This is a genomic window from Streptoalloteichus tenebrarius (assembly GCF_024171885.1).
In the GTDB taxonomy this organism is placed as follows: domain Bacteria; phylum Actinomycetota; class Actinomycetes; order Mycobacteriales; family Pseudonocardiaceae; genus Streptoalloteichus; species Streptoalloteichus tenebrarius.
The window spans coordinates 1,261-55,014 of sequence record NZ_JAMTCP010000046.1 but is presented as its reverse complement, the minus strand read 5'-3'; the positions used below and the strand labels follow the sequence as shown (position 1 = coordinate 55,014).

Below are 53,754 nucleotides of genomic sequence, written 5' to 3'. Positions count from 1 at the left end.
CGCCTCTCACGGTGCGGGCCAGGCCGCCCGCGGACCCGGCCCGCGCTGGTCGTTGCGGACAAGGGCTACTCGTCCACGAAGATCCGCTCCTCCCTGCGCAGGCGAGGCATCACAGCGGCCATCCCGGAGCGGATCGACCAGATCAACGGCCGTCCGCGCAGGGGTGAGAGCAGATGCCGGCTCGACCGCGTGGCCTACCGGCGTCGCAACGTCGTCGAGCGCTGCTTCAACCGGCTCAAGCACAACAAGGCCCTGGCCACTGGCTATGACAAACGAGCCCGGCATTATCAGGCCATGGTCACTCTCGCCTGCCTACGACTCTGGCTGCCCTGACTTTGCGGACACCCCCTAGCACAGTGGTCGCAGGAGGGAGGCGCGTCGCCTTAGGAAAGATCAGGCAGGAGAGGAGAAGGGGGCGCCTAACCCCTCGTTCCCTGACACACATCCTCATTGTCTGATGTGGACGGTCGCCGGCTGCTCTCCAACAGCTCCTCACCCAACGGCGAGAGGGTGTGCCGGACCGAGGCGCCGACCCGCGTGGTGGTGACCAGGCCCGCGCCCCGCAGCACGGCGACGTGTTGGCTGGCCGACGCCAAAGACATGCCGATCCGGCCGGCCAACACCGTCGTGGAGCACCCGGAGCCGATCGACTCCAACACCGTCGCCCTGGTCCGCCCGAGCAGCCTGGCCAGCGCCGACGCCCCGTCCCCCTGGTTGCCGTGGGGGCGCTCGGCCGCGAGGTCCACCGGGTAGATCAGGACCGGCACGCCGCCCCGCGCGCCGGTCAGGATGACCTCCCCGACCGGCGCGGCCGTCGGCATCAGCAGCATTCCCCGCCCGCGCAGCCGCCACTCGGTCTCGCGCGGGCTCTCGATCTCCAGCACGGGGAAGGACCACCGCGCGGACCGGTGCGTCCGCCCCAGCACGCTCGTCGCGCCGGCCGTGGCCGACAGCGCGGCCTGCGCGGCCAGTTCGCCCGCCACCGCCGTCGTGATCCCGGCCCAGTCGGGCGAGACGACCGTGTGCCACCAGTGGACGATGGCCGAGGCGAGCAGCGGCGAGTGGTCGGCGACGCCGCGCAGCCTCGACAACCGGGACTCCAGCCCCGGGCACGACCCCGTGCCGACGGCGGCGGCCCTGTCGATCACCAGGTCCCAGCTCGTCCCCGACAGGACCTCGGCCACGGGAAGATCCGGGAACGTGGCCCGTTGCCAGCGGAGGCAGCGCGGGGAGCGCTCGTCGGACTCGCGGCGCAACGACAGGACCGTCTCCACGAGCGAGTCGGCCTCGCGCACGAGTCGGATTCGACGCAGATCAGCGGGCCCCACGATGATGCGCAGCATCCGTTCCCCCCGTTCGAACGGTCGGGCCTCCCCACCGACAGTCGATGGACGCATGCCGAGACCAGCGCGAACCCCGCCCCCTGGGTCACTGTCCGGCAAACTCAGCATGCCCTTGGGCCAAGTGGACGCGCTACCCGCCGAACGGTGGAAGGGCCCGGTCGAACACACGCTCCCCGACGTCGTGAGAAGGCGCGCCGGGCGCATATCTTCAGTCCAGCGTGAAAGGTCGCAACGGCACGGAGACCGCCGGTACCGTCGGTGTCCGCCGAATGGCGATGGGGGCAATCGGCCGTGTTCGCCAGAGGAAACAGGAAACCGGTCCGCACGAGATGCGTTGAGCATCCGTCCCGACGCCGAGCCGGAGCCGACGCCTGACCGCGTCGCTCACCCCTGCACCAGCTCGGCGTCGTCGCCGCCGAGGTAGAGGGCGGCATGCCGCTCGGACGGGCGCTCGTGGGCGGCGCCCGTCCGAGCCGCCTCCGCCTCTGGCGGCTCCCGAGGAAGGAGGAGGTGACGCCTGGAGTGGGAATTCGCGCCAGTGAGGATTCACGGTCCCCACACGCTGTCATCCATGTGGCGGACGGAGGAACGCGCCGAGTCACTCCGACGGAGCATGGGCGACCCATTCCACGATCAGGAGAGCGCGTGTTTCGTCACCACCAGCCGCCACACCGCCGACGCGTTCTGTTCCTTCGCGCACCGAAGCCATCCACCGAGATTATTGACCCCGACATGTCGTTCTGTTTCGCTGCGCTGATGCTCCTCACACCGGCGACGCGACCACTGGAGCGGTATTCGCGGTTGACCGGGCAGATCGGGTCTGGAAATTATGCGCGGTCTTCTGGGGACCGCAGGACTCCCCGCGCCGGTGCGGGTGGTCAACAACATCGTCCGCCTTCTGGCGTCGACCCGCGGACAGCTCACGTGAGTTGCGCTGGCGCGGTTCGCGTCGCCCGTGCCGCGAGGCGGGTGTGCGCTCGGCCGCGCCGCGTGCGGTGGCGCGGCCCGACGGACGACCGGGAGGAAGGGACGGCGCAGTCATGGTGAACGTCGCACCACGGCCCACACCGCCCAGCGTGCGGGACGGTGGCGCGGCCCTGCTGGCCTGGCTCCGCGCCATGCGCGGAGCCGCGCACGTGTGCCAGGACCCGAGGACGGGGATCTGGCAGGTGTTCCGCTACCAGGACGTGCGGCAGGTCATGGCCGACACCGCCACCTTCTCCTCGGAGGTGACCCGGGTGGTGCCAGACAGCCGCACATCGGCCAGGGGCAACGTGATGCTCACCGACCCACCCGAACACGGGAGGTTACGCGCGCTGGTGAGCCTCGCGTTCACCCCCGAGGCGGTGGCCGGACTGTCCTCACGGATCGCCGTGATCGCCTGGGACCTGCTGGACGACCTCCGGGGGCGGACCGACATCGACTTCGTCCGCGAGTTCGCGTACCCCCTGCCGCTGCGGGTGATCGCCGCGCTCCTCGGCCTTCCCGCCTCCGACACGGGAATGCTGCGGCGGTGGTCGGAGAAGCAGATCGCGGCCTCCCCCGACCGGCCCGACCGTCCCATGGACCTGGCGGCGCTCAGGTCCGTCCAGGCCGTCCGCCGGGAGTTCGACGCGTATCTGCTGAACCAGGTCGCGGAACGACGCGCGTACCCAAGGCAGGACCTGCTCACCGACCTCGCGCACGCCGAACTGGAGGGGACGCGGCTCACCGACAGGGAGATCGTCGCCTTCGCCGGGCTCCTCTTCCTGGCCGGCCATCTCACCACGACCGTCCTGTTGGGCAACGCGATGCTGTGTTTCGCCGAGTACCCCCACGTGTTGCGCGCGCTCCGCCGGCAGCCCGCGTTGCTGGACGGCACCATCGACGAGGTCCTGCGCTACCGCTCCCCCTTCACGCAGGTCGGCCGACTCACCACACGGGACGTCCTCATCGGTGGCGTTCGCGTTCCCCGGGGCCAGATGGTGCTCGCCTGGATCCTCTCGGCCAACCGGGACGGCCGGGTGATCCCCCGGCCCGACGTGTTCGACCCGACCCGCGTCCCCAACCCGCACATCGCGTTCGGGCATGGCGTCCACTCGTGCCTCGGCGCGGCGCTGGCGCGCCTGACGGCGCGGATCGCGCTTCCCATGGCGCTGGAACGGTTCCCCGTGTTCCGGATCTCCTCCCTCGCCCGCCCGACGTTCTACGAACTCGGGATCTTCGGCCCGCGCTCGCTGCGTCTGGATGTCCGGCAGACCTGAGCGGCGCTCCCCGTTCCGAAAGCGGATGCGGGCGGCGGGCAGGCTTCCAGCCGAGGCAGACCGGAGACGGCAGAGGAGAAGAGACGAGGAGCATGAGACGGGCCGCACGGGCCTGGGTGAGGTCCCCGTCCCTCCGCTCGTGGAGATCAACACGCGGTCGGAGTTCGTGGCATCGCACGTCAGCGCTGAGGGGTTCGAGCGCGCTTGGGCTCGGGCTCTGCGTGGACAACCGCTCGACGTGGCCTGACAGGGAGGCGTGAGGCGGTGGAGACCGCCATGCCGTGACGGGTTGTGACGCCCACGGGTGGCGGTTCCCCTCGCCCACGCGTTCACCTGGCGGCCGAGCGAGACAGCCCAATGCTGCTTGTCGAGAGCCGGGCGATGTGGTGGGACGCCCGCCACCGACAGCGGGCGGCGGGCGCGGACCGGGCTACTTGCGGCAGTCCTCAAGCTTGCGTCGGGCCTCGGCGAGCGCCGTCGCCGCCTCGGTGGCCTTGCCCTGGGCCTTGTCGGCGTCCTCGCGGGCCTGTGCGCGGTCCGCGATGGCCTGCGTGTGCTTGGCGATCGCCCTGGTCGACCGTGCGAAGGCCTCGGCGGAGCGGGCGCTGCCCGTGGCGCTGTGGTCACCCTTGGCTGCCTCCTCCTTGGCGGCCTTGCGCGCCTCGTCGGCCTCGGCACTGGCGGCGTCAGCGGCCTTCATCGCCGCCTCCTGCTTGCCCTTGGCCTCCTTCGACGCGTTGTCCGCGGCGGTGTTCGCGGTCTCGGCCGCGGCAACGGCCGCCTGCTCCGTGTCGCACGAGCGAGGAGGCGGTGGCGCGGACTCACCGCCACACCCCGCGATCGTCACCGCGATCCCGAACACGACGGCGACCCCGCACAATCTGGTGCGCAATTTTCCCCCCAAACCAAAATGGCCGCTCGAAGGCTAGCCCCCACCTCCTCGTTGATCAACTGTGTTGCGCACCCCCTGACCCGGAGGGTCTGGAGCCAGCGATGCGACAGTCTCCCCGTCTGTCCACTGAGGACAAATGAGCGCGCGGTTCTCGAACAGGACGGGCAACGGCTCGACGCCGGGCTCTGCCGCGCGGGCCGTGCGGTGGTCAGCCAGGGTCAGGACGCAACCGCGAAGCCCGACCGCTCACACGGTCGGGTTTCACCTCACTGCCCGGCCCTCTAGTGTCCTCAAAGCTGGTGTGGCTGGACTGGTGCGATCTTGCGGCGTGGCACGCGCGCACGGTGACCGGCGAGCGCGGCAGATCGATCCGTTGTTGCCCGCCTTCGACGCGAAAGGACTCCCACCGGTGAGGCACCGGATGACCAACAAGATGGCTGATCACGGCGAAGACGGGTGCGGCGTGACCTGCCGGAACGCAGAGGCCAATCCTGGGAGAGGTGACGACAACCAGTTCTGACGGTGATCACGCGCCGGAACCCTGACCACTCTGGCGACAGGTGTGCGGTGATCGCCGAGGTGCACAACGAACGCGACCAAGAGGTCCCGGTCGGCTCCAACACCGTGCGCCCACCCACCAGCACACCACCAGCGCGCCGCACTCCGCACCCTCCACAGGGGACGGATCGTGCGACGGGCACCGTGAGCCACGTGATCACGCCATCTGGCCACCCTGCTCATCTGGCTTGGGGACAGGCCCTAGCCGGTTGTGGTCAGGGCGTGGTCGTTGTGGGTCAGTGGAGGGTGTCGCGCCAGTTCACCGCGAACGCGCGGGCCGGGTTGCGGACGAAGATCGCGGTCGCGACGTCCGCGCCGAGTTCGCGTTCGACGCGGGGACGCAGGCCGGTCAGCAGGAACGACATGCCGGGTCCGTCAGCGGTGGACCTGGCATTGGCGGTGACCGTGTCGCCTCCAAGCAGGACCTGGTGGGCGTGGCCGGCGTCGACGAGCGCAGCGAGGCTGTCCATCAGACGCCAGTCCGTGCCGTGGTGGGCGCGGGAGGGTCCGTCGAAGACCAGGAAGGCGCCGGTCTCGGCCGCCTGGCGGTGGATGGCGGGGTCCGGGAAGCGGTGGACGTGTCCCAGAAGCACGCGGTGCGGTGCGACGCCGTGGGTTCCACACAGGACGTCGAGCGCGTCCAGCGCGGCGGTGCCGCCTTCCAGGTGGATGCCTATGGGCGCGTCGGTGGCGTGGTGCGCGTGGGCGGCCGCGGCCATGACGTGCCGGGTGTGGTGGTCGAGGTGGTGGAACGCCCCGGCGACCTTGATCATCCCGGCCCTCGTCTCGGCCTCGGTCAGCTCGTGGACGAACATCTCGGCCAGGCTGTCGCGGAGCCTGGCCAGCTCGGCCGCGTCGTAGTGCCTGGCCTGGTGCAGCCCGGTCGCGGCCACGATGTGCGTTCCGGAGCGCCGGGACAGCTCGGGCAGATCCGCCATGCGCCGTCCCATTCCCCACGGAGTCCACTGCGCGACGGCGTTTCCACCGGCCGCCGCGAAGGCAGTTAGTTCGCCGAGCGCCGCTGCGGGGTCGTCCAGCTCCTGTCCCGGCAGCATCGGGGACCGCAGGAACAGGTGGTCGTGGGCGTCGCAGACACCCAGGTGCTCGGGTGGGATGTCGCCGAGCACGGTCCGGACCATCCCCGGCATCTCTGTCATCCCGGACATCCCGGACATCACGGTCATCGCGCGTCGCTCCGCGCCGGGGCCTGCCGCCCGGACTCCCCCGTCTCCTCGGCCTTCTCGGCCGCCCGGGACTCCTCCTCCGCGTCGGCGAGTGCTGCCGCGGCCACACGCAGTCCGGCCAGTGCCTTGGGCACGCCGACGTAGGGCGCCAGGTGGACGAAGACCTCCAGGATCTCCTGGCGCGTCATGCCGACCCGCAGCCCGGTCCTGGCGTGTCCCGCCAACTGAGGGTCCACCCCGCCGAGCGCGGTCAGCGCCCCGAGGTTGACGAGCTGGCGGTCACGCGGGGACAGGCCCTCGCGCTGGTAGGTGCCGCCGAACAGCGCGGTGATCACCCAGTCGGCGAAGCCGGGGACGACCTGCTCCAGACCGGGCAGGGTCGCGAGTTGGGTCGCCTGGTCCTGCAACAGGTCCAGCGTCCGGTAGCCCGCCTCGCGGTCCAGTCGCGCCGGTGTCAGCCGCTCCGCCAGTGCCTGGTCGGTCGTCATCGGTCCTGCCCTTCGTCGTGAGTCGCAACGTGTAACGCTTCACGCGTTACAGCAACCTAGCACGCGTAACGAGCGAGGCGTTACACTCGCCGACGTGGGGAAAGAGGACGCGCTCGCCTTCCGCTTCGACTGCGGCGCCGTGTGGTTGAACCTGCTCGCCACCCGGGGGCGCACGTTCAGCCCGAACCCGGTGGAGCGGCTCAGCACTCCCGAACGGTTCGCCGAGTGGCTGAAGCGGTGCGAACTCTCCCCGGTCCGCGCGCCGGACCACGACGACCTCGACCAGGCACGACGCCTGAGGGAGACGCTGCGCCTGCTCGCGCTCGCCGCCGTGGACGAGCGGCCGCCACCGGCCGACGCCGTCGCGGAACTGGACGCGTTCCTGACCGGCCACCCCGAACAGATCCGGCTGCGCACGGGCGACCGGTTGCGACGGGAGCCCCCCGCGACCGCCGGTGCCGCCCTCGCCCGGATCGCCCGCCAGGCCGTCGACCACCTGACCGGCGCCGACCGGCACGCCCTGAAGTGCTGTCCGGAACACGACTGCCGTGGCGTGTTCGTCGATCCGGCGGGACGACGGCGCTGGTGCCCGTCCCCCGCCTGCGCGAGTCGAGGCCGGGTGCGCGCGCTGCGCGCCCGTCGCGGTGCGTCCACTTCGGACACCGAGTCTCCTGCGCCGCGTCGGGAACAATGATCACCGCCAGATCGGCCCGGACGGACCCCGGAGACGCCGTGGCCGAGACGGCCCGCGTGGTCGCGAGTCGGGTGCGTCTCAGGGTGTTTCGGTCACGAGAGCGCGGCTGCCGAAGGGAACCCGCGTCGCATCAGCCGGGCCCATCTGAACACCTGGGCGCACGGCCGGACGGCCCTGCCCGGGGACGTCGCCGACTGCGCCTCGCCGACGTCCGGCGTCGGCACCACCATGGCACTGGTCGGAGCGTACGTGCTGGCTGGCGAACTCGTGGCAGCGAACGGCGACCATCACCGCGCCGATGCGGTGTACGAGAACGAGACACCCCGTGCGTCGCCCGTGCCCAACGGCTCGCTCGCGGCACCGGAGGGGATGGGCCGAGTTCCCCTCCACGGCTCTGCTTCCGCGACCATTCCATCCGGACTCCTGGAACCGCGAGCCGTCCACGATCCGCGCGATCACCTCACGGACGTCGTAGGGCGTGCGCGTCGTCCTCGGCCAGGTGGTCGGTGACGCCGGAGGTGCGTGAGTGCAGCGCGCCGCCGCCCAGCTCCTCGGCGGTGACGACCTCGCCGGTGGCGGCCTTCACCAGCGGCGGCCCACCCAGGAAGAACGTGCCCTGACGCCCGCCGCTCCCGACCCGGCCGTCAACGCTCAGCCCTCAGACGACGCCTTCTCGGAGGAGGCCGGCTTCCGTTCGGCGCGCACCACCAGCGCGACCGACGAGATGATCAGCCCGGCGCCGAGGAGGCTCACCGCCTGCACCGGTTCGGACAGGAAGGCCACCCCGAGTACGACGGCCACCACGGGATTGACGTAGGCGTAGGTGCTGGCCAGGGACGGTGGCACCTTCCCGAGCAGCCACACCAGCGACACGTAGGCCACCGCCGAGCCCGGGCCGATCAGGTAGAGCAGGCCCATCAGCGACTCGCCGGACCAGGCCCCGACGTCGACGGGCTCTCCGACCACAACCGAGGCCAGCAGGAGCAGGACACCGGCGGTCGTCATCTGGAGCGCCGCGCCGAGCAGCGGGTCCGCCGGTTCGGGCAGCCGAGGGGTGTAGAAGAGCCCGACGGCCTCGGACACGGCGGCGGCCACCAACAGGGCCAGGCCGAACACGGGCACGGAGCCGCCGGCGGTGGGCAACAGCAACAGGACGGCGCCGCCGAAGCCGACCGCCAGGCTCGCCAGCGCCAACCTCGGGACCGGCTGCCGGTGGAGGAGCCTGAGGACGATCGTCCACAGGGGAACGGTGGCCACGACCAGCGAGGAGAGTCCGGAGTGGACGGTCTGTTCCGCGATCCCCAGGAGTCCGAAGGCGACGCCGAGGATCAACGCGCCGGAGGTCGCCGCGCCGGCCAGCTCCGCGCGGCTCACCGTCGGCGGTCTGCGCTCCCGCAGCGCGCACCAGGCGTAGAGCAGCAGGCCCGCGACCAGGCAGCGCAGCCCGGTCCCGAGCAGGGGCGGGACCGTGCGGACCATCACCTTGATCGCGAGGTACGTGGAACCCCAGAGCACGTAGAGGATCAGGAGGTTCGCCCAGACCAGCCAGGTCGGCGTCCTCGGCGCGAGCGACGCCGTGCCCTGGCACGCGTTGCTGGTCTCCGTCATGAACCACTCCGTACTGCCGCGGCGGTGAGGACTCGACAAACGGGGAAAGGACGTCCGCATCCGGGTTCCCCACCATCCCCGCCCTCCAAATCCTCAGGAGCGTTTGGTGACGTCCGCCACTGGCGCTGAGGTCGCGTTCTCGTCCGGTCGCGTCCGGTACGGGGGGATGGGGGATCTCCGCCTGTCCGCGCTGTGAACTCAGGAGTGGGCTGCCTGGCCGTCCCGCCGACCCGCCCTCGGCGACGACGAGATCGCCGCCGAGGGCGGGCGGTTCGGTGGTGTCAGATTTCCGCCGCCCGGTCACCGCGCCGGACGGGACGAGTGGTCAACGTGCCACGTCGTCCCCCAGTGATCCTGACCGGCGCAACGGGACCTCGCGACGGGACTCTCAGTGGCGGAGCTTGGTGACGATCTTGTCGATGGCCAGCCCGAGCTTGCCGTACTTCTCGGTGTAGGGCACGGGGTAGATGCCGGGCGGGTCCGCGGGGCGGTTCACGTCGACGTAGTCGGTGCCCAGGTTGCTGAACACCACGACGACGTAGTTGCGCCTGGCCTTGCCGGGGAGCGAGTGGACGATGCCCGCGTCGCTGCCGGTGGTGTCGACCCAGCCGTTCTTGTGGGCGAAGGTCACCTCGGCCTTGGCGTCGCACGGGCGGACGTCACGGCCGTAGACGGCGTCGCCCACGGTCACGGTGCCGTCGGCGGGGTTGACCCAGCGCTTCGGGGTGAGCTGGGGGATGCCCGGCGCGGGGTAGTCCCGGCCGCACCAGTTGGTGGTGGAGAGCATCTCGTTGTGCCCCTGCTCGCCCAGGGCCTTGAGGAAGAGGCGGCGCGAGGACTCGCTGAGCTGGTCCCGGGTGATCCGCCGGCCGGAGTCGGTGGTCCACAACGTGCCGTTGCCGCCGTTGACCAGCAGCAACAGCTTGGCGGTGTCGATGCCGCTCATGTTCGAGCCGATCCAGCGGCCGCCGTTGCCGGGGTTGGTACCGGTGACCATGAGGGTCGGCATGCCGAGGTCGACGAACGACTTGTTGATCTCGTCCCACGCCTTCAGGTCGTGCACCATCTTGATCAGGGCGCAGGTCGACTCGTTGCGCGACATGGTGATCATCTCGTCGAAGTACTGCCGGACCGTCTTGGTGGACGGGCCGCCGCAGGCGACGTTGGGCGTCACCGGCTGGTAGGCGTACTCGGCGTCGAGGGACACCCGGCCCTGGTCGGACAGGCGCAGGACGCCGAAGCCGACCATGAGCTTGAGGACCGAGGCCGGGTACGGCGAGGAGAAGTCGATGGGCGCCTTCTCCCTGCCGGGCAGGACGTCCCTGGTTCCCTTGCCGCCGTTGACGTCCCACTCGGTGTCGTCCCACCAGCGGTAACGCACCTGGTCGGTGGCCAGCTTCTTCCGATTCAGCGGCACCACGACGCCGTTCGGGTACTGCGGGCTCATCAACACGTTGGCCATGGCCAACGGACGTCCCGCGCCGTCCAGCTCGATCACGGCGGCGTCGAGGTTGGGCGTCTGGTGCAACGGCTTGGGCTCGACGGCGGCCTGCGTGCGCGCCACCAGCTCGGCGGGGGTCGTGTCGTACTTCTCCGGCGCGCCCGACCGGAACGCCTTCACCGTGGTCGGCGGGGTCAGGTCGATGACGTCCTTGAAGTTCTGGGCGACGATCGCCCGGCGCAGCTCCTCGGCCAGCCGTCCGCTGGCCGACTCCACGCCGTCGGCGCTCGCCGCGGCGGTCGCCACCGTGGTCGCCACCGTGGTCGCCCCGCTGATCACGGTCAGCGCCGCCACCAGGGCCGCGGCGGCCAGACGGCTCCGTCTGAGAGGTCTCACTGGTCCTGCTTTCTCATGGAGGGAGATTGCTTGCGTCGGCAACCTTAGAGGCTCGTGATCTTGAAAAGACGGATTCGCGGGAGAGCCGCGTGCCGACCGGGGATCTGGCTAGGGTGGGTTCCGTGAGCGACACGAGTTCGGCCACACCCACCCCGGACGGTCTGGCGTCGCTGGAGCGGTATGTGGCCGGAATGGCCCGCAAACGCCTGGTGGCCGGGGTCCTGTTCCGGGACCGGGAGGGGCGCGTGCTGCTGGTCGAGCCGTCCTACAAACCGAACTGGGAGATCCCGGGCGGAGCGGTGGAGGCGGACGAGTCGCCGTGGGCGGGAGCACGCCGTGAGCTGGCCGAGGAGCTGGGGTGGCGTCGTCCGCTCGGCCGGTTGCTGGTGGTCGACCACATCCCCGCGCAGGAGCCCCTTCCCGAGGGCGTGGTGTTCGTCTTCGACGGTGGTGTGCTCGACGAGCGCGACGTGGCCGAGATGGTGTTCGTCGACGGGGAGATCCTCTCCGCCAGCTTCCACACCATGGCCGAGGTCAGGACCAAGGTGAAGCCGGTGTTGGCGGACCGCCTCGACGCCGCGACGCACGCCGTGCGGCACGGGGAGACCGTCTTGTGCGAGCAGGGAAAACGCGTCGGCTGACCGCGCCGAGCCAGGAGGCCGGGCACGGCCGTCCTGGTCCCGCGCGCGAAAAGGACCCACTCGCTGGGACGATCACGTGGGCACGCTGGAAAGATCAGGCCGACCGGTGGACGAGCAGATCACGGGCGGGAGGCTCGCTGCCTTGTGGGAGCACGACTTCCACCCATTCCTCGCGAGTCGCGCGAGAGCCCTCTGATCACGGGGACGACCTCGGTCGTCTGTCCTTGGCTGTTCCTCCGACGCCCGTCGTGTGTCAGTCGGAGTCGGCGGCCGGTTCCTCCGCCGGGAACGGGATCGGGCTAAGCAGGTACCGCGCGCGGTCCTCGGTGGCGCGATGGGTCAGGCGGGGCGCGATCACGGCGCGGAGTTCGCTGATCATCTGGAGCAGCTCCTCCCGGCTGGACCAGACCGCGTGCTGGCGGTACCCGACCAGGTCGGACGCGAGGTCGGCCCGGCCACGCCCGAGGTAGGCGTCGAACTCGGCGACCAGCGCGGCCATCGCGCCGGCGAATGCGCGTCGATGGTCATCGAGCGTCAGCGGAGCCATCGCGTCGGCGTCGACGACCGCGTGCTCCGGGCGCAGGCGGTACCGGCGCTCGACCCGCCCCGCATCCGGCGTTCCTCAGCCACCTCCAGGATCCCCTCAGCGTCGCTGGACCTGTCGCTGGACCTGCCGATGCTGGTTCTCCAGGGCAGCCGCGACCACCAGGTGACCGTCGCCGACGATCTCGCGCGGTGGGGCGCCGGGCTCGCTCACCGGTCGAACGTCACGATCCGTGTCCACGAGGCAGACAACCACCTGTCCTTCCCGGGTTCAGGGCCGTCGACGCCAGCGGAGTACGAAGCGCCGCAACCACGTCGACCTCTCGGTCGTGGCTGACATCGCGGAGTGGCTGGAACGCGCCGGGGAGCGGAGAAGCTGAACCCCGGACGGCTTCGACGCCGGCGGCCGAACGGGGACGCCAGAGGTCGACGTCTCCGCTCGACGGCGGACCGGGGCGCAACGGGTCAGTTCACCCGGTCTGGCTGTCGGTGATCTCGTCGGTTCCCGGGGTCGGGCCGGGCGGCGGGGTGAGGGCGCGGAGCCGCTCGTCGAGGGCGTCGAGGTCGGGGACGAACCACACGTGGTCGGCCCGGTTCGACTCGTGGACGAGGGCGCGCAGGGCCGAGCTGGCCGCCAGGTGGCGGGAGAGGTCGCCGACGACGGCCAGCCGCAGCCGGTGGTTGACGAACTTCTGCATGACCTCGCCGGCGAAGCGGGTGCCCAGCGAGAAGAAGTCGTCGTCCAGCCGGCTGGCGGGCACGGCCACCACCTCGGCCCCGAGGAAGCTGGCGCCGATCAGGTCCAGCGCGTCCCGCGTGGTGCCGATCGGCGGCCCGTCCGGGTCGCAGACCAGCACCGGCACCCCGGCCCGCTCCTGGATCACGTCATCCACCCTCAGCCTCCCCGTCCCGCACTTCAGCTTCCCCATCACTCCTCAACATACCCTTCATGGGGAGCGATAGAGCACTGAGGAGGGCGAAGGTCGCCCCTGTTGGGGGTCAGCCCGGCGAGTCCTGGCGCTCCGTTCCTCCTCGCCGCGCCGTCGGCGGGCAAGGAGCTAGCCGGCCTGGCCGTCCACCGAGGACGCCACCGGCCGGGGCTCGGGCTTGGTCATCGGCGGCAGGGCGGGGAGCGCCATCCCGCAGGCGAGCGAGCTGTCGCCGAGATCGTCGTCTCCCAGGTAGGAGTGGGCCTGGGTGCGGAACAGCTCGGCGTAGCGGCCGTCCGCCGCCATGAGCTCCTCGTGGGTGCCCTGCTCGGTGATCCGCCCCTCGTGCAGCACGTAGATCCGGTCCACCCACCGCACCGTGGCCATCCGGTGGGTGATCAGGACGCAGGCCTGGTCACGCTCGCCCCGGGTGAGCAACTCGTTGATCTTGGCTTCGGCCTTGGCGTCGAGGTTCGCGGTCGGCTCGTCGGAGATCAGGAGCGCGGCGTCCCGGTACAGCGCCCGCGCGCAGGCCATCTTCTGCCACTGGCCGCCGGACAGGTCGCAGCCGTTGCGGAAGTCCTTGCTGAGCATGGTGTCCCAGCCGTGCGGCAGCTCGCTGACCACCCGGTCCAGTTCGGTGACGGTGGTGGCGGCACGGAAGCGGCTCCCGTCGGGGTCGGGGTCCTCGGTGCGGCCGATGCGGACGTTGGCGCGAGCCGAGAGCGGCCAGCGGGTCGGCTCCTGGCAGATGACGGCCACGCGGTCGGTGACGCTGTCCGGGTCGCAGTCCGCGAGGTCGACCCCGTCCCAGAGCACGCGGCCGGAGCTGGGGGCGTACAGGCCGGCCAGGATCTTGGCGAGGGTGCTCTTGCCCGAGCCGTTCTCCCCGACGAGCGCGATGCGCTCACCACGGCGGATGGTCAGCGACACGTCCCTGAGGGCGGGCGTCTCCTGCCCCCGGTAGGTGAAGGTGACCCGGTCGACGGTGATGGTGTGGGGATCGGCCGGCGCCCGCCGACCCGTGGACGGGCGCGTGCGACTGGCGGCTTCCTCCAGGAAGCTCATCAGGTCGCGCACGTACAGGCTGCACTCGTAGACGAAGCTCGTCTCCAGCATGAGGTCGGAGAGGTTGTCGCTGGCGATCCTGATCGCGAGGACGGCCGCGCCGGCGGTGGCCAGCGGCATCGCGTCGCGGTAGAGCAGCCACCCCAGCAGGGCGTAGGTGGCGCCCAGCAGGACGCCGGACAGGGCGCGGCAGGTCAGGCGCACGCGCCCCTCGGCCATGGCGAGGTCGACCTCGGTGGAGATCAGGGTGTTCTGGACGCGGCGGTACCGGGCCAGCAGCGCGGGTTGAGCGTTGTAGGCACGCATCTCCCCCGCCGACGTCGCGCGGAACGCCAGCATGCGGAAGATCACGAACCGGCGGCGGTTCAGCGGGGCGAGGGTGGCGAAGCGGGTGTACTTGCGGCGCGCGATGACGAGCACGCCCCACGCCACGGGGACGGCCGTGGCGATGACCATGGGCAGCAGCAGCGGGTCGAGCACGGTCATCGCGGTGAGGGCGGCGACGAGCGTGACGACGGACTCCAGCATCGCGACCAGGCGCTGGAGGGCGAGTTCGACGTAGGTCATGCCGTTGGTGGCGGCGCGTTCGAGCCGGTCGCAGAAGGCGTCGTCGTCGTAGGCTTCGAGGTCCACATAGGACGCCGCCGGCAGCAGCCGGAAGTGGACCTGCTGGCGCAGCAGCGGTAACAGTCTGCCCTGCATGGCCAGTGCCACGATCGACGCGCCCGCGCGCAGCGCGAGCAGCCCGACCACGGCGAGGAAGGCGGGCAGGGCCGCGATGACGCGGTCGGCGGTGGGGCCGGCGCTGAGGATGCGGGTCAGCAGCTCGGCGGCGCCGAACACGCCGAGGCCGGTGGCCAGGGCCTGGACCATCCGGCAGGCCACGAGCAGGACCAGGCTCGCGCGCGAGGCCCGCCAGGCGAGGCCCAGCACGAACCGCGCGGTTCTCGGCGCCTGTCGGGCCATCGTCCACAGGGGAATCCGGGCCATGTCGAGCTGCCCGTCGGCGACCAGCCACGGGGGCAGCACGACCTCGTCCTGGGAGTCGTCGTCCAGTGCGGCGTCGGGGGCGGGAGGCGGAGTCGAAGAGGACACGGAACGTCACTGTAGGCGGGACGAGCATCACGCACAGTAGTCAATCTGGGTGGTGCCGGCGATCGCACCACGAACGTGAATACTCCTCATCTGTGCCCGCTCGCCTCCCAGGAGAGCCCGGGACAGAACGACGCCATCACACACACTCACCGCCCAATTCGCGCAACCCCCGCGAACAGGACGCCTAACAGCATTTCGCCATTGCGGGCGGCACGTTCTTCCACACGCTGCGACCACCCCAGAGTTCGTTCACCACCACGGACCGCCAATGATCAAGTGTCCACAATGGACACAGCATGTCGCTCCTCGACGAGGAGACGACGGCAGTCCTCGGGCCGCTCATGGTGAACCAGGGCGGTTTGAAGCCGTGCCAACGGGGTAGTCGGGTCCCGCCGAACATCACGATGGCAAGGTGGGATGCGTGTGACCGCGGTGGCTCCCCGACCGGCCGCCCTCGGGTACCGGCAGCACTCGGGTGGCAAGGGGTCGCGCCTGTTGGCGTTGCTGCGCACGACGGATCAAAAGCAGATCGGGCTGCTGTACCTCGTCACGGCGTTCGGGTTCTTCCTCGTCGGTGGGCTGATGGCGCTGCTCATGCGGGCGGAGCTGGCACGACCAGGACTCCAGTTCCTGTCCACCGAGCAGTACAACCAGCTCTTCACGATGCACGGCACCGTGATGATGCTGCTCTACGCGACGCCGACCGTGTTCGGCTTCGCCAACTACGTCCTGCCGTTGCAGATCGGCTCGCCCGACGTGGCGTTCCCGCGCCTGAACGCGTTGTCGTACTGGTTGTTCCTGTTCGGCGGCCTGATCACGCTCGGCGGGTTCCTCACGCCGGGCGGCGCGGCCGACTTCGGCTGGTTCGCCTACACCCCGCTGTCGCTGAGCGAGCACTCCCCCGGCGTCGGCGCGAACCTGTGGAACGTGGGCCTGGTGATCAGCGGCCTCGGCACGATCCTGGGCGCGGTCAACATGGTCACGACGGTCGCGTGCCTGCGCGCCCCCGGCATGACGATGTGGCGGATGCCGCTGTTCACCTGGAACATCCTCCTGACCAGCGTCCTGGTCCTCATCGCGTTCCCCGTCCTCACGGCGGCGTTGCTGGCCCTGCTGGCCGACCGGACCCTGGGGGCGCACGTCTTCGACCCCGAGCACGGCGGCCCGATCCTGTGGCAGCACCTGTTCTGGTTCTTCGGCCACCCCGAGGTCTACATCGTGGCGTTGCCGTTCTTCGGCATCGTCACCGAGATCCTGCCCGTGTTCAGCCGCAAGCCCGTCTTCGGCTACAAGGGGCTCGTGCTGGCCACGATGGCCATCACCGGCCTGTCGGCGCTGGTGTGGGCGCACCACATGTACGCCACCGGCGCGGTCCTGCTGCCCTTCTTCGCCTTCGCGACCTACCTGATCGCGGTGCCGACCGGCGTGAAGTTCTTCAACTGGATCGGCACCCTGTGGCGGGGCTCGCTGACGTTCGAGTCACCGATGCTGTGGTCGATCGGCTTCCTGGTGACCTTCCTGCTGGGCGGTCTGACGGGCGTGCTCCTGGCCTCGCCGCCGCTGGACTTCCACGTCACCGACACCTACTTCGTGGTGGCGCACTTCCACTACGTGCTGTTCGGCACGATCGTCTTCGCCACGTTCGCCGGGATCTACTTCTGGTTCCCCAAGATGACCGGGCGGATGATGGACGAGCGGCTGGCGAAGCTGCACTTCTGGCTCACCTTCGTCGGCTTCCACACCACGTTCCTGGTCCACCACTGGCTCGGGGACATGGGGATGCCCCGGCGCTACGCCGACTACCTGCCCAGCGACGGGTTCACCACGCTCAACACGGTCTCCACCGTCGGCGCGTTCGTCCTGGGCCTGTCGGTGCTCCCGTTCCTGTGGAACGTGGTGCGGAGCTACCGGTACGGCCAGCCCGTCGAGGTGGACGACCCGTGGGGGCACGGCAACTCGCTGGAGTGGGCCACGACCTGCCCGCCGCCCCGGCACAACTTCCTGGCGTTGCCGCGCATCCGGTCGGAGCGGCCGGCGTTCGAGCTGCACCACCCCCACATGAGCGAGCGGATGCGGGCCGAGGCCCACGTCAGGCTCCGGGGCGCCGGGCGGCGCGAGACCGAGCACCCGCCCGCGCCATCGGAGGTCACCGCGCACGCCACCGAGCCCGAGGACGAGGTTGGCGACGACCCGCGGCACCGGTGACCTGACCAGTCGCGCTCCTCGCCCCCGTCGCCGCGTCGACCCTCGCCCCGAGCGCCGCTCCACGGCCGGGGCGACGGCGTGTCCTGCCCAGCACGTGATCATGAGGGGCCGTCAAGCTTGCGGGAATCTTTCCACGGAGCCAACCTCTCGGTGTTACGGGCGTCTTACACCGAAGAGATCCTCCGTGTTACGTCCACTCAGGACGCGTCCGACCCGACCACACCCGCTCCTGTGAACGGCCGCACGGCCGCGTCGCCCCGGACGCACGCGGACACGGCCGTGGGGCGCAACGGGGGTCGCGGTGACAGCTCTCCCCCGCACATTGGGAACGGGCGTCCGAGGAATCCGGGGGCACATGACCAGCGCGGAAGACCGGCCCGGCCGCGCCACCGCCCTCCCCGCGACGGAAACCTTTCCCTGACGAGGGAAGAGGGAAATAACTCGCAAAAGGTCGCCCCGTTGTTCCGTGGCGACACGCGGAACGTAACACGCCGTTAATTTGTCCGGCAGACGGTCGACCGGCGTCCCCGCGTCCGGAACGACCAGTGGCACCGTGCTCGCGTCGGCCGCCCCGACTCTTCCGTTCGGACCACCGGCCCGATGTCTCCTGGTAGCAGCCGATCCGGTGTGACATTCTCCCGGTAATCAGGTCGGCCCGATTCAGGCGGCGCGAAGGGGCGCTATCCCGGCACCCGTCGTGAATGGTGGTTCGCGGTTCGGTGTGACGGGGTCGGTCGGGCGGCCTGGTGCGGGGCGAGACAGGCCTCACCGGGTTCCCTGGCCCGGTGGCCCCGCCGCGCGCGTCAGCGGGAAACCGGCTGATCTGGGGGAAACACTGTGAACCGATGCAACGTGGGGCCCGGGGCCGACGCGGCTCGGCCACCGCCGCCGCCCACCGCGGCACCGTGTCGCCGGCGGCGCTGACGCCGCCGAGCGGTTCACGTCGACGAGACGAAAGCGACCGCCAACGGGCGCGCCGGACACCCGTCGTTTCAGGCCCGTTCACCGGCGCGGCGGTCGAACCACCACCAAAACGGCGCCGCCATCTCCGTGGCGACGACGAAAACCGTTTCCGCACGACCGAATCCCGAAAGGGAGGTGCGATGCCGGCACAATCGGCCACTCGCCCCGGCGAGGTCGAGGTCGCCGACCAACCGGTGGTCCCCCCGACCGACGAGGAGGCCACACCCCCGATCCTCCTGCACGACTACTTCGAGCTGAGCAGACGGCGGACCCCCGACGCCACCGCGCTGGTGTGCGGGGACGCCCGGCTCACCTACGCCGACCTCGACCGCCGCGCGAACCAGCTCGCGGCCCTGCTCCGGCGGCGCGGGGTGGCGACCGGCGACACCGTCGGCATCCTGCTCGAACGCTCCGTCGAGACCTACGTCGCCATCCTCGGCGCGCTCAAGGCGGGCGCGGCCTACGTCCCGCTCGACCCGTCCTTCCCCGACGACCGGGTCGCGTTCATCGCCGAGGACTCCGCCTTCGGGTTCCTCCTGACCTCCTCGGCCCTGGCCGGGCGGGCCAGCGGCCTGGGCTGCGCGGTGCTGGCCGTCGACCAGCTCGCCGACGAGTGCCGGCGGCTGCCCGACACCCGGCCGGAGGTCGGCGTCGAGCCCTCCTCGCCGGCCTACGTCATCTACACCTCGGGCTCCACCGGCAAGCCCAAGGGTGTGGTGATCTCCCACGCCAGCATCGTGAACTTCCTGCGGGTGGCCACCCCGATCTACGGGGTGACCGCGCGGGACCGCGTGTACCAGGGGATGTCGATCAGCTTCGACTTCCACCTGGAGGAGATCTGGCCGGCGTGGGCGGCCGGCGCGGCGCTGGTCGCCGGCCCGACCGACGCCCGGCGGTTCGGCCAGGCGCTGGCGGACTTCCTCACCGAGCACGGGGTCACCGTGTTCTGCGCCGTGCCCACGCTGCTGACCACGATCGAGACCGAGCCGGAGACGGTGCGGACCCTGCTGGTCAGCGGCGAGGCGATGCCTCCGGACCTGGTGCGCCGCTGGTGGCGGCCGGACCGGCGCGTCCTCAACTGCTACGGGCCGACGGAGGCGACGGTCTCGGCGAGCTGCTGCGAGCTGAGCCCGGACCGCCCGGTCACCCTGGGCACGCCCTTCCCCACCTACGTGTTCTACGTGCTGGACGAACAATTACGCCCGGTGCCCGACGGGGAGACCGGGGAGATCTGCATCGGCGGGCCCGGCCTGGCGGTGGGCTACCTCAACCGGGAGGAGTTGACCGCCGAGCGATTCCTGCCCAACCCCGTGGTCGAGGACCGCGCCACGGTGCCGTTGATCTACCGGACCGGGGACCTCGGCCGGGTCACGCCGACCGGGGAGTACGAGTACCTGGGGCGCATCGACACCCAGGTCAAGATCCGGGGCTACCGGGTCGAGCTGGGCGAGATCGAGCAGGTGATCCGCGAGGACCCCGAGGTGGAGAACGCGGTGGTCGCCCTGGTCGACCGGGACAACGGTGCGCAGGACCTCGTCGGATACCTCACCCTGAGCGATGGCGCGGCCGGGGACGACCACACCGAGCTGCGCGAGCGCCTGCACGCCACGCTCCGGCGGCGACTGCCGTCCTACATGGTCCCGTCCCACATCGAGGTGCTCGACGAGTTCCCGTTGCTGGCGGCGGGAAAGGTCAACCGCGCGCGGCTTCCCGCGCCGGCCTCGCCACCGCTGGGCGCGAGGTTGGGTCCGCACGTGGAGCCGGAGTCCGACCTGGAACGGCGGATCGCCGAGGCGTGGGAACCAGCGCTGGGCGCGGGGAAAGTCTCGGTCACCGCGGACTTCTTCACCGACCTGGGCGGGCACTCGCTCGCCGCGGCACGCGCGATCTCCCTGCTGCGCCGGGAGCCCGCGTTCGCGGGACTGTCCATGGGCGACCTCTACGCCCATCCGACCGTGCGGAGCCTGGCCCGGTACGTGGAGACGGAGCTGGCGCCCGCCCAGGAGTCGGAGATCGAGACCGTCGACTGGCCCGCGCCGATCCGGCACTCAAGTCTCCGGTTCTTCCTGTGCGGGCTGGCGCAACTGGTGTTGCTCTACACCTACATCCTCGCGCTGGGGCTGCCCGCGATCGTGCTGGGCTGCGCGGTCGAACTGAAGCTCCAGATCTGGACCCTCGCGCCGGCGACCTCCGGGCCGCTCGCGGTGTTGGAACGCGTCGATTTGGGGACGCTCGCGCTGGTGTGCGTTCTGTGGTTCGTCGCCACGTTGTTCGTGGTTCCCGTGGTGGTCGGCCGGTTGCTTCTCAGCGGGATCAGACCGGGATGGCACCGCATGTGGGGCCGCACGTACCTGTTGTTCTGGTTCTACGGCAAGGTGGCCGCGTTGGCCCCGCTCAACCTGTTGGCGGGCACGCCCCTTCTGCCGAGGTACCTGCGTCTGCTCGGGGCGCGGATCGGCCACGGGTGCCACCTGTCGACCGCGACGATCGCCCTGCCCCGGTTCGTGGAGATCGGCGAGCGCAGCAGCATCGGGACCCTGGCCAGGATTCAGCCGTACGCGGTCCAGGCCGGCTGGTTGCGGATCGCCCCGATCCGGATCGGCTCCGGCTGCTACGTCGGCGCCTCCACCGTCGTGCTTCCCGGCAGCGAGATCGGGGACGGGGCCTCGGTGGACCACCAGTCCCTGGTGCACGCCGACCAGCGCATCCCCGAGGGCGAGCACTGGGCCGGTTCGCCGAGCCGACGGATGCCGGGTCGCCCCGTGCTGCTCCAGGCCGTGCTCGACCGCGAGCCGGTGACGCGCTGGAGGCCCGTTCTCGTGGTGGCCTACGCCTTGGCCGCGGTGGTGCTGCGCGTGCTGCCGTGGGTGATGTACCTGCCGAGCCTGATCCTCGCGCTCTACGCCGCGAAGCAGGGTGGCCTCGGGTGGGCCGTGACCAGCGTGCTCGTCGGCGGACCGCTCCAGGTCCTCGTCACGTGCCTGTCGCTGGTCGCCCTCAAGCGGGCCGTGCTGCGTTCGGTGAAGCCGGGTGTCTACCCGTGGCGGAGTTGGTTCGGGTGGCGTCAGTGGTTCGCCGAGCGGCTGCACGGCATGACGTTGACGCTGCTGTGGACGGTGTACTGCACCCTCTACGTCATTCCCCTGCTGCGCGGGTTCGGGATGCGGCTGGGCCGGTGGGCCGAGGTGGCCACCCCGGCGTTCGTCGAGCCCGACCAGTGCGAGATCGGCGACAAGAGCTTCCTCGCCGCCGGTGTGATCCTGGCTCCTCCCGTCTGCCACAACGGTTTCGTCGCGGTGGCTCCGGCCCGGATGGACGACTTCAGCTTCCTGGGCAACACCGCGCAACTCCCGTGCGGGGCGCACCTGGGGCGGCGGTCGTTGCTCGGCGTGCAGTCGGTCCCGCCGGAGAAGCCGGTGGAGCCGGAGACGACGTGGCTGGGTTCGCCGTCGTTCTTCCTGCCACGGCGTCAGGAGAGCCCGCGGTTCGACCAGAAGCTCATCGACACGCCCACGCCCGGCATGGTCGCGGCGCGGTTGGTGATCGAGTACTTCCGGGTGTGCCTGCCGGGCATCATCACCCTGCTCGGCGCCACGCTCGCCTTCTACACCACGATCGCGCTGACGACCGCGGTGCCGCTGTGGGGACTGCTCCTGCTCGGCCCGCTGCTGTGGTGGGCGACGGGCCTGTTCAACACCCTCCTGGTGGTCCTGCTCAAGTGGCTGGTCATGGGCCGGTACCGTCCGCGCACCGAGCCGTACTGGGGGCTGTGGGTGCGGGGCACCGAGTTCATCACGGGCCTGTACCAGGCGGTGGTGGTCCGCTCGCTGCTGGCGCAGTTCTGGGGAACCCCGTGGGCCGCGCCGGTGCTGCGGATGTTCGGCGTCCGGGTGGGCCGGCGCGTGTGGTTGAACGGCGGCTCCGTGACCGAGTTCGACCTGGTGTCGGTGGGCGACGACGCGATGGTCGGCGAGTTCTCCGACCTCCAGACCCACCTGTTCGAGGACAGGGTGATGAAGATGTCCTGGGTCCGGGTCGAGGAGGGCGCGACCGTCGGCACCGCGGCGGTGGTGCTCTACGACTCGGTGGTCGGCCGGGGCACCTACCTCGACGCGTTCTCCCTGGCGATGAAGGGCGAGTCGCTGCCGGCCGGGACCCGGTGGCGCGGAATCCCCGCCCGTCCCCTGTGACCCCCGATTTCCCGCCTCCCGGAAAGGGATGTCGCATGTCAGATCAGCACAACCGCGTCCTCGACGGCGAGTTGGCGGCTCTCCGTCGGCGCGTGGTGGAGGGCGTCCCCCTCGACACCCTCTGGTTCGCCGTCATGCACGGCAACGGCAACGTGATCATGATCGTGGACGAGGAGCGGAGCGGCCTGCCGCCGGCGGCCGTCACCTCGACGCTGGCGCGGGAGCTGTGCCGCTCGCTCACCACGCCCAAGATCGACGGGGTCGCGTTCGTCCGGCCCTCGGTCTCTCCCCTGCGGATGACGTACTTCGAGTGCGACGGCACGCACGCCCAGATGTGCGGCAACGCCCTGCGCTGCGTGACGCGCTACGGGGTCGAGCGGGGCTATCTGTCCACAGAGGACCACGTCGAGACCGACGACGGCGTCAAGTGGGTGTCCATGGTGGACGGTGAGCCGAGGGTGGCGCTCGGGCCGGGGCGGGAGTACCAGCAGGTGCGGCCCGACTGGTACTTCGCCTTCAGCGGCCTGCCGCACCTGGTGATCGTCGTGGACGACCCGTTCGACTTCCACTCGATCGACGTGCGCCGCGAGGGCGCGAAGCTGGCCCACGACGAGCGGTTGTGCCGGCTGCTCAACCACCCCGAGGGCCTGCACGTGGACTACGTGTACCGCGCGGAGGACCACGTCGCGCTGCGCACGTTCGAGGTCGGCGTCGAGGACGAGACCCAGGCGTGCGGCACCGGGGTCGCCGCGACCGGCTATGTCGCGCACCGCGCGTGGGGAGTGCCGTTCCCCGTGCGGGTGCGCACCCACGGCGGCGTGATGACCGCCGAGAACGGCGAGCACGGCCTGGTGATCAGCGGGATCACCGGCTACCTGTTCGTCGACGAGAAGACGCCAGTGGCCACCACATCCTCGAGGAGTGTCCTGTGACCGTCCACGCGCCCGACGCCCTGACCCGTCCCCACGTCGGGTCCGACCTCCCCGGGCCGCGCTCGGCGGAGTTCCTGGCCCGCCAGGACCGGTGGGAGTCCAGCGCCCGCACCTACCCGCGCAACCTGCCGATCGCCATCGCCGAGGGCACGGGCAGCTTCGTGCGGGACGTCGACGGCAACGTGTTCATCGACTTCCTCACCGGAGCCGGTGTGCTGTCCCTCGGGCACAACCACCCGGAGCTGGTGGAGGTGGTGGCCCGGCAGTCGTCGGTGCTGGTGCACGGGCTGGACTTCCCGACCCCGGCCAAGGACGCCTTCGTCGAGGCCCAGCTCTCGATGCTGCCACCGGCGCTGCGGGACCAGATGAAAATCCACTTCTGCGGGCCGACCGGGGCCAACGCCGTGGAGGCCGCGATCAAGCTCGCCAAGATCGTGACCGGGCGCGGCGAGATCGTGTCGTTCCAGGGCGGTTTCCACGGCTCCACGCACGCCGCGATGTCGGTGACCGGACTGGTGTCGCCAAAACAACCGGTGGCCAACCAGGTGCCGGGAGTGCACTTCTTCCCCTACTCCTCCTGCGCGCGGTGCCCGCTGGGCCTCGACCCTCACTCGTGCGAGACCAACTGCGTGACGCTGCTGGAGCGGGCCCTGCGGGACCCCAACGGCGGCATCCCCCTGCCGGCCGCGGTGATCCTGGAGCTCGTGCAGGGCGAGGGCGGCGTGGTGCCCGCCAGGAGGGAGTTCGTCCGGCGGGTGCGGGAGCTGACCCGCGCGCTCGACGTCCTGCTGATCGTCGACGAGGTGCAGACCGGCTGCGGGCGCACCGGCACCTGGTTCGCCTTCGAGCAGTACGACATCGAGCCCGACATCGTGGTGGCGTCCAAGGCGCTGAGCGGCATCGGACTCCCCGTCGCGCTCATCCTCTACCACCGCCGGCTCGACCAGTGGAAGCCGGGCGCGCACATCGGCACCTTCCGCGGCAACCAGCTCGCCTTCGCCGCCGGCGTGGAGGCGATCCGCATCATCCGGCGCGACGACGTGCTGGCCAACGTGCGGGCGCGTGGGGAGCAGATCGCCGACCGGCTGGAGCCGCTGCGGAACCAGCCGTGGACGCACGACGTGCGCGGGCTGGGCCTGATGTGGGGTGTCGAGCTGGCCGACCCGGTCACCGGGGCGCCGGCCGGCGCGCTGGGCCGGGCGGTGCAGGCGCACGCGTTGCGACGCGGCCTGATCCTGGAGCTGGGTGGCCGGCACGACGCGGTCGTGCGGATGCTGCCGCCCCTCAACGTCACCCCGGACGTCGTCGACACCGCCTGCGACATCCTCCTCGACGCCTACGACACCGCTCTCAGGGAGCTGGCATGAGTCTGCTGGTGCAGAAGTTCGGCGGCACCTCCGTGGGGGACGCCGCCCGGGTCCGCGCGGTGGCGCGGCGGGTCCACGACAGCCGCGCGGCGGGGCACGACGTCGTCGTGGTCGTCTCCGCCATGGGCTCCACGACCGACAAACTGGTCGCCCTGGCCCAGGAGTTGTCCACGGCCCCGGCGAGCCCGCACCACGATCTGTTGCTGAGCACCGGGGAGGTGGCGTCCACCGCCGCACTGGCGCTCGCGTTGGCCGAACTGGGCGTGGCGGCACGGCCGTTGAGCGGACCGGAGGCCGGGATCCTCACCGACGGGGTGCACGGCAGGGCCCGCATCGTCCACGTGGACCCCGCACCCCTGACCAGGAGCCTCGGCGAGGGCGTGGTCCCCGTCGTCGCCGGGTTCCAGGGGGCCGCGACCGCGACCGGCGCGCTGACCACGCTGGCGCGGGGCGGCTCGGACACCACGGCGGTCGCCCTGGCCGCCGCGCTCGGCGCGGACGCGTGCGAGATCTACACCGACGTCGACGGGGTGTTCACCTCCGACCCCAGACATGTCGCCCACGCGCACAAGCTCGACGCCATCGGGTACGAGGACATGGCGGAGATGGTCGCGGGTGGCGCGCGGGTGCTGGCCCAGTCCGCCGTGGAGCACGCGGCGGCGCACCGGGTGCCGGTGCACGTGCGGTCCAGCGCGCTGCCCTCGCCCGGAACGTGGGTCGGAAACAGCCCCGCCGGCGCGGTTGACGCTCCGCACCGCCCGGTGGTGGGCCTGGCCCACCAGGCCGGGCAGTGGCGGTGCCGGGTCGCCGACGTCGGGGACGAGGCGTTGCCGGCGGTGTTCGGGGCGCTCACCCGGACGTCCGTCCCGCTCGACCTGGTCAGGGTCGACGCGGACAGCACGCTGTCGTTCACGGTGCACGCGGACGACAGGGCCGAGGTCAGGGCCGCGCTGGCGGAGCTGCGGACGCGCGGTGACCTGCCCGGCGACGAGTGGTCTGGTCCGTTCGGGAAGGTGTCGCTGGTGGGCCGAGGAATCGGCCGTCACCCCGACGTGCTGCCCGGCGCGCTCGCCGCGTTGCGCGCAGGCGGCATCACCGTGCAGGGTGTCGCCATCCACCCCCGGCGGCTTGCCCTGTTGTGCCAGGAGTCGGATCTGATGCCGGCGGTGCTGGCGTTGCACGAGGCGTTCCTGGAGCAGGAGTCCGAGCCGGCGCGCGCGTGGGCGTCCCTTCCGGGGACCTCAGGGTGGTTGGAGGCCAACGATCCGGCGCTGGACGACGAACTCGACAGTGACGGGGTGAGGAACCCGGCCTGAGCCGGGCGATCCCGGGTCCCGTCGGAGGCGTCCGCGTCTCCGACGGGACCTTGCTCATCTCCTGCGGGAGCTTCTCGTCTCCTGCGGGAGCTTCTCGTCATTCGTCTGCGCCAGCTCAGGCCGTGCACGCGCAAGGACATCGCCCCAGGGGAGAATGACCACATGGCTACCGCACAATGGAACGGCGTCGTCCTGGCCGAGAGCGACGACACGGTCATCGTCGAGGGCAACCACTACTTCCCGATCGACTCGGTGCGCAGGGAGTACCTGGTCGAGTCGGACACGACGACGTTCTGCCCCTGGAAGGGCGAGGCGAGCTACTACAGCGTGGTCGTCGACGGGGCGCGGAACGAGGACGCCGCGTGGTACTACCCCGAACCCAAGGACGCCGCCCGGCAGATCAAGGACCACGTCGCCTTCTGGCATGGCGTGACGGTCACGGACTGATTCCGTCTTCCCCTCCGCGGCCACCCGCCGTGCCATCGTGACCGCCTGGCGGAAACCGAAGCCCTCGCCGACGAGAGGATCGAACCGATGCGTCCGACTGTCGCGGTGGTGGGTGCCGGCATCGGTGGCCTCACGGCCGCCATCGCCCTGCACCGCCGGGGCGTCGAGGTCGTCGTCCACGAACAGGCGTCAGCGCTGACCCCGCTCGGAGCGGGGATCGCGGTGGGAGCCAACGCCAGTCGGCTGCTCCGCCGGATGGGGCTGCTCGACACCTGGAGCGAGGCGGCGGTCCGGCCGCAGCGCATCCAGTTCCACCGCTGGCACAGCGGGCGGGTCTTCTGCTCGCACGAGATGGGCGACACCTACGAGGAGATGTTCGGCGCGCCGTTCTACACGGTGCACCGCGCCGACGCGCACCGGCTGCTGATGGACACCTACGTCCGCGAGGGCGGGGCGCTGGAGCTGGGACACCGGTGTGTCGCGGTGGCCGAGGACGAGCACGGCGTCGAGGTGATCTTCGCCGACGGCTCCGCCACCAGGGCCGAGGTGGTGGTCGGCGCGGACGGGGTGCACTCGGTGGTGCGCGAGGCGCTCGCCGGACCCGACCGCCCGGTGTTCTCCGGGACCAGCGGCTACCGGGGGCTGGCGCCGGTCGAGCGGCTGCCGCGCCTGCCCGAGCTGGGATTCGACCCGACCCGGCCGGCGCTGTGGCTGTTCCCCGGCCCGGGACGACACCTGATCTCCTACCCGGTGAGCGGAGGCCGGCTGGTCAACGTCCTCGCGGTGATCCCCGACGAGGAGTGGACGGTCGAGTCCTGGTCCGCGCGGGGCGAGGCGGCCGAGGCCCTGGCGGCCTTCGCCGGGTGGAACGAGGTCGTCGCCGCCCTCCTCGGCGGGATGGAGAGCGTCTCACGGTGGGCGTTGTACGACCGGGAGCCGGTGCGACGGTGGAGCAGCGCCAGGATGACCCTGCTGGGGGACGCGGCCCACCCGATGTTGCCGCACCAGGGGCAGGGCGCCAACCAGGCCATCGAGGACGCGGTCGTCCTCGCGGACTGCCTCGCCGGCTGTCTCAGCGACCGTCCCGCCGGCGTTCGACAGGACGAGGTGGCCGCGGCGCTACGCCGGTACGAGTCGGTCCGCCGTCCCCGCACCCGCCAACTCCAGATGGCCTCGCGCCGCAACCGTGAGTGCTTCCAGGCGCCCGACGGCGCGCCGGCCGAGGAACGCGACGCACGCCTGGTCCACCTGCCGAGGGACCTCGCCTGGATCCACGGCCACGACGCGCAGCGGGAGCTGGCCGACCACGCCGACTGAGCCGCTCAGGGCGCGTCCGCGCGGGTCGCGGCGGCGATGACCCTGGTCAGCGCCGCGTGCAGCTCCTGGAGTTCGGACACCTCCATCCCGAGTGTCTCCACCACGCGGTAGGGGATCTTCTCCGCCTCGCTCCGCAGGCTCCGCCCCTCGGGCGTGAGCGTGACCGACAGCTCCCGCTCGTCGGCCCGGTTCCGCTCCCGAGTGACGTAGCCGATGGCCTCCAGCCGCTTGAGCATCGGGGACAACGTCGCCGGTTCGGCGTGCAGGGCCTGGCACAGGTCGCGGACCGAGCGCGGGGACCGCTCCCACAACGCCAGCATCACCAGGTACTGCGGGTGCGTGAGGCCGAGCGGCTCCAACAGCGGGCGGTAGATCCCGATCACGGTCCGCGAGGCGACGGACAGGGCGAAGCAGACCTGTCGCTCCAACGCGAGGGGGTCCTCCCCCAGGTCGATCGCTGTCATGCGCTCCCCCACCATTCGTTAGTACGTTAACTGTTAGTCTACGGAACGTTGGCCAGGACGTGCGAAAGGTGGGTGGCCCGTGGGTGCTGCACGGCCGAACCCGATCCAGTGGCTGTGGTACGCGGTCGGCGGCCGCCTGCCGGAGCGGCTGCGCGAGTGGGTCCTCCACGACGTGACGTGCCGGACGTGGGTGTGGCGGCACGCCGCGCGCAGCACGGTGCTGATCGGGCCGATCTCCCTGGCGTGCCTGCTCGTGCCCGGCCCGATCGAGATCCGGCTGGGCATGGTGGGCCTGGCGGTCCTGGTCGGCTACTACTTCTCCTTCTCGTACATGGAGGAGAACTGTGAGCACCGCGTGACCAAACACGGCTACGCCCCGGGGACCGCGCGGAACGTCCGCCGGGCAGCGCGGGAGGAGAAGCACGCGGAGGCCCACGCGCAGGCGCGGGCGCGTTACGAGGCGCGTTATCGGCAGGCCTCCTCCCCCGACTCCGACCAGACCTGACGTCGCAGGGTGGGAACGGCCATGGCAATCAGGTTCCGCGCGGCGAACGCGGACGACGTCGCATCGCTGGTGGCGCTCGACTCGGTCGCGGCCACCGACGACGGCTCCCGGCGACAGGCTATCCACCGCTGGGTGTCGGCTGGTGACACCCGCGTCGCCGAGATCGACGGCGAGGTCGTGGGGTACTGCGTGGTCGAGGAGAACTTCTTCGACCAGGCGTTCGTGACCATGGTGATGGTCGCCCCGCGGGCTCGCGGGCACGGCGTGGGCGCCGGGTTGCTGGACGACGCCCAGCGACGACGCCGGACGGAGAAGATCTTCACCTCGACGAACCTGTCGAACCACCCGATGCAGCGGCTGTTGGCCCGGTCGGGGTGGCGGTCGGCCGGCATCGTCTACGGTCTCGACGAGGGTGATCCGGAGCTGTTCTTCCTCGGCCCGGAGCGGTAGCCGCCGCGGGCTGGGCGGCGCAGCCCCAGCGAAACCCTCTGCCCCTGCTCGCGCTTCTCCGGCACGATGGCGAAGTGCTGACTGGGAAACTCGTTCGCCTCCGTGCCGTGGAACCCGAGGACGCCGACACCTTCTGGCGCTGGAACAACGACCCCGACGTGGTTCACTGGCTCCAGGCCGACTACCCCGAATCGCTGGCGGCGACCCGCCGCCGGTTCGCCGACCTCAAACCCAACTCCTACTCGCACGCCCTCTTCGCCATCGAGACCATCACCGGCGGCAAGCTGATCGGCTGCACGACGCTGCGGGACGCGACCCCGGAGACCGCACGCGCCGAGCTGGACATCTACATCGGCGAGAAGGACCAATGGGGTTCCGGCTACGGCACCGACGCGCTGCGCACCGTCTGCCGGTACGGCTTCGACGCCATGCGGCTGCACTCGATCGCCCTGTGGGTGGTCGCGGAGAACGAGGCCGCGATCCACGTCTACCAGAAGGTCGGTTTTCGCGTGGACGGCCGGCACCGCGACGCACACCGTGGCGTGGGCCGATGGCACGACCTGATCCTGATGAGCCTGCTGGAAGGCGAACTGACCTGAACACCGAAACCCGTTGCCGCCCAACAACTTCCGCCATCCCTGAGAAGATCCCAGGACTGCCACCGGCAGCCGGACAGGCCGTTACCCCGCCGGGCCCGGACCTGACGGGGTAACGACTGGACGGAAAAACCGAATCCCGAACAATCCCTCGTCTACACATTCCCCCCTTCTCTACGGGAATTCGATGGCCGGTCGGGGGCCGGGCCTACAAAGCCAACGGGCTGATCGGCGACCACAGGGTCGGGCCGGTCGCCACCACCAGCCGAGGAGCCAACCGATCCCCCGGCGGGGGCAGCGTCAACAGAGCGGCCACGACCTCACCCAAATGGCCGTCGCGTTCCCAGACGATCCCCGGCGGGTCCTCGTCGGTCATGCGGAGGCCGGTGACGTCAGTGGGTGAGCGGACCCCGATCACGTCCCGCCACCCGCCCGGCCACTCCCGGAACCCGTCGACCTCCACCGGCCGACCATCCCGCACCACCGGCGGCAGGAACCGCCAGCCGCCGTTGCGCAGGGTGATCAGGTGGGCGAGTTCGGGGAAGGCATCCACGGCGGCCTGGTCGGTGGCGTTCACCGCGGGTACTTCCCGGAGGCGAGCCGGGCCTGGCGTTCGGCCATGATCGTGCCGTAGTACCTGGCCAGCTCGACCGCGCGCGGGACGGGCAGGGTCACTCGGACCCGCCGCCGACGCAGGGGTGCCATGCGGCGGTTCCACGCGGCCCAGGACTCCGGAGTCGCCAGGTACAGGACCGCGCAACGGGGCTTGCTCATGGGCAATCGCCTCCTGATATGTCCAGTGTGGATGGATGAGAGAGATCGAAGGGTGTGTTGGTGGCGGCGGGACCGGGGTCAGGGATGGGAGGGGACCCGGTCCCGCCGCCGAGGCCCCGGTCCACCGGCGGGGCCTCATCCCGCGTCTCGCCCGCTACTGGGGCAGCCCATTAGGCGCACGGGACGCCAAAGGGGGCTGAACGAACGAGACGCGGCCGCCTATCTCAAGCCGGCCACGACCGTGGCCAGGAGGTAGCCGACATCGCTGGGCAGCAGGAGCACCGCGACCAGCAGCGCGATCACGGTTCGGGCGACCGCGAGCAAGGACACTGTCAGATCCTCCAAAGACCGACCGTGGCGACCACCCGCGTTTGCGGCTAACCGCATCTGGAGGTGATCGGGCGCAGCGTTGGTGGGGACGTCCGGTGTGGGCCGTGCCGATGTGGTGGTGATCATCGCTGCCATCGTCGACGCCACCCGGCACCCCTGACTACTACCGTGGGGGTCGCGAAACGTGTCGAAAACAGCACCCTCGGCAGTCACACGTGACGGAGGCGAGCCCTCGATGGCCCACTCTCCCAACAATCCACACCTGGCACTTTGGGTCGCGGCCTCCGGCCTGTCCCACGGCGAGATCGCCCGCCAGGTTACCGCCGCCGCCCGCCGCGACGGCCACACCCACATCGCGCCGAACACCACGCGGGTACGTCGCTGGCTCGACGGGGAACGGCCCCGACCGCCGGTGCCCGCTCTGCTGGCCGCGGTTCTGTCCCGCGCGGTGGGTGTGCCGCTCACCCCTGGTGATCTCGGCCTGGCCGGGGCCGGTCCCGTAGTGGACAGCATCCAGCTTCCCCTGCTGTCCGAGGTCGCCGCGCAGACCCTGGCCGGGTGGACCCAGTTGGACCTGGTGGCGCGGCGGGACGTTCTCCGGCTGGTCCTGGGTGGCGCGTTGGTCGCCGCCGCTGACCGCATGCTCGGCGCCACCGCCCACGCATACACCCGCAGCGCGACGGGGTTCGACACCGACAGCGTCACCGCGCTGGAGAACCTCGTCAGTTTCTTCACCCGCGCTGACGCAACCCGGGGTGGCGGCCTGTACCGGTCAGCGATCGTGGCGCAGCTCAACGAGGTCGCCCGCCGCATCCAGGACGGCGTGCCGACAAGCCTGCGCTCCCGCGTGTTCGCGGCGGTGGCCGACCTGGCGGCGTTGGCCGGGTGGGTCTCCCACGACTGCGGCCGGTACGCGGCGGCGCAGCGGTACTGGAGCTACGGCGTCTACGCCGCGACCGAAGCCGGCCTGCCCGACCGGGGCGTGGAGATCGTCACCCGCATGTCCCACCAGATGATCTACCTGGGGCACCACCGGGACGCTCTCGGCCTGCTCACCGTCGCCGCCCGCCGGGCCACCCTGCCCGCGGTGCGGGCGCTGGTGGCCTCCCAGACAGGCCGGGTGCACGCCGCCCTCGGCGACGAACACGCCGCCGAGTCCCACCTCAGCGCCGCCGACGAACTCCTGAACGCTGGCCTAGGCGAGAAGATCCCGGGGTGGGTCGCCTACTTCGACACGGCCGAGCACGCCGGCGCGCGGGCGGTGTCCACCCGTGACCTCGCCGGTCTCGGCCGCACCACCCAGCGAGCCAGTGTCCACTTCGAGCATGCGCTCGCGCTGCGCCAGCCTGGGTTCGACCGGGTGCGGGTGATGGACGGCATCGGCCTGGCCGCCGCACTGGTCAGCGAAGGAGATCCGGAACGCGGTGTGCACGCGGCCCACCAGGCACTCGATCTCGCCGCCCGCATCGACTCGACGCTGGTGGCCTCCCGGCTCCAGACACTGCTGGCCGCCACCCAGCCATACGACACCAGCACGGTGATCGACCTCCGCCAGCGGGTCAAAGAGCTTCTCACCACACACCCCACCACGATCGCCGCATGACCGGCACCCTCAGCCGCCCACGACCGGGCACAGCGAGTTGCGAAGCCGCCCTCGATCACCGGCACACGCGGTCACGGTGGCAGAGTCGGCGACGAAGACGTTCTCCGCGGCTTCCAGCGCCTCGCCCTGCCCGTAGCGGCCGACCTCCAGGAAGTAGGTGTCGAACACCAGCCGCCCGACCAGTCCCGCTTGCCGCATCCGCGCTGTCCACTCCCCGACCGCTGCCCAGCACGCAGCGTAGCGACCACGTGGCCCTGGGGCACCAGGCTCTGGCCGTCTGCGGCCAGCCGATCCGTTCGGTGTGGCAACGAGCCCACGACCTCCGGCAGCTAACCCAGCGTTGGCTCAAGGATCCGCGGGTAGTGGAGTACGAGGAGACACTGCGCACGTGGCAGGCGACACCGACCGCACGGGCGATCACGAACTCACCCACACCCAGCACCGCTGTCGGGCGGCACACTGACCGCTATGCCCTACGCCGTGTTTCCCGTTGAGCCGCCGGAGGATCTCGATGACCCCGTCAGTGTCGCCCAGCACGATCAACGAGCGTTCGACAAGCTGGAAACGATGCTGCGCCACTGGGACCGCCCCCACCAGCGCTCGTACCACTGGTTCCTCGACCTGAGCCAACACCAGCCAGTCATCGAGCTGAGCCAGCGATGCCAACGCCTGCTGCCTCAGGCCGGGCTGGATCTCATCCCACCGGAGGGCCTGCACCTCACCCTCTGCCGGCTCGGCTACGTCGACGACACCCCGCTCCCGCGACTGCACACCGCGGTCCGTGCCGTCCGTGACCGCTGCCGTAGCATCGGCCCGTTCCGCCTGACGGCCATTCCGCTGGCGGGCTCCCCCGGAGCGATCCGCCTCAGTGTCGCACCCTGGTCTCCCCTGGCAGCGCTCCACACGGTGACCCTGGCGGCGTCCGAAAACACGAACACGGACTCCCTCGCGGTGTTCCGCCCACATGTCGGCATCGCCTACAGCCACCGCGTCCAGCCAGCCGACCCGTACATCGAGGCGGCGCGTCACGCGCGCTCGCTGTCTCCGGTCGTGATCGAGGTCCAGGAGCTGCATCTGGTCGAGCTGTACCGGGTCGATCACCAGTACCGGTGGCGTGTCCTGGAACGACTGCCGCTGGCGGCCCACCCCTCGTCGTTCCCGTGAGGCCCTGAGCGGTGGTTCGGCGAGCCGCTCGGCCGTGGCGAGGTCAGCGCGCTCGCTCGCGTCAGCACGAACGAAGCGAGAACGCGGTTCCCATCGGTACTGGCCGATCAGGTGGTGTTCACTCCGAGCCGCGCCGCGAGGCCGAGCAGCTTCGACGTCACGCGACGCCGGTGGTTCTCGACGAGTTCGGCCACGACGAGCCTCGGGAGGGTCTGGTACTGGACCCAGTCCGGCGCCGCACGCTCCATCACCAGCGGGATGTCGAGCGCTTCCTGGTCGTGGCCCAGCCGCGCGTGGGCGTAGGCACGGTCGGCAAGATGCCGCGCCGACGACGCCAGCGGCAGACCGGTCTCGCGGGGCATCATCTTCGCGGCGTCGAGCGCCTTGGTGTAGTTCTCGGTCACGACGTGCACGTCGACCGTCTGCATGACGAGCTGTGACGGGCCGAAGGCGGTCTCGTAGTCGTTGCGGTCGTAGCCGATCCGGTCGGCGACTTCACCGGCGGGCTGAAGGAGACTGGTCGCCTCACCGACCTTCCGCGCTCGGCCCGCGGCCGTCGCGCCGGTGATGAGCAGGCTTCCATACGCGGCGAGGTGCTCGGGTGCGGCATCGCCTCGCGACTCGGTCCGTTCGGCGGTCGACGTGGCGATGCGCACCGCCTCGTCGTAGCGGCCCTGGACGAGTAGCTGCCATGCCACCGAGCCGCGCACCGTGGCGTGCAGCAGCTCGTCGTCCGTCTGCTCGGACGCCGTGAGCGCTCTCCGGACCGACTCGCGGTCGTCGTACTCGGAGAACGGGCAGAACTCGCCCCACCCGACCCGGTCCCTGAACCACGCGTGGGGCACGTACTGGGGTGGCCGGTACAACGCTCTCGCGAAGACCCTGCCGACGGCGATCCCGCACCTTCGAGCCACCGTCCACGCCGCGTCGGCCAGCGAGCGGGTGCGCGCGCACGACCTGATGACCCGGCTGTACTGGGTCACGGGCTGCACGCTCGTGCACATGGGGCAACCCGACGCCGCGTTCCTGGCGTGAGCTGGCTGGCCGCCGCGCTGGAAGCCGCCGACCACGGCTGGCCCGCGCCCGTGCGGGACCGCGTCCCCGTCAACTGCACGGTGCCGGCGGTCGGGCCGGAGCGCGCCGCCGCGATCGTGGCCGGCTCCGGCTGCCGCACCGCGAAGGTGAAGGTGGCCGACCACCCCGACTCCGCGGCCGAGGACGTGGCCAGGGTGGAGGCGGTGCGGGACGCCACGTTCATCTGGGACGGCGCCGAACTCGCCGAGCAGTGGCACACCTGCGCCGGCCGCGTGACAGCGACGTCGTGGGACTACGGGGCCGTAACGGGCGAACCGCTCACACAAACCTCGCGCTCCTGGCTGGCGGACGCGCCGCAGGAGGATATTGACAGTCGGTTCCATGCGATCGTGCGCGATCTTCATCGGCAGCCCAACCGAGCTGGTCGGCCAGGACGGCCGGATTTCCTGGTATCGCACGGAAAGCTTGTGGGGCGACGAGCTGGCGGTGAGAGCGCTCGACGGAACCGCCTGCCCGCTGCGCTTCCCAGGGCAGTACCACGACCGGGAGACCGGACTGCACTACAACTTCCACCGCTACTACGACCCCGCGACCGCGCGCTACCTCAGCCCGGACCCGGTCGGCCTGACGCCGTCGGCGAACCACTACACCTACGTCGTCAACCCGCTGGTGGTCTGCGACCCCCTGGGCCTGGCCAGCCATCACGGGCCCGACGGCCGGTTCGCTGTCGACCCGAGCGGTGTCCCGATTCCACGCAACCAGCTCACCCGGGTCGACGCCAACGGCAACATCATCCCGTTCGAGGAGTTGACCTACGATCACAACCCCGCCGTGGTGCAGCACTGGATCGAGTCCGGCCACAATCAGACCCGCGCCCAGCGCGAGGCGTGGTACTACCAGACCGACAACATGGAGGCCATGTCGAGGAGCGAGAACTCCCGACGCGGCGCCATGCTGAAGGAGCGGTTCAGCGACCGGCCTCCGGGCCCCAACTATTCCTGCTCATGACACGTATCACCAACATCCTTGGAGGGCGATCCGTGGATCTGGCGGACACGTTTGCGGCGATCCCCGGTGCGGTTCCGATCGGTGGCGTGCCTGACGCGTGGTACTGGTCGCACGCCCCCAACTTCGGTTTCTCCGCGATGCTGAGCAGGGACGGCACACACGCTTTCCAGTGCTATGCCCACAACTCCTACGACGAGGGTCTCGCGCACGCCATCGTCGCGTTCGCCCGCGACCACGACTCCGATCTGATCGCCCCTCCGGAGCGTCCGCTGGTGGTGGTCGACCGTGCACAAGTACCACGCGGACAACGCCGAACTGCACCAGATGTCCAGGGCCGTGTTCCCCGCGTACCGGTGCGAGTTCTCCGGCGCGGAGACCGAGGACGAGGCCGCCTACCGTTACACCAGGGCGGCCGGCGCCCAGCCGTCGAGGTGGGACCGCGAGCCGAACCCCTACCTGCGGATGCGCCAGCGCGCCGCGTCCGGCCGGGAGATCCCCGAGCTCGGTTCGCCAACCCACCGAAGCTGGTGCACGAACTCACCGCCCTTCCCGACCGCGAAGGCGGTCTCGTCGGGTTCGAGAACTATCTTCGCCACGTCTGGCTGGTGACCTGGGACGAGGTCTTCCTCATCAGCGAAGGGGGCAAGAAGCCACACCGGATGGAACTCGACGAACTGGTCGGGTTCACCAAGAACGCGCTCTACGGCCCCAACCGGGCATCAGGCGAGTCCGCGTTCACCCCACACTACTGACGCATGGCTGCCGCTGTCGCCAAGACGGGACGCCACCTCGGATCCCTCGGCTACACCGTCCCCCTCTCGAGTCAGCAGCCTGACCCTGACCCAGCCGCGGCCACCGCGCTCAGTCACCGCCACGACCACCACCGCAGGGGCGCCAGAGCCAACCACTGGTCAGACTCCGTGACGTGGCCCCCGCGCGGTCGTCGTTGTCGCTGACGCGGAGCTTGTGGAGATCGTTTTCCCTTGGCTTCCCGCGATGCGGGGTTGAGCACGTTGGTCTGGACGGCGAGGCGGTCCGGGGGTGCGGGCGCGGACCCGGAGCCTGGGACGGCGGCGTGTCCACGGTGCGGACAGGCGCGCTCGCGGATGCATGTCGGTCCACTCCTCCTGTCCGACCCTGCCAGCCACGCTGAGGGCGAACTGGTGGCCGTAGCCTTTCCACCGCGCGGGCCGCCCAGGTCGAGGCCGTCGGCGGCACGGTAGGCCAGCGGTTGTTGGGTCCGGAGAGCGACGCCGTTCAGTTCCGGGCGGGTATTGGTGATCTTTCGCAGCGGCCCGGTCGGCGGCCCGACGTGAACGTGCCCGGGCGGTATCGGGTGCCGGTCAGCGCCGCGACTCTGTCGCTGGTGGGTGTGGTGATGAGGTCGTCGAGGCGTCCGAGGTGCTGCGACAGGGTCGTGGGGCCGCTCGGGTCGAGTCGGGCATGGAACGAGTACATCTGGCTGCCCTGTCCACCAGAAGCCGAGTTGCGAAGCCCCGAGAACCAGCGACGGTGGACGCGGTACTGAGCGCGACCACCGTGCTCACGCGGTGTGTCACGCGGGCTACCACTCGACCACGGTCTTCGCCACGCCGGATCGGTGCCCGGTGGGTCCAACAGCGCATACCACCAGCGGGGTTTCCTTCTCAAGCCGGTCGCGTTCGAGGGATTCGACGTAGAAGCAGGTGTTGAGGGTCGCGCCGAGAAGGACGCTGCGGTCCTCGCCGCGGTAGACCTCGTAATGGCGTAGGGGCGACGAGGACGGGGCGCCCGCGGCGGCTGGCTTCCAGCGAAGCCGCAAGGCCCGCCTGTTGAGCGACAGAGGGATGCTCTGCTGGATCTTGAGGTCGGTGGGCGCCGGTGGCGCGGCGAGTTCTGCGGTGAGGACGCTGAGCTGGCCGAGCCGGATCGGGGCCGGAACCGGGGGTCGCACCCACAGTCCCAGTTGGACGGCGGTGCCGGACACCGTACTGTCCGGGGTGCCGCGCAGCCGCACCCAGCCATTGATCCGCTCCTGGGGTTCCAGTCGGATGCGCAGGAACTCCTGGGGAGCCTGCTTCAGCGCGACCGCGATCTCCAGGCACTCCCACTCTTCTTCGTCGGGTTTGGCCACCACGGAGAACTCGGTCTGCGGTGTGACCCTCATCTGGGCTTGGAACAGGGGCAGGAGGCTTGGCCGCGCTGCCTCGTGGGGCATCAGCAGGAGCAGGCTCGTGCCGCCTTCGAAGGCGTCTTCGTAGTCGAATCGGGGTTTCAGCGCGGCCCGTTCGGGGTCCACGACCCAGCGGTAGAGGGGCATGACGTCCTGGAGTGACAGGTTCGCCCACCCGCCGGTGCGGACCCTCTTCCCCTGCGCGTAGTACGCGGTGCCGTGACCGGTGTTGAAGTGGGTGACGAAGGGATCCCGCAGTACGGGAGTGCGTTCGACGATGTAGCGCGCCAGGCCCCACCGTGTGCCCTGGGGAACGTCGGAGGGGTCCCGGCGGCCACCGACCCAGAAGGTGGCCTCGCCCTCGTGGAACTTCTCCAGATCACGTCCGTTGCCGCTCGCTTTCATCGTCTCGTGATCGGGCCGGAACAACGCCAACGAGACATGCTTCACCGCTACCTCCGGGTCGCCGCGACCCTGGACGGTCTCCAGGCCCGCGTACAGATCCCGGCCGCTGCGGCCGGCCTTCTCGGCGGTGGCCGCCGAGTCCCGCAGCGTGTGCCTCTTGTCGCCCCTTCTCTCGCTCATCCAGGCGTAGTCCAGGAAGATGGAGTCGGACACGCGGGTCTTGCCATCCTGCAAAATCCTCACGTTGTCCTCGGCGAGCGAGCCGGACAGCTCGTACCACATGAACCCGTCCGGCTTCCGCTCACTCGCGTACGCGAGAAAGTCCCGGAACTCGCCGTGCCGCTGGTCGTCGCCGGACCTGTCAGTCTCCTGATTGATAAACCACCCGTCGAACCCGTAGAACCGGGCGGCCTCGATCAGCTTGTCCGCCACGGGGAAGCTGCCATCAGCTCGCCGCGTCAGGAAGGCGTCGACACAGCAGCTCCTGCCACCAGAGCCCGCCTCGGGGAAGAAGACGTTACCGAACACCCTCACCCCGTGACGGTGGGCGGCGTCGGTCACGTGTGGGTTGGGTGCCAGGATCAGGCCCTCGCCCGCGGCTCCGCCCCAGAAGACGAGGATGTCGATGTACTGCCAGTACCCGCAGGCGTAGAAGGCGTGATCGAGGACTCCCTGAGACAGGTTGTTGGGTGTTGCGGCGAAGGCGACACAGGCGGCGACCCTGGCCTTCTCCACCCGGCTCTGCTGGTTCATCGGGCGGTAGGTGTTGAGCTCCCGCGGCGCCAGCGGAACCCGGGACTGGTTGAACTCCCGGTCCGGGTCGTCACCAGGCGACCAGCGCAGGATCGACGCCGGATACCAGACCGGCGCGTAGGGAGGGTGATGCACCGTGGAGAAGTGATGAATCAGTCCTGGTCCACAGGCGACACACGTCATCGACCATCACCCTTCCCACACCGCACCGTGACCTGAGCGGCTTCGTCGTCTCCCGGGTGTTGGAAGCGCCCTCGCCGCCGCTTCCTCCTCCGTTCGGACGCTGCCCGGCTCTCGTCGAGACGACCACATCCACGTCGCCCACGCGCGGTGGGCTCACCGGGCGGGACCACCAGGACCACCCCTGTCGGTGACACAGCCAGGAGGAGCACCTTCCGCGGGCACGGTGAACGCCGTTGCGTATCGGCGACGTCCACCGTCCCCGGTCTGATCGATCGGTTGATTCAGTGGAGGTAACGCATGATCTTCTCCTTCCATGATTGCCGACAGGATGCGTGCGCACGCCGAACCCCTTCAGCACAGGGACAGGTCGAGCCGTTGCAGGCCGCGCAGTGTGACGTTGGGTCGGACCACGAGCTCGCTCACCTGCCGCACTCGCGGGTAGTCGCGCGCCAAGGCGGTCAGCACGGTGCGCACCAGGAGCGCGGCGAGCCATGAACCTGGGCAGGTGTGGGGACCGCGACCGAAGGCCACGTGCGGGTTCGGCCGTCGGTCAAGCCGCAGCACGTTCGGTTCAGGGAAGACGTCAGGGTCGCGGTCGGCGAGGGTGTCCAGTGAGCCGGGGGTGTCCAGGCAGGCCAACAGCGCGGAGCCGAGCAGGCGGCTCGCCGACTCGTATCCGGCGTGCAGGATGACGCGCAGCGAGTTGTGCAGGACTGACTCGCCGACGGCACGGGCGGCGTGGTGCCCGGTGAGGTAGCCGGTGATGCCGCCACGGGTCGGCTCGGCGAGCCACCTGCCCGTCAACCCGGCCAGCCTCGCGCGCGGCGCGATCTCGTGAAGCCGCTTGGACAGCTCCGCGAGGAGCTGCCTCACCTCGTCGATGCGGTCAAGCGCCGAAGCGAACAGGGCCGCGATCTGGGCGGGTTCCTCGGACCAGCTTCCTGCGGTGGTTGCCGCGACCATGGCGGCGGAGTCCTCCAGGCAACTCGCGGCGACCTCGATGGCCTCGGAGGGAAGTTGGTCCGCGACGGCACGGACAGCCTGAGCGACCTCCGCGAGAGTGGACACCGAGCCCAACCTCCGACGATGGAACCGGCGCCAGCGCGGACCGAAACACCGCTTCCTCACCGAACTGGTCCGCGAACTCGGCCTGGGTCGGCCCGCCCGGATCCTGGACTGCACCGGGGAACGCGCCGAGGAGTCCCCCGCACGGGCCCGCAAGCCTCCCCTTTGAGGCCAACCGGGTGGCCAGCAACCAGACCCGCCGACACGTCTGGACATGGCGTCCGATCCACCACTGGACAGAAAACCAGGTGTGGGAACGGATCCACGCCAGCGGCCTCCCCTACCACCCGGCCTACCACCACATCCCGCGCCTGTCCTGCTCGTTCTGCGTCCTGGCGCGGCCTCGGGATCTGGTGCGGGCCGCCCAGCTCCGTCCCGACCTCGCCCAGCGCTACGCCGACGTGGAAGCCCGGATCAACCACCGGTTCCACACCGACTTGTCAGTGGCGAAGATCATCCACAGGACACGAATGGCGCTCGATCCCGGCCCGGCGCTCCCTGCTCCTCTCTGGACACCACCGTGCCGGTAGGAGACCTCAGCCGTGCTGGGGACGGGTACCGGTTGCGCGCGGCGTCGTGGCCAGACCATGAACCACAGCAGCACCCGTCCCGTCACCCCGTACGACGAACCAATCCTCCAGACCCAACAGCGCGGCATCGCGCGCGGTGACCCCTCACCGTTAGCGAGGAGTGGCATCCCCAGGCCCATCTGCACGTGCACTACCAGACGGACCGGGGGTATCGGGCCATGCTGGACACCGTCCGCCACCGACAGCGACCCCGAGGACGCACCCAAGGGCGCGGAGGTGTTTCACCCGCCGTGGGACTACCACGCCACCGGATGGCTCCGCGACTGCCACCAGGATCAGAGAGAGGACTCACCTCCCCATCCGAGAGGTGATCACCGGCGGCGACCAAGTGTTGGGGCGGTAGTGCACCGTCCCGACCTGTCGCCGCCAGCCGCTACGCGTCTCAGCGCCATCTCCACGGCGGTTCCGGCGCCAGGCAGATGTTCGCCTTCCTCAAGGGCAGCCCAACCTGTTGCGTAGAGTTGGGCGGCTCGGCGTCGCCCGAAACCTCTGATCTACTGGAAGAGCAGGCCTGGCACGAGTCCGGACTTGCGGCGCCGACCGACGTCGACGAGCTGCCGCGCGCCTCGCCAGCGCACGACACTGCGGATAGGCTCGGCAGCGGGAGCAGACCCGGGCAACGAGAGCCTGATGATGTTGGAATGAGGGACTGCCTCCCCGGTGATGTTCGGAGTGAGGTGCGGCAACGACACCTGACTGACCGGAAGGCACTCCCACTCCGCCGAGAAACCGGAGACATCGTGTTCGCGGACACCATGCGGTGGGTTGAGCAGTGGCCGCCCCCGCCGACGCCGCCGATCCGGCAGGTCTACGGAGTCGTGTTCCACGGGTCGTCCGGCGCGGTGGTGATCCAGGACGACGCCGGCCGCTACAACCTGCCCGGCGGAACACCAGAGCCCGGCGACGCCGACCTGGTGGCGACCCTGCGGCGGGAGTGTTACGAGGAAAGCCAGCTGGTGCTGGCGGACTGGCGGCCGGTGGGCTACCAGCTGGTGTCCAACGACGACAGCGTGTACGTGCAGGTTCGGTACGCGGCGCTGCTGGCGCATGCGGACCCGGTCGCGGTGGACCCGTGTACGGGCCGGGCCTACGGTCGGGTGCTGGTCTCACCCACCGACGCCGCGGCGCTGCTGGGATGGGGCGAGCGGGGTGTCGCCCAGGTGGCTGCGGCGACCGCCGCAGCCGTCAAGGCTTGGGGGATTACTCCGGCCCCGGCGGGGTGGCCTCGCCAGGACCTGGTCTGAGCGGCAGGCCAGGAACGCGGCCACGACGACGGCCGCCCGCGCCAAGGCGAGCATGCGCAGTGGTAGCGGGGAGCGGACGCCCCGCCGCACTGGCCGCCGCCAAGTCCTGGTCCCCGCCCCCGAGGCATGCCCCGCACCCGACGCGGGCATCACCACATCGACCTCGCCCGCGCGCACCCCGCCGTCGGCGACCGCGCCGCAGCGCGGCACGTTGAGCCGCATCGCGCATCTCGGCCAAGGGTGCTGGAGTAGAGCCGGTGTGGAGTTCGACTTGGCGGGCGGCCTGGTACAGGAGCATGGGAAGGCCGCCGATGACGGTGCTGCCCGCGCGGTGGGCGGCGCGGGCTATCGGGGTGGGCCAGGGCCGGTAGACGACGTCGAGGAGCAGGTTGCCCGCCGTCGGCCAGAGCGGCGCGAGCGGGTCGGCGGCGCCGGGCGGGAGCACGGAGATGACCAGGTCGGTTTCCAGGTGCCGTGCGGCCTCGGTCCAGGGCCCGGGGCGCAGGGTGACCCCGATGCGGTCGGCTGCGCCAGCCAGGACAGTGGTCCGGCGAGGGTCGCGGGCGACGGCCGATCACTGTGCGTTCCTCAACCATCTCACAGCGGCACCACCAGCCGGGCCGGCGCTCCGAGGTGGTCGGCGCCCAACTCCACGACATGGGTGAGACGTCCCCGCTCCCGCCGGGTGCGGATGGTTTCGGCGGCAAGGTCGGGTTGGTCGGCCACGGTACGGGGCACGACGACGGAGATGGCGGCGGGGCTGTGGACGGCCAGCCATTCCAGGGCCAGGGTGTCGATCCCTGTCGCACTACCGAGATAGACGTGCGCATCGGGGCGGGCGAACAGGTTGAGATAGCCGGCGAAGACCACGTCCAGACGCGCCGCGTCCTGCTCGGCGAGCGCACGGGCACCGGTGATGGTCACGTGTCGGGGCACTGCTGGGCCTTCCGGTCCGGGATGTCATCGAATGTCATCTGTCGGGCGTGTGCCTGGACACGGTCGCATGATCCCCACCGAACCCAACCAGGGTTGCTCGGCTGGTATCGCCGCCGATTCCCCTGCACAGCCCCATGCTCACCTCGTGTGTGATCGGGAGACTCCGTGGATCAGTCGACCATGAACCGACCGCTCGTCGGGATGACCGACCTGTTCGGGTTGGAGCTGCGCAAGAGGCGGCTCGTCTCGGCCGTCCTGACGGACCTGGCCCGGTGGTATGGCTACGAGCAGGTGGAGGTGCCCCTGGTCGAGCGCGCCACCTCGTTCTCCGAGGAGGTCGTGGGGCGTTCCCCCTGGCCCGAGTGGGATCAGCGCGGCTGCTTCTACCTCAGCGTGCCGGACTACCGGGGTTCCTACGACAGCGCGCCGGCCACCACCGAGGCGCTGCTGATCCCCGAGGGCACCATCTCAGTGACCAGGTGGTTGGGGCGGTTACTCGCGGAGGATCCGGACTTCGTGATTCCGCTGAAGCTGTTCTACGAGACGCCGTGTTTCCGTAACGAGCTGGTCGACGGGTTGGGTTCGCCGAAGCCCCGACAGTTCACCCAGCTACGCCCCAACAGCACCCCGACCAGCGTAAACAGAGAACCCGCAGGTCGTGTGGGTGCAGTACTGGCCACCGTGATGCGGTTCCGTGCGGTTGTCATCGACCGCCTCCTCCTAGCCGTCTCCAACACCCGCTCCCACGCGGCGAACTCTCGATGCCCCGACGTCGACGAAGTATCACCGACGCTACGAACCGTCGAGCTGGAGTCTGCGCCAGCCACTTCCCGACGGAACCGGCGTGGCAGACCTCGCGGAGGCGGCCGGGATCGACCGCCGGAACATCATGCCGGAATGAGGTCCGGCCGGAGGCCGGAGTGGCAGGTCCGGCGGGTGACGATCCAGTCACCAACTCCGGCGCCGGAATGAGGTCCGGCCGGAGGCCGGAGTGGCAGGGGGGTACGTCGAACGCAGCTACCGCCTCTACCTGGATGCCGGAATGAGGTCCGGCCGGAGGCCGGAGTGGCAGTGCGCCTGTCACTAGCAGGTCAGCGGACCGACAAGTCGCCGGAATGAGGTCCGGCCGGAGGCCGGAGTGGCAGCAGTCGGTGGTGGTCGGACGCGGCGATAGATCCGGAGGCCGGAATGAGGTCCGGCCGGAGGCCGGAGTGGCAGGGCTCGCCCCGCACGGTGGGCTTGACCAGGGGCGCTGGAGATCAACGCGAGCGGTGGGTGATTGAGGGCGGTATTGGCGCCGGCGACGGCGGGTGGCTGGGTCGGAAAGCTTGTCTGACCTGGGCGCGAGCGGTGCGGGCTAGGGGTGGCACCGCCGCGCCGCTCGCAACCCGGTGATCAAAGCCGTTCTCACTGTGTGGTTGTCAAAGGGCGTTGGGGTGGTCGAGCAGCGTCCTGTTTGTGAATGATGTCAGCTCAGGGCGTGCGGACAGGAATGGGAGTGAGGGGACCGTCGGAGTTGTTGCTGGGGCGGCGTCGCGCGGCACACACCCGGAACACCGTCAAGGGCTGCCAGCCTTCCGGGTTGAGGGTGAGGGTTCCTTTGTCCAGGACTGCGTCGCGGGTGATATTGGGGTGTTCGAGCAGGACGCGGACGCCGGTCGCGCTCAGCGGATACGTCCACAGTGGCCACACAAGCAGGTTCGCGTGGTTGATGCGGCGCCAGGCGGTGGCGGTGGTGCGGCCCGTCAGGTCGGCAGCAAGCCGGTAGCCGGGCAGGCCGGCGATGGCTAGCCAGGTGGCGCCAGGGACGGCGTGTTCGGTGGGTTCGCCGCGCGCGTCGTCGGCGCCGCTGTGGATGGCAGCGTGGTCGAAGCTTTCAGCGAGGCGGTCGGGGACCCGGACCCAGCGGGTGAGGGCTTCCCGGAGGCGGTGGGGTTCGGTGCGGATGTAGTGGGCCTGGTTGCGGAACATGGTGTGGAAGCTCTGTTTGCCGGTGGGGGCGACCATGGGGGTGCGTTCGACGCGGCCGTCGGGTTTGACCGCCAGGTCGGTAACCAACGCCCCCACCAGCTCGACGTGATCGGCGTACCGGTCCTCGACCAGCTCGCGGAGGTTCTCGCGGCGGGGTCGCAGAGGGTCAGGAGCTGCCCCGGATGGCGGGAAGCCGGCGGGGAAGCCGGGCAGGAGTTGTTCCTCGGGCAGGCCGGCGGCCAGGTCGGTCAGCCATTCGGCGACCTCGTCCACTGTGGACCAGGTGGTGGTATGCAGGAGCGGGGTGCAGGTGATCGGGGTCCAGGACAGCCGCGGCTGGGTGTCGGGTGCGTGGGTGGTGACCAGGTGCAGCAGGCCGAGGGTGGCGAGGAACCCGAGCGGGGTTCGGCCGTCCAGCCCCGGGAGGGACACCGGCGTCATGGCTTCTCCCTCAGGTTCAGGTCGTGGTGTTCGCCTGCGGAGCAGGCGATGTCGGCGAGACGAACGATCGCTTCGAGCAGGGCCAGCCCCCAGTGGCCGTAGCGCTGGTTGAGGCGGGTGAACCGGTCGCAGGATTCCCAGTCCACCGTGGAGAACCCGGTCAAGTCGACCGTGACATCGCGGTCGATGTGAGGGCCGGCTCCAGCGGGCACGGTGACGCTGGTCGGCGTGTGAGGGTCGTCGACCGGTGGGTGTAGGGGGCGGCCGTGGCCGTGGTGGGCGGCGATCAGGTGCACCACCAGCTCCTCGTCGACACCCGTGATCGGGAGGGCGGTGAGCAGGTGGCCGGCCAGGGCGGCCGACAGCACCTCGTGGCGGCCGTCTTTCGGGTAGCCGCTGGCCTTGTGGGCACGGGCGAGCGCGGCCCTGTGGGTGGGATCGATGCCGGATTTCGCCAACGGCCGCTCAGCGATCTCTGCCGCGCGGTGGGAGCCGCGACGCAGCATGACCTGGAAACGAAGGTCGAGCTTGCCGAGGTCGTGCCAGCCCGCGGCAAGGCCGACCGCCGCCACAAGGTCATCAGGGAGCGTCAGGTTCGTGGCGAAGACTTTCGCCAGCTCCTGGACCTCGTTATGGTGTTGCCCCAGTTCGAGTGGCTCGGTGGAGCCGGAGGAGGCATCAGCTCCAGTGTCCGCCCCGGCCAGGCTGCGGTCGGTGGTGAGCAGAAGATCCTCCACCCGGATAGGGAGGCCCTCCCCCTCCTCCGAACGGGGTCGAAGACGCAGCCGGGTCGGCAAGACCGGGGGGACGGGCACCGTCGGGTGGGCCTGTGGCCACCACGAGGTGAGCACATCGAGCAGCCGGGCGAAGCTGCGGGCGATCGGGGTGTTGCCGAGGCCGATCGTGGTCGGGAGGCGCACCTGGTCGTCGTCACCGAGGTGGTCAGCCAGCTCCCGCAACGCCTCGCCCATTCGGAGGGCGGTCTCCTCACCCCCGGTGGCCGCTACGACGGGGAGAAGAGTGGCGGGGTTGAGCCGCAGCAGCGGATGGCGCCGGGCCACCAGGTCAGCCACATCAAGGACCGGCGTGGTGCTGTCCGGGTTCCACCCGTAGCGGTCGAGCCCGCCGTAGCTGGCGGGCACCACGATCAGATCATCCGGCCGGAGCGCGGAGAGCCGGTGGACGACCTTGGGGTCCTCATCCGGACGCATCCGCAGCACCGGGCGCGTCTCCCCCGCCGCTGTCTGCTGGTTCTCGCCTGGCTCGTCAGGCAGGTCGGTGAGCACGGTGGTGGGTGGGATGCCACGAAGCCAAGACCGCACCGCGGCCAGTGAAACCTCGAGGGTTTCCTCCGCCCGTGGCGGAAGCGCACCGACGAGGTGTTTCCATTCGCGGGGCTGGTCGGGGTCCAGGTCGGCCCGCCACACCACCCGCACCGTGGTGTGAGAGGTGTCAAAGCCGTGGAGGAAACAGTTGACAGGGGTATCGGGAATGGGGATCGGCGCGGTGCGCACCCACCCGTCGAGATGTTGGGCCAGCATCATCGGGGCGAGGGCGGGGGTACTGGTGGCGCCCGCCGGGGGAACCAGCCCGCGTAGGGCAGCGGGGCTGACGTTCAACTTTACCGGGCGGGTCTGGTCGGCCCGCACCGCGCGGGCATGGGCCCACTCCCGCGGCGGGACCAGGGACGCCAGCCAGGCCCAGGTGTTCTCGCGCGGTGGCCCGTAGACGATGTCCGGCTTGTTGCTGGTGGCGTGCACGACCAGCGCCGTCGCGGGATTGGCCTGGCCGACGCGGTTGAGTCGGCCCAGCCGCTGCACGAGCGCATCCCACGGCGCCGACTCAGTGACCAGCCCGTCGAAGTCGAGGTTCGCCCCGCACTCCACCGTCTGGGTCGCAACCACGATCCGGGTAGGCAGGGCCGCGTGGTTGCGCCAACCTACAGTGATCCTGGGTGCCCACTCAGCCAACAGCCGATCCCGGTCCCACAGCCGGGAGCGTCCAATCAGCAGCAGGCACTGGTCCGGGTCGAGCCTCCTCTGGAGTCGGGTGAACACCTCGCGGGCGCGGGCGACGGTGTTGACGACCACGCCGATCAGCCCGCCGGGGCGATGCTCGGCGGCGAGGGTGGTGGCCTCGACGAGCACGTCGGTCAGCGCCCGCTCCGGGCAGGTGGCGGTGATCAGGGTCTTGTCGGCGTCGAGGCGGCGGGCGGCTTCGTCGTGTTCGCGGTGGGCGTCCAGATCGAACACGGTCACCGCCGGCTCCCGCTCCCCACCCTGGGCAGGGGTGGGGTGTTTGCGGTGGGTGGCGGTCAGGGACACCACCTGCACGGGCGGGCGCACCGTCCGCTCGGGTCGGTCGAGGTTTCGGATGGTGTTCAGGGTGTCCAGCAGGGGCTGCGCCAGGTGCGCCTCGTCGACGAACACCACCGAGTCGGTGCCGACCAGGGCCGCGTCGATCGGGGCGAGGCGGCGGGAGGTGCCGTAGGCGCGGAAAAGGAGGCGGGAGCCGATCTGGTCGACCGTGCCCACCACGATGCTGAACCGGTCGGGTCGGTCCAGCCACCGCCAGTCCCACGTGGTCCCGCCGCGCATCCGGGTCACCATCACCGGCTCGGCCGGTGGCGCCGTCTCGCTCAGGGCCCGCAGACCGTGAGCGACCCGCCGGCAGGCATCCGTGGCGGGGGTGTTGATGGCGGCGGCCAGGTGCTGGGCGTGGGTGAACGCCTCGTCGACCACCAGCCGGCGGTCCACCACGAAGAACACCCGCCGCGGCCCGGTTCCGGCCGCGGCGGCATAGACAGCGAGGTCGAGCACGCTGGTCTTGCCCAACCCGGTCGGAACATCCAGCGCCTCGGGCCACTGCCCCTTCCGCAGCACCAACTCGGCCAACGTGGTCTGCCACGGGAAGGGCTCCCGGTCCTTCCCGTGCACTGCCCGCACGAACGCGGCGAACCCCGCGATGTCGTAGTCGGCGTTACTCACTGGGCGCCTCCTCTCGGGGCAGCGGGGCGCACAGGCCCATCCCGAGATACCGCTGCGCCCCCACCGCGACGGGTCCGCCCACAGGGGTGGGGAACCGCAGCAGCGCATGGGTCATTGGCCGAGGGTGAGCCTCCTTGCGCGGCAGATGCCGACGCCGCAACATCGCCCCGCCCCGCACCAGCGGCGCCGCCGCCGGAATCACCTCCACCGGAGTGGGCAGACCGAGACGACGACAGGAGCGCCCGATCTCCTCCTCCACCCCGTCCGGGCCGCAGAACCGCTCCACCACGATCGGCGTCACCGTCGCCCACGTCGTCGAGGGCTGTCGCCACCACGTTTCACGCAACCGGGCGACGCCGCGCTGCTGGAACTCCTCGTGGTCCTCCGGCAGAAGCTCCACGTCGATCTCGCCCAGCCTCAGCGACAGGGGCGCGTCCCTGTTCCACAACGCGCGGAGCACCGCCACTCGTTCGGCGCGATTCATCTCCGGCAGCGCCACCGCCACCCCCAACAGATGTCCCCGCGCGTGTCGGTGGGCGACATCCAGGATCGGCAGGTAGGCGACGTGGGGGCGGTCGTCGGCGCCGTGACCGGACACCTGGGGCGGCAACGGGTCCGGCACCCTCGACATCACCGCCTGCCGCAGCCGGGCGGTGACCATCCCGGCATGGACACCGTCGATCCGCACCCCGCGGGGAAAGGCGAACATCACCATCTCCCGGTGCGGCCCCGCCACCGGTGTGAGTTCCTGCTCCGGCTCGGGGTCGGTCTCACCCAGGACACCGTAGGCCACAGCGCGTGCCGGAGCGGTCCAGGCTGGGGATCCCATCGCATACGTCTCCTCCAACGCGTCGGTGTAGCCGGGACAGGCCACCGTGAGTTCCCGACCCCCACGGTGGTCATCCGGGTCGGGCACGAACCGCACCCACTCACCGCACTCCACATCGGACATTTCGGTGTGGACGGTGAGCACCGCGGCGGAGGTGGAACGCCCGAAGTAGGGCACCCGTGCGGTCAGTTCCCGCAACGCCTCCACCCGGTCCCCATCAGGGTTGAGGTCGGGCCAGACGAACGCGAACCCCGACGTGGCCAGCACCGCGTGCGCCCGGCGACGCAGCCCGTTGGTGCGCCCGGGGAAGAACTGGTTTCCCCCGCCGAGCTTGACCTTGCCGGTGACCACGTAGGAGGCGTGCTCGCCCGCCCACACCGGAACCCGCTCCGCCCACACCTGCGGCGGCGTCTGTTCCTCCAACCACCGCAGCAGCTGTCCATGCCCTTCGTTGGTCGCGCTGGCCCGCAGCGCGCAGTGCAGCCGCGCCGGATGGGGCGGCCATTCCGCCTGTCGATGCGACTGTCGCGGATCCCGAACGCCTGCCTCGAAGCGGCCGTGCAGCAGCCGCACCTGGACCGCCAGCATCAGCGGCGGTCCTCCTCCACCGCCGCGGACAGGTAGGCGTGCTCCCACGCCTTCGCCAGCCCCTTGCCCGGCCTCAGACGCAGCACCTCGTCAGACATCACCAACCCGTGCTCGGCGGCACGAGCCCGGGCCTGCTCGAACACCCGCAGCGCCTCGTCCACGCCCAGCTCGAACGGCTCCCGCTGCCCGCCGCGCCGCTGCCAGGCCACCTCCTCGTCCACCACGACGAGCTCGCAGCCCGACCGCAGCCACAATCCCGACCCGCCGAACGCCAGGCGATCCCCGACCAGCGCCAGGGCGGCCAACGCCACCCGCGCCGCCGTCGCCGCCTCCAGCGGAGCATCCCCGAAGCGCAGCCGCGCCAACCCCGCCATCGACAGCGACGCCATGCGCACCGCCGACTCCACCGTCACCCCGCCGTGGGCGGCGACCGGGGTGATGTTGCCGTGCCCGATCTCCGACAACTTCTCCCCCTTCGCCGACTTCCCGTTGGGCGCCACGTGCTCCCAGCCCGCCGACCCATCGGTGGCCGCGGCGCCGTTGGCCACCGCGCCCACCATGTTGTGGGGGTCCATCCGGCCCGCCGCGCGTCGCCCGAACACGGGGTTCACCCCGACCACCTCGCTACGGTAGAGCCGGGGGAACTTCGCCACGCGTCCCTTGCGGTGGGAGTCCCACGCCCCCAACACCACGCTCAGCGGCTCCCGCTCGTACAAGGCCCGGCAGTCCTCCGCTGTCGCCGCTCGCAGGGACTTGCCCACCGCCGTCTTGTCGAAGGCCTGGCCGTCCAGGAGCGAGTCGCGGAAGTAGGCGTCGGCGTACCGGTGCGGGGCGGTGAAACTCGAGATCCGGACTCGCCGGCCGGTGGAGAGTTCGTGTTCCACCAGCAGATGCGGCAGCCGCAGACGGCCCTCGGCCACCGCCCGCTCGAGCGCCTCCTCGACCCGGTTGGACTCTGACTGCACCGAGTCCAACAACACTGTCTCCACCACCCCGTCCTCCATGCGGCGGGGCTCCACCACATACGGTCGGCGGGGCTTGGTGGCATCGTCGTTGACCGCGTCCAAGGGATAGGTCGGGGGGAACACGCGCGTCCCCACGCCACCGATCGGCTCAAGCCGAGCCGTGATCACCACGGCAGCATCCTCCCCGGACAGCGACACCGCCCGTTCCAGCCGGCCATACACGTCCGCCACCGCGGCCTCCGTCCAGTCGTCCTGGCGCCTGGGTACTCGCGCCTCCTGGACGGAGGACATCACCGGGCACTGACAGAATCCCACTCGCCCCCACGATCGTCACCCGAAAGTGTGAAGACACCCTCGTCGCCCCCGCAGCGCGACGAGACCCCATCCCGGTCCGGTGCGGGTCCCACCGATACCCTCACCACACCGCCGCACGAGCACCCGCGCCTCGAATCGACAACAGAGATCGGGCAAGAACCCGCAGGGCGGACGCAACAGCATCTCTCCGACGACTGGCCGGACCTCATTCCGCCCATCATCCCTGGCTCCTCAGTTGATCCCGCCCTGTCCTGCTTGGCTCGGTCTGCGGCAAGGCCTTCCTCCAGCGATACTTCCCAGGAGTCTCCTGTCACCACCCGGTGGCAGCGCCTCCCTCAGGGGACAACTCTGGAGCACGGCAGGAAACCACGAAGGAGTCGGCGATGGTGGCCGACGAAAGCCCCGAGCTGATCCCGGCCCGGATGGTTAACGAGTACGTCTACTGTCCGCGCCTGTTCTACTTGGAGTGGGTGGACGGTCGGTTCGCGGATTCCGACGACGTCGCGCTCGGACGACACGTGCACCGGAGGGTTGATATCGAGTCCGGTTCGGCTCCTCGTCCCGAGGAAGGCGTGCTGCGGGAGGCACGTTCGCTTCTGCTCAGCTCACCGGCACTGGGCGTGATCGCCCGACTCGACGTCGTCGAAGGTGAACAGGACCATGTCGTGGCGGTCGACTACAAGAAGGGCAAACCTCGGTCGGACGGCACGCCGTGGCCCAGTGACGAAGTCCAAGTCGTGCTGCACGTCCTGCTGCTGCGCGAACATGGCTACACGTGCGACCGCGGCGAGGTGTACTACGCCGCGACCCGACAGAGGGTCCCCATCGTCGTCGATGAGGACAAGGCCCTCTGGGCACGCGAGTGCGTTGCCCGAGCTCGAGCGATCTCCGAGCGCCTCACACCACCGCTGCCACTGGTCGACAGCCCCAAGTGTGTGCGCTGCTCTCTCGTCGGGCTCTGTCTTCCCGACGAGACCAACACGATGCTGGGCTTCACCGAGCGCGCGCCACGGCGTATCGTCCCGAAAGATCCCGACACCGCCCCGGTGTACGTGACCGAGCCGGGATCCATGGTTCGGACACGTTCACAGCGGCTGGAGGTCACCAAGGACGACGAGGTCCTGGCCTCGTTCAGGATGATTGATGTCTCCCAGCTCGCGGTCTTCGGCAGAGTGCAGATTTCGACCCAGACTCTGCACGAGCTGTTCGACCGCGCCGTGCCCGTACTGTGGTTCACCTATGGAGGGTGGCTCAAAGGCTGGGCCTACGGTCTGCCTTCCAAGTACGTCGAGCTCCGCCGGCAACAAACCATTACCCACGCCCAGGGTGGACTTGGCCTGGCCCGACAGATGATTGCCGGCAAGATTCATAACTGCCGCACTCTCATTCGTCGCAATGCCCGATGTGACCAGCAGGCCGTCACGCAGGCTCTGGCCCAGATGGGTCGTCGAGCCGCCACCGCCGACTCCCTGTCCACTCTGCTGGGCATCGAGGGCACCGCCGCCCGCCTGTACTTCCAGGCATTCCCGTCACTGCTGGCCGCCCCCGAGTTCGCCGACGCGTTCGCGGCATCCGGCCGAAACCGTCGCCCGCCCCGCGACCCCGTCAACGCGATGCTCTCCTTCAGCTATGCGCTGCTGCTCAAGGACTTGATCGCTACCACATTGGCCGTGGGCCTGGACCCCTACCTGGGCGTCTACCACCGCATCCGGTACGGCCGCCCGGCCCTCGCGTTGGATCTCGCCGAAGAGTTCCGGCCCCTCATCGCCGACTCCACCGTACTGAGCCTCATCAACAACGCCGAGATCAGCGCCAGCGACTTCATCAGCAGGGCGGGAGCCTTTTCCCTCACACCCAACGGCCGACGCACCCTCATCCGGGCCTACGAACGACGCCTCGCCGCCACCGTCACCCATCCACTGTTCGGCTACACGATCAGTTACCGCCGGGTCCTTGACGTTCAGGCCCGTATCCTCGCCGGAGCCCTGGTCGGCGAGCTCTCCGACTACACCCCGATGACCACCCGATGAAGCGCCATGGCCCGACGCCGCTACCTCCTCGCCTACGACATCGCCGACCCCGCGCGACTCCGACGGGTCTGCACGGTGATGCGCGACCACGGGGAACGGCTTCAATACTCCGTCTTCCTCTGCGACCTGTCGCTCGCGGAACTCGCCACACTGGAGCTGCGAGTTCTGAGCATCATCGACCTGGGCGCGGACAGCGTCGTCCGTATCGACCTTGGGCCTCTCCCCCATCCGGCGGCCATCCACATGCACGGCCGCCGCCGGTCCCTTCCCAGCACCAACCCGAAGATCGTCTAAACACGAGCGGTGAGGTGAGCCCCCTCCCACGCATCACCGCTCGCACCCAGCTCAAAGCACACATCACCGTCCTGCAACACCTCTCAGAAAGATCCAGAACCAGACTTGACTCACACCGCTCGCGATGATCTACAATGTCGCAGGTCACATGCCCCAGTTCAGCCAAGCCCTGCTACTCCGGCCAACGGCCGGACCTCATTCCGGCGTCACGGCCGCA

The 53,754-nt window shown here is 70.3% G+C and carries 46 protein-coding genes and 4 pseudogenes; 26 read left to right on the top strand and 24 right to left on the bottom strand.

The window, feature by feature from the left end; all coding sequences use genetic code 11:
- On the top strand, window positions 1-333 hold a 333-nt coding region (locus tag LX15_RS27095; protein ID WP_253672745.1), incomplete at its 5' end, for a transposase.
- Window positions 334-419: 86 nt separating this feature from the next.
- Here the strand turns inward: LX15_RS27095 and LX15_RS27090 are convergent.
- Complete coding sequence (locus LX15_RS27090; protein WP_253672743.1) at window positions 420-1,343, bottom strand: ArsR/SmtB family transcription factor; 924 nt, start codon at window positions 1,341-1,343, stop codon at window positions 420-422.
- Window positions 1,344-2,419: 1,076 nt separating this feature from the next.
- On the opposite strand from LX15_RS27090, the gene LX15_RS33305 reads away from it, so the two are divergent.
- On the top strand, window positions 2,420-3,586 hold the full coding sequence (locus LX15_RS33305) for a cytochrome P450 (RefSeq protein ID WP_253672741.1): 1,167 nt from the start codon (window positions 2,420-2,422) through the stop codon (window positions 3,584-3,586).
- Entirely contained in the window at window positions 3,570-3,833 is a 264-nt protein-coding gene (locus LX15_RS33715) for a DUF6881 domain-containing protein (protein WP_372502799.1), read from the top strand. The genes LX15_RS33305 and LX15_RS33715 overlap by 17 nt, the downstream gene beginning before the upstream one ends.
- A 183-nt stretch (window positions 3,834-4,016) precedes the next feature.
- On the opposite strand, the gene LX15_RS27080 is transcribed toward LX15_RS33715, so the two are convergent.
- The 3 genes from LX15_RS27080 to LX15_RS27070 form a co-directional block, all read right to left on the bottom strand.
- On the bottom strand, window positions 4,017-4,478 hold the full coding sequence (locus LX15_RS27080) for a hypothetical protein (RefSeq protein ID WP_253672739.1): 462 nt from the start codon (window positions 4,476-4,478) through the stop codon (window positions 4,017-4,019).
- Between the two features lie 794 nt (window positions 4,479-5,272).
- On the bottom strand, window positions 5,273-6,220 hold the full coding sequence (locus LX15_RS27075; protein WP_253672737.1) for a phosphotriesterase family protein: 948 nt from the start codon (window positions 6,218-6,220) through the stop codon (window positions 5,273-5,275).
- Entirely contained in the window at window positions 6,217-6,708 is a 492-nt protein-coding gene (locus LX15_RS27070; protein ID WP_253672735.1) for a carboxymuconolactone decarboxylase family protein, read from the bottom strand. Before LX15_RS27070 ends, LX15_RS27075 begins: the two co-directional genes overlap by 4 nt.
- Before the next feature lie 94 nt (window positions 6,709-6,802).
- On the opposite strand from LX15_RS27070, the gene LX15_RS27065 reads away from it, so the two are divergent.
- Entirely contained in the window at window positions 6,803-7,402 is a 600-nt protein-coding gene (locus tag LX15_RS27065; RefSeq protein WP_253672733.1) for a CGNR zinc finger domain-containing protein, read from the top strand.
- A gap of 420 nt (window positions 7,403-7,822) precedes the next feature.
- Here the strand turns inward: LX15_RS27065 and LX15_RS27060 are convergent.
- From LX15_RS27060 to LX15_RS27050, 3 genes and pseudogenes are all read right to left on the bottom strand, one after another.
- A pseudogene (locus LX15_RS27060) lies at window positions 7,823-8,021 on the bottom strand (carboxyl transferase domain-containing protein); the annotation flags it as partial.
- Between the two features lie 32 nt (window positions 8,022-8,053).
- Complete coding sequence (locus LX15_RS27055; RefSeq protein WP_253672731.1) at window positions 8,054-9,010, bottom strand: EamA family transporter; 957 nt, start codon at window positions 9,008-9,010, stop codon at window positions 8,054-8,056.
- 388 nt (window positions 9,011-9,398) lie between these two features.
- Window positions 9,399-10,847, bottom strand: coding sequence for a serine hydrolase (locus tag LX15_RS27050; RefSeq protein WP_253672729.1), 1,449 nt, complete (start codon window positions 10,845-10,847; stop codon window positions 9,399-9,401).
- Window positions 10,848-10,969: 122 nt separating this feature from the next.
- Between LX15_RS27050 and LX15_RS27045 the strand changes: the two genes are divergently transcribed.
- On the top strand, window positions 10,970-11,488 hold the full coding sequence (locus LX15_RS27045; protein WP_253672727.1) for an NUDIX domain-containing protein: 519 nt from the start codon (window positions 10,970-10,972) through the stop codon (window positions 11,486-11,488).
- Between the two features lie 253 nt (window positions 11,489-11,741).
- Here the strand turns inward: LX15_RS27045 and LX15_RS27040 are convergent, their stop codons facing one another.
- The 3 genes from LX15_RS27040 to LX15_RS33300 form a co-directional block, all read right to left on the bottom strand.
- Window positions 11,742-12,035, bottom strand: coding sequence for a hypothetical protein (locus tag LX15_RS27040; protein ID WP_253672725.1), 294 nt, complete (start codon window positions 12,033-12,035; stop codon window positions 11,742-11,744).
- 466 nt (window positions 12,036-12,501) lie between these two features.
- Complete coding sequence (locus LX15_RS27035) at window positions 12,502-12,924, bottom strand: DUF4180 domain-containing protein (protein ID WP_253672722.1); 423 nt, start codon at window positions 12,922-12,924, stop codon at window positions 12,502-12,504.
- A 165-nt stretch (window positions 12,925-13,089) separates the two neighbouring features.
- Window positions 13,090-15,123: an ABC transporter ATP-binding protein gene (locus LX15_RS33300; RefSeq protein WP_253672720.1), complete on the bottom strand. Its 2,034-nt coding sequence runs from the start codon at window positions 15,121-15,123 to the stop codon at window positions 13,090-13,092.
- Between the two features lie 423 nt (window positions 15,124-15,546).
- On the opposite strand from LX15_RS33300, the gene ctaD reads away from it, so the two are divergent.
- The 7 genes from ctaD to LX15_RS26995 all read left to right on the top strand — a co-directional run bounded on the left by ctaD (window position 15,547) and on the right by LX15_RS26995 (window position 27,860).
- Window positions 15,547-17,328 (top strand): aa3-type cytochrome oxidase subunit I, encoded by a 1,782-nt coding sequence (ctaD, locus tag LX15_RS27025; RefSeq protein WP_253672747.1) that lies wholly within the window; start codon window positions 15,547-15,549, stop codon window positions 17,326-17,328.
- 1,103 nt (window positions 17,329-18,431) lie between these two features.
- Entirely contained in the window at window positions 18,432-22,481 is a 4,050-nt protein-coding gene (locus LX15_RS27020) for a Pls/PosA family non-ribosomal peptide synthetase (protein ID WP_253672718.1), read from the top strand.
- A gap of 35 nt (window positions 22,482-22,516) precedes the next feature.
- The gene (gene dapF, locus LX15_RS27015) at window positions 22,517-23,413 is read left to right on the top strand and encodes a diaminopimelate epimerase (protein ID WP_253672716.1); all 897 of its coding nucleotides are present in this window, start codon (window positions 22,517-22,519) and stop codon (window positions 23,411-23,413) included.
- Entirely contained in the window at window positions 23,410-24,780 is a 1,371-nt protein-coding gene (locus tag LX15_RS27010; protein ID WP_253672714.1) for an aspartate aminotransferase family protein, read from the top strand. Before dapF ends, LX15_RS27010 begins: the two co-directional genes overlap by 4 nt.
- Window positions 24,777-26,096, top strand: coding sequence for an aspartate kinase (locus LX15_RS27005; RefSeq protein ID WP_301305328.1), 1,320 nt, complete (start codon window positions 24,777-24,779; stop codon window positions 26,094-26,096). The genes LX15_RS27010 and LX15_RS27005 overlap by 4 nt, the downstream gene beginning before the upstream one ends.
- Before the next feature lie 162 nt (window positions 26,097-26,258).
- Window positions 26,259-26,543: a DUF427 domain-containing protein gene (locus LX15_RS27000; protein ID WP_253672712.1), complete on the top strand. Its 285-nt coding sequence runs from the start codon at window positions 26,259-26,261 to the stop codon at window positions 26,541-26,543.
- Between the two features lie 87 nt (window positions 26,544-26,630).
- Window positions 26,631-27,860 carry an FAD-dependent monooxygenase gene (locus LX15_RS26995; protein ID WP_253672710.1) on the top strand — a complete coding sequence of 410 codons (1,230 nt, stop codon included), beginning with the start codon at window positions 26,631-26,633 and terminating at the stop codon, window positions 27,858-27,860.
- A 5-nt stretch (window positions 27,861-27,865) separates the two neighbouring features.
- Here the strand turns inward: LX15_RS26995 and LX15_RS26990 are convergent, their stop codons facing one another.
- Window positions 27,866-28,324, bottom strand: coding sequence for a MarR family winged helix-turn-helix transcriptional regulator (locus LX15_RS26990; protein WP_253672708.1), 459 nt, complete (start codon window positions 28,322-28,324; stop codon window positions 27,866-27,868).
- 79 nt (window positions 28,325-28,403) lie between these two features.
- Between LX15_RS26990 and LX15_RS26985 the strand changes: the two genes are divergently transcribed.
- The 3 genes from LX15_RS26985 (at window position 28,404) to LX15_RS26975 (ending at window position 29,878) form a co-directional block, all read left to right on the top strand.
- Entirely contained in the window at window positions 28,404-28,829 is a 426-nt protein-coding gene (locus LX15_RS26985; RefSeq protein ID WP_253672706.1) for a DUF5313 domain-containing protein, read from the top strand.
- Between the two features lie 21 nt (window positions 28,830-28,850).
- Entirely contained in the window at window positions 28,851-29,279 is a 429-nt protein-coding gene (locus LX15_RS26980) for a GNAT family N-acetyltransferase (RefSeq protein ID WP_253672704.1), read from the top strand.
- A gap of 74 nt (window positions 29,280-29,353) precedes the next feature.
- Window positions 29,354-29,878, top strand: a complete 525-nt coding sequence (locus tag LX15_RS26975) for a GNAT family N-acetyltransferase (protein ID WP_253672702.1) — start codon at window positions 29,354-29,356, stop codon at window positions 29,876-29,878.
- 205 nt (window positions 29,879-30,083) lie between these two features.
- On the opposite strand, the gene LX15_RS26970 is transcribed toward LX15_RS26975, so the two are convergent.
- The gene (locus LX15_RS26970; protein ID WP_253672700.1) at window positions 30,084-30,452 is read right to left on the bottom strand and encodes a hypothetical protein; all 369 of its coding nucleotides are present in this window, start codon (window positions 30,450-30,452) and stop codon (window positions 30,084-30,086) included.
- Window positions 30,449-30,649: a hypothetical protein gene (locus LX15_RS26965; protein ID WP_253672698.1), complete on the bottom strand. Its 201-nt coding sequence runs from the start codon at window positions 30,647-30,649 to the stop codon at window positions 30,449-30,451. Before LX15_RS26965 ends, LX15_RS26970 begins: the two co-directional genes overlap by 4 nt.
- Window positions 30,650-31,214: 565 nt before the next feature.
- On the opposite strand from LX15_RS26965, the gene LX15_RS26960 reads away from it, so the two are divergent.
- Window positions 31,215-32,582 (top strand): NsdA family TPR-like regulatory protein, encoded by a 1,368-nt coding sequence (locus tag LX15_RS26960; protein WP_253672696.1) that lies wholly within the window; start codon window positions 31,215-31,217, stop codon window positions 32,580-32,582.
- 9 nt (window positions 32,583-32,591) lie between these two features.
- Here the strand turns inward: LX15_RS26960 and LX15_RS26955 are convergent.
- Window positions 32,592-32,819 (bottom strand): annotated as a pseudogene (locus LX15_RS26955) (thiopeptide-type bacteriocin biosynthesis protein); the annotation flags it as partial.
- A 231-nt stretch (window positions 32,820-33,050) separates the two neighbouring features.
- On the opposite strand from LX15_RS26955, the gene LX15_RS26950 reads away from it, so the two are divergent.
- Window positions 33,051-33,746, top strand: coding sequence for a 2'-5' RNA ligase family protein (locus LX15_RS26950; protein ID WP_253672692.1), 696 nt, complete (start codon window positions 33,051-33,053; stop codon window positions 33,744-33,746).
- Between the two features lie 107 nt (window positions 33,747-33,853).
- Here LX15_RS26950 and LX15_RS26945 read toward each other — a convergent pair whose 3' ends face one another.
- Together LX15_RS26945 and LX15_RS33710 are read right to left on the bottom strand one after the other, a co-directional pair.
- Window positions 33,854-34,456 (bottom strand): hypothetical protein, encoded by a 603-nt coding sequence (locus LX15_RS26945; protein ID WP_253672690.1) that lies wholly within the window; start codon window positions 34,454-34,456, stop codon window positions 33,854-33,856.
- Window positions 34,457-34,534: 78 nt separating this feature from the next.
- Window positions 34,535-34,750, bottom strand: a pseudogene (locus tag LX15_RS33710) (hypothetical protein); the annotation flags it as partial.
- A 27-nt stretch (window positions 34,751-34,777) separates the two neighbouring features.
- Here LX15_RS33710 and LX15_RS33705 point away from each other — a divergent pair.
- From LX15_RS33705 to LX15_RS26925, 4 genes and pseudogenes are all read left to right on the top strand, one after another.
- A pseudogene (locus tag LX15_RS33705) lies at window positions 34,778-34,996 on the top strand (O-succinylbenzoate synthase); the annotation flags it as partial.
- A gap of 166 nt (window positions 34,997-35,162) precedes the next feature.
- Window positions 35,163-35,789 (top strand): RHS repeat domain-containing protein, encoded by a 627-nt coding sequence (locus LX15_RS26935; protein ID WP_253672686.1) that lies wholly within the window; start codon window positions 35,163-35,165, stop codon window positions 35,787-35,789.
- A gap of 285 nt (window positions 35,790-36,074) precedes the next feature.
- Complete coding sequence (locus LX15_RS26930) at window positions 36,075-36,398, top strand: hypothetical protein (RefSeq protein ID WP_253672684.1); 324 nt, start codon at window positions 36,075-36,077, stop codon at window positions 36,396-36,398.
- Complete coding sequence (locus tag LX15_RS26925) at window positions 36,395-36,541, top strand: hypothetical protein (protein WP_253672682.1); 147 nt, start codon at window positions 36,395-36,397, stop codon at window positions 36,539-36,541. The genes LX15_RS26930 and LX15_RS26925 overlap by 4 nt, the downstream gene beginning before the upstream one ends.
- Before the next feature lie 812 nt (window positions 36,542-37,353).
- Here the strand turns inward: LX15_RS26925 and LX15_RS26920 are convergent.
- Together LX15_RS26920 and LX15_RS32745 are read right to left on the bottom strand one after the other, a co-directional pair.
- A complete protein-coding gene (locus tag LX15_RS26920; RefSeq protein ID WP_253672680.1) occupies window positions 37,354-39,282 on the bottom strand; it encodes an endo-beta-N-acetylglucosaminidase in 1,929 nt (642 codons plus the stop codon).
- Window positions 39,283-39,633: 351 nt separating this feature from the next.
- Window positions 39,634-40,350: a cytochrome P450 family protein gene (locus LX15_RS32745; protein ID WP_301305327.1), complete on the bottom strand. Its 717-nt coding sequence runs from the start codon at window positions 40,348-40,350 to the stop codon at window positions 39,634-39,636.
- A 245-nt stretch (window positions 40,351-40,595) separates the two neighbouring features.
- Between LX15_RS32745 and LX15_RS26910 the strand changes: the two genes are divergently transcribed.
- Both LX15_RS26910 and LX15_RS26905 read left to right on the top strand, forming a co-directional pair.
- Window positions 40,596-40,877, top strand: a complete 282-nt coding sequence (locus LX15_RS26910) for a hypothetical protein (RefSeq protein WP_253672678.1) — start codon at window positions 40,596-40,598, stop codon at window positions 40,875-40,877.
- 800 nt (window positions 40,878-41,677) lie between these two features.
- Window positions 41,678-42,181: an NUDIX hydrolase gene (locus LX15_RS26905; protein WP_253672676.1), complete on the top strand. Its 504-nt coding sequence runs from the start codon at window positions 41,678-41,680 to the stop codon at window positions 42,179-42,181.
- Here the strand turns inward: LX15_RS26905 and LX15_RS33700 are convergent.
- Both LX15_RS33700 and LX15_RS26900 read right to left on the bottom strand, forming a co-directional pair.
- Window positions 42,138-42,479: a hypothetical protein gene (locus LX15_RS33700; RefSeq protein ID WP_372502800.1), complete on the bottom strand. Its 342-nt coding sequence runs from the start codon at window positions 42,477-42,479 to the stop codon at window positions 42,138-42,140. The genes LX15_RS26905 and LX15_RS33700 overlap by 44 nt on opposite strands.
- 299 nt (window positions 42,480-42,778) lie before the next feature.
- Entirely contained in the window at window positions 42,779-43,105 is a 327-nt protein-coding gene (locus LX15_RS26900; protein ID WP_253672674.1) for a hypothetical protein, read from the bottom strand.
- Between the two features lie 177 nt (window positions 43,106-43,282).
- Between LX15_RS26900 and LX15_RS33945 the strand changes: the two genes are divergently transcribed.
- Window positions 43,283-44,089 (top strand): hypothetical protein, encoded by an 807-nt coding sequence (locus LX15_RS33945; RefSeq protein ID WP_504978685.1) that lies wholly within the window; start codon window positions 43,283-43,285, stop codon window positions 44,087-44,089.
- Between the two features lie 501 nt (window positions 44,090-44,590).
- Here the strand turns inward: LX15_RS33945 and LX15_RS26895 are convergent.
- Genes LX15_RS26895 through cas7g form a run of 4 tightly spaced genes read right to left on the bottom strand, consistent with a single transcriptional unit; the run spans window position 44,591 to window position 51,129 of the window.
- Window positions 44,591-45,529, bottom strand: a complete 939-nt coding sequence (locus LX15_RS26895) for a type I-G CRISPR-associated protein, Cas3-extension family (protein WP_253672672.1) — start codon at window positions 45,527-45,529, stop codon at window positions 44,591-44,593.
- Window positions 45,526-48,516 carry a type I-G CRISPR-associated helicase/endonuclease Cas3g gene (gene cas3g, locus LX15_RS26890; RefSeq protein ID WP_253672670.1) on the bottom strand — a complete coding sequence of 997 codons (2,991 nt, stop codon included), beginning with the start codon at window positions 48,514-48,516 and terminating at the stop codon, window positions 45,526-45,528. Before cas3g ends, LX15_RS26895 begins: the two co-directional genes overlap by 4 nt.
- Window positions 48,509-49,933, bottom strand: coding sequence for a type I-G CRISPR-associated protein Csb2 (gene csb2 / locus LX15_RS26885; protein WP_253672668.1), 1,425 nt, complete (start codon window positions 49,931-49,933; stop codon window positions 48,509-48,511). Before csb2 ends, cas3g begins: the two co-directional genes overlap by 8 nt.
- Window positions 49,933-51,129 carry a type I-G CRISPR-associated RAMP protein Csb1/Cas7g gene (gene cas7g, locus LX15_RS32740; RefSeq protein WP_308213528.1) on the bottom strand — a complete coding sequence of 399 codons (1,197 nt, stop codon included), beginning with the start codon at window positions 51,127-51,129 and terminating at the stop codon, window positions 49,933-49,935. The genes csb2 and cas7g overlap by 1 nt, the downstream gene beginning before the upstream one ends.
- A gap of 467 nt (window positions 51,130-51,596) precedes the next feature.
- Here cas7g and cas4g/cas1g point away from each other — a divergent pair, with 467 nt between their 5' ends.
- Both cas4g/cas1g and cas2 read left to right on the top strand, forming a co-directional pair.
- Entirely contained in the window at window positions 51,597-53,243 is a 1,647-nt protein-coding gene (gene cas4g/cas1g / locus LX15_RS26875; RefSeq protein WP_253672666.1) for a CRISPR-associated endonuclease Cas4g/Cas1g, read from the top strand.
- 6 nt (window positions 53,244-53,249) lie between these two features.
- The gene (gene cas2 / locus LX15_RS26870; RefSeq protein WP_253672664.1) at window positions 53,250-53,537 is read left to right on the top strand and encodes a CRISPR-associated endonuclease Cas2; all 288 of its coding nucleotides are present in this window, start codon (window positions 53,250-53,252) and stop codon (window positions 53,535-53,537) included.
- Window positions 53,538-53,754: the final 217 nt, after the last annotated feature.

What these genes read in the sequence shown, in the direction of transcription:
- LX15_RS27090 (WP_253672743.1), bottom strand. Translation starts at nt 1,343, where the DNA reads ATGCTGCGCATCATCGTGGGGCCCGCTGATCTGCGTCGAATCCGACTC.
- LX15_RS33715 (WP_372502799.1), top strand. Translation starts at nt 3,570, where the DNA reads ATGTCCGGCAGACCTGAGCGGCGCTCCCCGTTCCGAAAGCGGATGCGG.
- LX15_RS27075 (WP_253672737.1), bottom strand. Translation starts at nt 6,220, where the DNA reads ATGACCGTGATGTCCGGGATGTCCGGGATGACAGAGATGCCGGGGATG.
- LX15_RS27070 (WP_253672735.1), bottom strand. Translation starts at nt 6,708, where the DNA reads ATGACGACCGACCAGGCACTGGCGGAGCGGCTGACACCGGCGCGACTG.
- LX15_RS27055 (WP_253672731.1), bottom strand. Translation starts at nt 9,010, where the DNA reads ATGACGGAGACCAGCAACGCGTGCCAGGGCACGGCGTCGCTCGCGCCG.
- LX15_RS27040 (WP_253672725.1), bottom strand. Translation starts at nt 12,035, where the DNA reads ATGGCTCCGCTGACGCTCGATGACCATCGACGCGCATTCGCCGGCGCG.
- LX15_RS27020 (WP_253672718.1), top strand. Translation starts at nt 18,432, where the DNA reads ATGCCGGCACAATCGGCCACTCGCCCCGGCGAGGTCGAGGTCGCCGAC.
- dapF (WP_253672716.1), top strand. Translation starts at nt 22,517, where the DNA reads ATGTCAGATCAGCACAACCGCGTCCTCGACGGCGAGTTGGCGGCTCTC.
- LX15_RS27005 (WP_301305328.1), top strand. Translation starts at nt 24,777, where the DNA reads ATGAGTCTGCTGGTGCAGAAGTTCGGCGGCACCTCCGTGGGGGACGCC.
- LX15_RS27000 (WP_253672712.1), top strand. Translation starts at nt 26,259, where the DNA reads ATGGCTACCGCACAATGGAACGGCGTCGTCCTGGCCGAGAGCGACGAC.
- LX15_RS26995 (WP_253672710.1), top strand. Translation starts at nt 26,631, where the DNA reads ATGCGTCCGACTGTCGCGGTGGTGGGTGCCGGCATCGGTGGCCTCACG.
- LX15_RS26990 (WP_253672708.1), bottom strand. Translation starts at nt 28,324, where the DNA reads ATGACAGCGATCGACCTGGGGGAGGACCCCCTCGCGTTGGAGCGACAG.
- LX15_RS26980 (WP_253672704.1), top strand. Translation starts at nt 28,851, where the DNA reads ATGGCAATCAGGTTCCGCGCGGCGAACGCGGACGACGTCGCATCGCTG.
- LX15_RS26965 (WP_253672698.1), bottom strand. Translation starts at nt 30,649, where the DNA reads ATGAGCAAGCCCCGTTGCGCGGTCCTGTACCTGGCGACTCCGGAGTCC.
- LX15_RS26960 (WP_253672696.1), top strand. Translation starts at nt 31,215, where the DNA reads ATGGCCCACTCTCCCAACAATCCACACCTGGCACTTTGGGTCGCGGCC.
- LX15_RS26950 (WP_253672692.1), top strand. Translation starts at nt 33,051, where the DNA reads ATGCCCTACGCCGTGTTTCCCGTTGAGCCGCCGGAGGATCTCGATGAC.
- LX15_RS26935 (WP_253672686.1), top strand. Translation starts at nt 35,163, where the DNA reads ATGCGATCGTGCGCGATCTTCATCGGCAGCCCAACCGAGCTGGTCGGC.
- LX15_RS26920 (WP_253672680.1), bottom strand. Translation starts at nt 39,282, where the DNA reads ATGACGTGTGTCGCCTGTGGACCAGGACTGATTCATCACTTCTCCACG.
- LX15_RS33700 (WP_372502800.1), bottom strand. Translation starts at nt 42,479, where the DNA reads ATGCTCCTGTACCAGGCCGCCCGCCAAGTCGAACTCCACACCGGCTCT.
- LX15_RS26895 (WP_253672672.1), bottom strand. Translation starts at nt 45,529, where the DNA reads ATGACGCCGGTGTCCCTCCCGGGGCTGGACGGCCGAACCCCGCTCGGG.
- csb2 (WP_253672668.1), bottom strand. Translation starts at nt 49,933, where the DNA reads ATGCTGGCGGTCCAGGTGCGGCTGCTGCACGGCCGCTTCGAGGCAGGC.
- cas4g/cas1g (WP_253672666.1), top strand. Translation starts at nt 51,597, where the DNA reads ATGGTGGCCGACGAAAGCCCCGAGCTGATCCCGGCCCGGATGGTTAAC.
- cas2 (WP_253672664.1), top strand. Translation starts at nt 53,250, where the DNA reads ATGGCCCGACGCCGCTACCTCCTCGCCTACGACATCGCCGACCCCGCG.